Source organism: Sphaerisporangium sp. NPDC049002 (genome assembly GCF_040649355.1).
GTDB lineage: Bacteria > Actinomycetota > Actinomycetes > Streptosporangiales > Streptosporangiaceae > Sphaerisporangium.
Genome location: NZ_JBEZFH010000004.1, coordinates 1 through 56250, shown reverse-complemented (window position 1 = coordinate 56250; position 56250 = coordinate 1). Strand labels below are relative to the sequence as shown.

Genomic DNA, 56250 nt, shown 5'->3' with positions numbered 1-56250 from the left:
GCTCGGCGCGTGGCGGGACGCCGCCTCGTCGATGAACGCGTCGCACCAGGGCGCTGCCCTGCCGGGCAGGTCGGCGTAGGTCAGCGCCAGCAGCGCGGTCTCCACCGTGTCCAGGGTCATCTCGTCCAGGCGGGAACCGCGCAGGATGAGCTCGGCCGTCGCCACGGTGTCCTCGCGCGGGCCCTCGGACATCACGCTCGCCAGCGCGCCCGCCGCCTCCATGCGGCGGCCGACCCTGAGGGACGAGGCCGCGGCGATCGTCTGCTCCCTGCCGACCTCCGGCAGATGCGTCAGGAACGACGGGTACAGGGTCCTGAACCACGGGCGCGCCGCGGCCAGCTCCGCCGCGCTCTCCTGGTCCAGCCTTTCCCGCTCCTTCAGGTGGGCGAGGACGTCCTTGGCGTCGTCGGTGTGGCCGTGCCACAGCAGGGCCTTGGCGAGCACCACCGCGTCCCCGCCGCCGAGGTAGCCCTTGTGCAGGGCGTCGGTCAGCTCCGCGAGGTGCCCCGCGGGCGCGCTGGGGTTGATCCGCCACTCCGCCCGTACCAGCGCGGTGGCGATCCTCGCGCGCCGCCGCTCGTCGCCGCAGGCCCGCCAGGCGAGCTTGAGGTACTCGATCGCCGACTCCACGCCGTCGTCGCGCAGCGCCTGCCGCGCCGCCTCCTCAAGGACCGACAGGGCCCAGGCGTCCGCGGCGTGGCTCGCGTGCAGCAGATGCTCGGCCACCACGGCGGGGGGAGCCCCCTCTTCGTACGTCAGCTCCGCGGCCCGGCGGTGAAGGCCGATGCGCTCGGAGGCTTCCAGCTCGGCCAGGACGGCGGACCGGGCGGTCTCGTGACGGAAGTGGCTCTCCTCCAGCACGCCGGCGTCGTCCAGCGCCTGGATCGAGGTGGAGACGGCCACCTTGCTCTCGCCGAGCAACGGGCCCACCGAGGAGGGGTCGCCCAGGACCGCGAGCCCCCTGGCGACGAGCGACACGCGCCGGTCGGCGCGGCGCAGATAGGCCACGATGGCCTCGCCGTACCTCTGGCCGGGGGAGCCGGTGGCCTGGAGATCGTCCAGGAGCGCGTCCACCAGCAGCCGGTTTCCGCCGCTCAACGCGTGGCACTCGGCCGCGAACCGCCTCGCCGCCTCGGCGCCCGCCCTGTCGGCCACCCTCTCCTCCACACCCGCGAGGCTCAGGTGGGTGAGACGGACCGGACGGCAGTGCGGCTGCCGCAGCACCTCGGTGTGGAAGAGCGACTGGAGGTGCGGGCTCGGGTCCGGCGCGCTGAACACGAGCATGACGTCCGCGAACTTCACCCGCCGCGCGAGGTAGGCGAGGCACAGCTGCGACGCGCGGTCGGCGTAGTGAACGTCGTCCACGGCGATCACCAGGGGACAGCGCTCGGACAGCTCCAGCAGCACCGTGCAGAGCGCGTCGACGATCTGCACGTCCACGTGCTCGATGGACTCGGCCCGCGGGTCGTTGGACAGCTGCGAGCGCGCTCCCTCGTGCAGCAGGCTCAGGGTCGCCGCGCGCTGCTCTTCGGTCAGCGGCGCCCCGTGGACGAGCTGGGACAGCACCCCGAGCGGGAGCCCGCTCTCGGCGCGGGAGCCCGTCGCGGCGAGGGGCAGGGCGCCGTGGTCGAACGCCCGCTCGGTGAAGGAGTACAGCAGCTCGCTCTTGCCGGTCGCGATCGCCCCCGTCACCATCGCGATCCTCCCCTTGCCCGCCACCACCTCGGTCAGCAGGTCCCGCAAGGAGGTCATGGCCCTCCGTTGGTCGTCTACGGCCATGTTCGGCCTCCACCATCCGCTCGGAGTCCGGCCGCCGCCAGGGGACGGCGCTGTTCGGGTACGGTCACCTCGCCGTCCGCCTCGGCGGACGCGAGGCGCCCGTCGCGGGAGAGCCGCCTGCGGGCGACGCGTACGGCCGTGAGCGCGGCCGTCGCGATGTCCCTGTCGATGCCGGCGCCCCAGGCCACCGCGCCGTCGACCCGGCATTCGGCGTAGATCACGGTCTCGTCGCGCGACCGGCCGTCGAGGACGGCCCGTTCGGGCGTCAGGTCCTCGTTGTCGAGCGGCAGCCCGGTGCGGTGGACGACCCGCACCTCGACGCCATGGCGGGCCAGAACCGAACCGAGGGTGCGGACGGCGTCCGCCTGGGCGCCGCCGACGTCGAACCGGCCGTCGACGTACAGGGACGCCGTCACCGGCTCCCGCCCCACCGGCAGGGGGGCCGGGGGCTCGCCGTGGAGGAGGTACTCCTCCATGAAGAGCGCGCCGATCCGGCTCGGCGACAGCTCGCCGCCCGCCGCGTCCGCCTGAGCCTGCACCGTGGCCGCAAGGTCGATCTGGAGCCCCCGAGGCAGGTTCAGGCCGTGCCAGGCGCTCATGACGTAGGCGACGCCACCCTTGCCCGACTGGCTGTTCACCCGTACGACCGCCTCGTACGTACGGCCCACGTCCTTGGGGTCCACGGGCAGGTACGGCACGCGCCAGGGCAGGTCGTCGGCGCCGGCGCCGGTCTCGGCCGCCCGCTGCTCCAGTTCGTCGAACCCCTTCTTGATCGCATCCTGGTGGGACCCGGAGAAGGCGCTGTAGACCAGGTCGCCGCCGTAGGGGTGACGGGGGTGGACGGGCAGCTCGTTGCAGTGCTCGACGGTGCGGCGGATCGCGTTGATGTCGGAGAAGTCGATGCCCGGGTCGACCCCGTGGGCGTACAGGTTCATGCCGAGGGTCACCAGGCAGACGTTGCCGGCGCGCTCGCCGTTGCCGAACAGGCAGCCCTCGACGCGCTGGACCCCCGCCAGCAGGGCCAGCTCCGCTGCCGCCACCCCCGTGCCCCGGTCGTTGTGCGGGTGGACGGACAGGCAGACGTGCTCGCGCCGGGAGAGGTTCCGGTCGAGCCACTCCATCTGGTCGGCGAAGACGTTGGGCAGCGAGCGCTCCACCGTCGTCGGGAAGTTGAGGATGATCCCGCGGTCGGGCCCGGGCTCCCAGACGTCCATGACGGCCTCGCAGACCTCCAGGGAGAAGTCCGGCTCGGTCTCGTTGAAGAGCTCTGGGGAGTACTCGTAGCCGAGGTCGCAGTCACGGAGCGTCCGCTCGGCGTACTTCATCATCAGCCGGGTGCCCTGGACCGCGAGATCCTTGCACTCGGCGCGGCTCATGCCGAAGACCAGCCGCCGGAACAGCGGGGAGGTGGCGTTGTAGATGTGGATCGTCGCCCGGGGCGCCCCCGCGAGGCATTCCACCGTCCGCCTGATCAGCTCGTCGCGGGCCTGGGTGAGAACCGAGATGCGCACATCGTCGGGTATCCGGTCCTGCGTGATGAGCATCCGCACGAAGTCGTGGTCGTTCTGGCTGGCGACGGGAAACCCGACCTCGATCTCTTTGTAGCCCATGCTGACAAGGAGGTCGAACATCATGAGCTTGCGCTCGGGGGTCATGGGGTTGGCGAGCGACTGGTTGCCGTCCCGGAGATCGGTGGACAACCAGCGTGGAGCGGAGACGATGCGATTGCCGGGCCAGGTGCGGTCGGTCAGGTCGACGGGGGTGAATCCCGCGTAGCGCTCGACGCCTCTCACGTCAAACTTCCTTTCCTGAATGACTCACGGCTGAAGAATCCTGATGTCGGACCTGGGCTCCACGCCGAGCGCCGTGCGCCGGGCGCATCCTCCCTCCACCGTTCATGACAAACAGATTGACATCGACTGTGTTTCCGGCGTTCTTCGCCAGAATTGAGAGCTCCTGCCGGAGCTTGGGCCCGCCAGGGGTGAATGGGTGGTCGCGATCGTCGAGCACCTTTATCGGCCCCAGGGATTGAAATCCGGCATTGGATTCCCTAGGGTGAAATCAATGAGCCTCGGTCAGCGGCCGGAGCCCGCCTTTCCGGCGTTTTCCGCTGGCTCCAGGCTAGTAGGGGTGGGCACGGCCCGACAATACGGGTCCCCGAGGATTTCGGCCCAGATATCCGATGGTGGTACGGGTGGTATCCAAAGAATCAGTCCCGGCTACAACTTTCGGATCATCCTCTTAACGAGCCGCGGGCTTCGGGGAACAATCCGGGCATGACGAGCATATGGGCAACGAGGCAGGCTACCGGGGCTTCCGCCCTGCGGTCCGGTATTCGTGTGCTGGGGCTGTGCGTCGTCGAAGCCCGGCCGGCCGTCCTGTCGATTTCGACGCTCCGATACCTGGCGGGGGCCGCGCTCGCGGTGCCGGCCGGAGCGATGCCGGACCCGGCGAAGGTGCTCCAGGGGGCGGTGGCCTGGGTCCTGTCGATTCTCGCGATCTATCTCTACAACGGGGTCACCGACGTCACCGAGGACCGCGTCAACCACTCCCGCAGGCCGATCGCCCGTGGCGACCTCGATCCGCGCACCGCGGTGGCCGTCGCCCTGGTCGCGGCCGGCCTCTCGCTCGGCGTGACCCTGGCGCTGCCCGTTCAGGTGACGTGGATGGTCGGGGCCAATCTGCTTCTCGGCTACCTGTACTCAGGACCGCCATTTCCCCTCAAAAGCGGATCCGGAGGCACAATCATCGTGTTGTGCGTCTCTGGCCTGCTGTCCTACTGGTGCGGGTTCTTCATTTCCACCGGCGGCGAAAGCGTCTCCACGCCGCTCGAACTGATCGTGTTCGCGATCGCCGCCACTTACTGGATGACGCTCGTCGGAGTTCCCGCCAAGGATCTGTCCGATATCGATGGGGACGCCGCGGCGGGCCGGCGCACGATCGGCGTCACGCTCGGGGAGCGGACGTCACGGTGCGTGATGTCCGTCGCCGCGGCCGTGCTGGTGGCCGCCTTCGGCGTCACCATACTCGTCCTCGGCATTCCGCTGATCGGGGCGTTCGTCGCCATGAGCGCGGGCGCCGCAGCGGTGATCATGGCCGGTCGCGCCGCCTCCGTCAAGGGGAGCCGCCGCCGACAACGACGGCCTTACCGAGTGTTCATGGCGACGCAACACCTCGTGCACATTACCGCGCTGATCAGCAATATGTCATCCTATATGTTGCTTTAAAGTCGCAGCTGCGAGATAGTTGGGGGCACGCGCGTCCCATGGCGGAGGGGACTTCCTTGGATGCGGCACAAGGGGCAGGGAACGACCCGGCGAGATTCGTCGACGCGTGCCGGAAAGAAATCCTTTCGGAATTCGAGTCAGAGCTGCAAGCCAGCGGCAACGTTCTGTCAAGCGATCCGCAGGCGACGCGCCAGGCTCTTATGACCGCCCACTACGTCCTCGACGATGTGGCCGCCATGCTTCGCGCCGGAAAGGTGCAGGTCAACGAGCTCTATAAATTCCATGCCTGGGAAGTCGGCAGTACTCGCGCCGCGACCGGAGTTCACCCCAAGGCATCTCTTGAGGCGGGTTCGCTGTTCTTCAGGACCGCTCTGGCCCACCTGGCGCGGCGAATAGCCGAGGACGCCGGGTCGCCCACCGAGATTTTCACGCTGGTGGCCACCGGAATGGAGGAGAGCCTCTCCCGGCGAATCCGCGAGGCGTCCGAGAGCTATCACGGCTTTCTCCTCAACCAGGTGCACGAGGCCCAGGGAGAGGAGCGCCGCCGCATAGCGCGCGAGCTCCACGACCGCGTCGGCCACGGGATCAGCGTCGCTCACCAGCAGCTCGCGCTCTCGGAGGTCCACAGGGCCACGGACCCCGCCAGGGCGTCCGCCAAGATCGCGGTCGCGCAGCAGGCCATCCAGGAGACCATGGAGAACCTCCGGCAGATGACGTCGGAGTTATATCCCCAGGTGCCTGTGAAGAGCCTGGAGAAAGCGCTGCTCGGCTTTCTCGAAGCGGTCGAGGACGACTGTGTGTCCGTCGGGCTCGACGTGAACGGCGACGAGTCGTGGGCCGAGCCGCGAGTGCTCGACCAGGCGTTTCTCATCGTCAGGGAAGCCGCCCGCAACGCGATAACGCACGCCCGCCCATCGGTGATCCTCATGCGGGTGGACATCGCTCCGCACGAACTCCTCGCGTCCGTACAGGACAATGGGCATGGCTTCGCACCGCAGCTCGCCCGGGCACGCGGAGGCGTCGGTCTCGCGTCCATGCGCGAGCGCGCGGAGCTGCTCGGGGGGCGGGTGACCATTTCCAGCGAACCAGGGAACGGCTGTCTAGTCGAGCTCTTCATCCCCCTAAAGAGACAGTCCCATGAATCGGACGAATCGAAGTAACGAAATCTCCGTCGCCATCGTCGACGACCATGCCCTTTTCCGGGAAGGGCTGCGCGAGATCCTTGAGGCCGTCGAGGACATGGGCATCGTGGGTGAGGCCGGGGACTCCTCCTCCGCCCTGGCCCTGGTCGAGGAGACGCGGCCGGACGTGGTCCTGCTGGACGTCGAGATCCCGGGTGACGAGGTCACCGAGACCGTCACGCGGATCCGGAAGATCTCGCCCGCGACCCGGATCATCATCTTGAGCATGTACGACGGGCCCCAACTGCTCACGCGGCTCCTCGTGGCCGGCATCTGCGGCTACCTGCTCAAGAGCGTCCACCGGCACGAGCTGATCGCGGCGGTGAGGAGCGTCCACGAGGATCCCGGGAGGGTCGTGCTCGCGGTCTCGCGCCACAGCCTCGCCCAGGTGAAGGGGCCTCCCGCGGGCGTCCTTTCGAACAAGGAGCAGGAGGTCCTGCAACTGGCCGCCCAGGCGCTCAGCAACGGCCAGATCGCCCGCTGCCTCGGCCTGGCGGAGGCGACCGTGAAACGGCACATGCGGAACATCTTCGTCAAGCTCAACGCGGTGTCCCGGATCGACGCGGTCAACAAGGCCCTCGCCGCGTCGCTCATCTCCCCTCAGAGCAGGAGCGACGCCGACTGATCGAACCTGGCGGCGGGGAAGATCCTCGCCAGCCTGTCGCGCGTCGCGGGCGCGAGCTCCACCGCCGACGCGGCGAGGTTCATCTCCAGGTGCACCGGGTCGCGGGTGCTCGGGACGGGGACGATGTGGTCGCCCTGGGCGAGCAGCCAGCCGAGGGCGAGGCGGCCCGCGCCGACGTCCAGCTGCGCCGCCGCGGCCTCGACCTCCCGGAGCGGCCCCACGCTCAGCCGGAGGTTCTCCGGCTGGAAGCGGGGGTCCTCGTGCCTCCAGTCGCCCGCGCCCAGTTGTACGGGGGAGCGGATGCGGCTGGTGAGGAAGCCGCGGCCGAGCGGGCGGGCGGCGACCACGGTGATGCCCATCTGCCGGGCGGCGGGCAGGAGGTCCGGCTGGGCGCGCGCGCCCCAGAGCGAGTACTCGACGGCGATCGCGGTGACGGGGTGCACGGCGTGCGCCCGCCGCAGTTGCTGGAGCGTGCCGCTGGACAGGCCCAGGTAGCGGATCTTCCCGGCCTGCACGAGCCTGGACAGGCGGGCCATGCTCGCCTCCAGCGGGACGCGCTCGTCCTGGCAGTGGAGGTAGTAGAGGTCGATGCAGTCGACGCCGAGGCGTTCGAGGGAGGACTCGCAGGAACGCTCCAGGTAGTCGAGCCGCCCGTCGAACCTCGGCGGCTGACCCGGCCGCGCGCGGCGCATGCCGCCCCGGGTGCACACCACCACCTGGCCGGCCCGCCCGGCGACGGCCCGGCCCACGAGGCGTTCGACCTGGCCGGCGGCGTAGAAGCCCGCGGTGTCGATGAGGGTGACGCCGGCGTCGAGCGCCCTGCGGATCAGGGTGAGCGCCTCAGCGTTGTCGATGCGACCGTAGGCGCCGGCGAGGGCGAGCGAGCCGAGTCCGATGGTCGAGATGACCGGCCCTGTCTGTCCCAACCTCGTGTAACGCAAGCGGACCCCTTAACGCGCCCATCCCAGAATAGTGCATTTCTATTGGTATCCGGCCTCTGTCAGAGTTTAGTCAAAGTCCGGTCAAAGTACAGTCGCCCATCAGAATGGCTCTACTTCCGAGGAAGTAGGGCATGTGATTTAGGTCGCTTATATACATTAAATGGTGGCATGGGATGGGATAGTGTTGATCCGCCGGGACCGCTCATTCGATCATCTCGAAGGCGGCGTACCAGTGTGATCGGAAAAGGCGTCCGGCGCCCTGCCCGTGAAATCGCGGGCGCCCTTTGGGTCCCCGGCCCTAAGGGCGCCGGGAACCGCCCCCGCTCGCGGACGTCAGGCCGTACAGGCAGGCGCTGAGGGTGCGCGCCTGCACGTTCACGTAGTAGCTGTGCCGGAGGAGCTCTCCCAGCTGGTGCAGGGTGAGCCACCGGAAGCCCGGGTGGCCGGGCGCGGGGTCGGTGTCCGTCTCGACGATGAGGTAGCGGTTCCTGGCGTGGTAGAAGCGCCCGCCCTCCTCCGACAGGATGGTGTCGAAGCGGATCCGGTCTCGCGGGGCCCCGAGTACCTCGTCCAGGAGGAGCGGTCTGGCCTCGGGCGGTAGGTGATCGTAGTTCCCCGGCGTGTACTGCACGGTCGGCGCCAGCTCGACGACGTCGGTGTTCCCCGGCTCGACCCGCGCGTTCACCAGGGCGTGGAGCACTCCGCCGATCTTGCGGACCAGGAAGGCGATGACCCCCCTGCCGATGGGCTCGATCATCGGCTGGGTCCAGCGGCCCACCTCGCGCCCGCTCGCTGCGACGCTCACGCCGATGACGTCGAAGAACCTGCCCGTCTCGTGGGAGATCTTCCCGCCGGTCCGGCGCCAGCGCCGCAGCCGGTTGAGCGGGATCCGCTCGGTCTGGATCTCCACCGTGGAACGGATGCCGGTGGTCCAGCTCAGGATCTCCTCGATGCGGTGCCGGCCCCCCTGACCGGGGTCGCACGACCGGATGAGCGAGGCGCGGAACCCGTCGACCCCGCCGGAGCCGAACGTCGCGGCCGTACCCCCGCCGCTGAACGGCAGGCAGGCCAGCACCGTACGGGCGTCCATGTTCACCAGGTCGGGCACGGACAGCAGCTCGTGCACCTGACCCAGGGTCAGCCAGCAGAACCCGTCGGCCGGCTCGATGTCCTCGGCCACCTCCACGACCATGTTCCTGTTGCGCTTGCGGTAGAACCAGGCCCCCTGCTCCGACTGGCGCACGTCGGCCAGCACGCGCCCCGTGGGGTTGCGGAAGTGGTCGAGGTAGGGCACCGGCCTGCCCTGGTGTACCCGCGTGTAGTTGCTCCGGGTGGCCTGCACCGTGGGCGACAGCTGGAGCCCGTTGTGGTTGCCCGGTTCGTTCTTGGCCTGCATGAGCAGGTGCAGGACGCCGTCGAACTCCTTGACCAGGATGCCGAGGATGCCGACCTCCGGCTGGTTGATGATCGGCTGCGTCCACGCCGTCACGGGACTTCCGGGAAAGCGGACGTCCAGTCCCTCGACGGTGAAGAACCCGCCGCTCCTGTGGACGATGTTCCCCGTCGCCGGGTCGTGCCGCCAGCCGTCCAGCTCGTCGAGCGCGAGCCGGTCGACATCCATATATGCGCGTTCCGCTATTTCCGAGAGCCAATGGCGGACGGCCGCGACGTGTGTGAAATGGGCCCCTCCCGAAAGAGCGGACTCGGCGATTCTCACCTGTGCCGGCTGGGCGGAGAGTGTAGGAATGGTGGGCTCCTAACGGGCGGCTCACACACGTGGCTGCCATCCACGCTCAACGGCGAAGATGTCACGCTGTGAGGGGCCCGCTCAACCCCCCTGCCGGGTTCCGGAACCCCTATTCTGACCCTTGCGAGAAAGCAGGGGTTCTCCACGGGTCGACCCCCTAATAGCGTCTGGATCCGACGGAGGTAAGGGCATTGCGAGGCGATCGGGGCATTCATCGCGATGGGAGCCGCGGGTCGGGCGGGCTGGCAGCATGAAAAACTGATCATTAGAGTGGGCGCCATGACCGATCACGCGGAGATCCGGGCAGGCGACCGTGACCGGGACAACGTGGCCGAAACGTTGCGCGTCGCGCTCAGCGAGGGCCGCATCAGCATCGACGAGCTGCACGAAAGGCTCGACCGCACGTACGCGGCTCGCACCTGCGGAGAGCTGGACGTCATCGTGGCCGACCTGCCGCAGGCGGGCGACCTGCCCGCGACGCGCGAGGACGCCTCCGACGTCCTGCGGCTCCACACGCGGGGCAGAAGGAACCTCAGGCAGACCGGGTACTGGGTCGTCCCTCCTCTCATCAGCGCCAAGGTCGCGTGGGGCAAGGTCCGCATCGACTTCACCCAGGCGATCTGCCATCACAGCGAGGTCTCCGTCGAGGTCGAGTGCGGGCTCGGGGACATCGTGCTGCTGGTTCCCCATGGCTGGCGGGTCCGCGCCGACGAGGTCATCACCCGGTCGATGGGCAGCGTCCACAACAAGCCTCACCATCCGCCGGCGCCGGACGCGGTCACGCTGCGGCTCTTCGGCCTGGTGAGGATCGGCGACGTCTGGGTGAGGTACCGCCGCCCACGTGCCTGAACGTGGCACGGGAGAGTCACGGGTGGTGCGCGGGCCGTCCCCGGTCGGCCGACGATCGTCGACACTACCGAAGGAGTCTCTTATGTCATGCCGGGTCTGTTCGGGTCGGCTCAGCGAGTTCGCGGACTTCGGACCTCAGCCCATCTCGGACGCGTTCGTCGAGCCCGGTGACACCCGGGAGGAGTTCTCCTTCCGGCTCGCGGTCGGGATCTGCCAGACGTGCACGATGGTGCAGCTGCTGGAGGAGGTCCCCCGCGAGCGCATGTTCCACGAGGCATACCCCTACCTGTCCTCCGGCTCCGCCGTCATGCGCGAGCACTTCGAGGCACTGGCCAAGACCCTGCTGGCCACGGAGCTCGCGGGGCCCGATCCCTTCGTCGTCGAGCTCGGCTGCAACGACGGCACGATGCTCAGGAGCATCGCCGACGCCGGCGTCCGGCACCTGGGCGTCGAACCGTCCGGAGGGGTGGCCGACCTGGCCGCGGCCAAGGGGGTGCGGGTGCGAAAGGAGTTCTTCGAGGAGGCCACCGCGCGGCGGATCCGCGACACCGACGGCCCTGCGGACGTCGTCTACGCCGCCAACACCCTGTGCCACATCCCGTACATGGAGTCGATCCTGAGCGGGGTCGACGCGCTGCTGCGGCCAGACGGCGTCTTCGTGTTCGAGGACCCCTACCTCGCGGACATCCTGGAGCGCGCCTCCTTCGACCAGATCTACGACGAGCATTTCTACTTCTTCACCGCCGGGTCCGTACAGCGGATGGCGCAGCGGTCCGGGTTCGAGCTCGTCGACGTCGAGCGGCTGCCCGTGCACGGGGGTGAGGTCCGCTACACGCTCGCGCGCAGGGGCGCGAGGCGGCCCGGCCCGGCGGTGGCCGAGCTGCTGGCGGCCGAGGGCTCGGCCGGGATCACCGATCCGGCGACCCTCCGAAGGTTCACCGCCCGCGTCGAGCACATCCGGGACGCCCTCGTGGAACTGCTCACCGGCCTGCGGGACGAGGGGGCCACGGTCGCCGGGTACGGCGCGACCGCCAAGAGCGCCACCGTGCTGAACTACTGCGGCATCGGGCCCGAGCTGGTCCCGTTCGTCTGCGACACCACGCCCGCCAAGCAGGGCAGGCTCACACCCGGGTCGCGCATCCCGGTGCGGAGCCCCGAGGCGTTCTCCGGCCCGTACCCCGACTACGCCCTGCTGTTCGCCTGGAACCACGCGGAAGAGATCATGGCCAAGGAGCGGGCGTTCAGGGAGTCGGGCGGCAGATGGATCCTCTACGTCCCCGAGGTGCACGTTGTCTGACCGGGGCCGCCCGCTCGTCGTGGTCCTCGGAGCCTCGGGCTTCGTGGGCTCCGCTCTGGTCGCGAAGCTCGTCGCGCGCCGCGTGAGGCTGCGCCTCGTGGCACGCCGGCCCTCACCGGTCCCCTGCGACGCGCCGCGGGACGTCGACGTGCGCCGGGCCGACCTCGCCGTGCCCGGCCAGGTGGCGGAGGCCGTCGCGGGCGCCGACGTCGTGATCAACCTGCTCCTGCACGGCGACTGGCGTACGGCCACGAACGGGGGAGCGGTGGAGAAGGTGAACTGCGGCGTCGTGGGCGACATCGTCCAGGCCCTGCGGGCTGAGCGCAGGCCCGGCCCGCCCCCCGTCGTCCTGTTCGCCGGATCGACGTCGCAGGTCGGCCGCCGGGTCCAGGCCCGGATCGACGGAACCGAGCCCGACGACCCCGAGACCCCCTACGACCGGCAGAAGCTGGCCGCGGAGCGCGTCCTTGCGGCGGCCACGGCGCAGGGGGTGGTGCGCGGCGTCACGCTGCGCCTGCCCACGGTGTTCGGCGCGGCTCCGGCCGCCGACCGCGGCGTGGTCGCGGTGATGGCACGCCGCGCCCTGGCGGGCGAGCCGCTCACCATGTGGGGCGACGGCGGCGTGGAGCGCGACCTGCTCTACGTCGGCGACGCCGCCGAGGCATTCGTCGCGGCGCTCGGCCGGGCGCACGCGCTCGCCGGCCGGCACTGGCTGGTCGGTACGGGCCGGGGCACGAGCGTCCGCCACCTCTTCACCGCCATCGCGGAGATCGCGTCCGCGTACACCGGGGCCGAGCCCGTGCCCGTCATCTCCACTCCACCGCCGGATGGGGCGACTCTCATGGATCCGAAAAGCGTCGTGGCCGACCCTGCCGCCTTCCACAGGCGTACCGGCTGGACGGCGCGCGTGCCGCTCGACGAGGCACTGCGCCGCACGGTCTCCCGCCTGGCGGGGCAGCGCGTATGAAACCGCGAGAGCTGGCGGTGACCGGCGCCTTCGAGTTCGTCCCCGAGACCTATCCCGACGATCGCGGCTTCTTCGTGTCCACCTACCAGGAGGCGGCCTTCGCCGAGGCGGTCGGGCACCCGCTGTTTCCGGTGGCGCAGGCCAGCCAGAGCACGTCCAGGCGGGGAGTGGTCCGTGGCGTCCACTACACCCTCGCCCCGCCGGGGACGGCGAAGTACGTGTACTGCACCAGGGGCAGGGCACTGGACCTCGTGGTCGACCTCAGGGTGGGGTCGCCGACCTTCGGCCGCTGGGACCAGCTTGAGCTGGCAGGCGACACCTGCCGTTCGGTGTACCTGCCGCCGGGGGTCGGGCACGCCTTCGCCGCGCTGGAGGACGACACGGTGGTGTGCTACCTGCTCTCGCAGGAGTACCAGAGCAGGAACGAGCTGGCCGTGTCGGTCTTCGACGCGGAGATCGGGCTGATCCTTCCGTCCGGAGCCGAGCCGATCCTCTCCGAGCGCGACCTGCTGGCCCCCACGCTGTCCGGGGCCGCCGAGCGCGGCCTGCTTCCCCGGTACGAGGCCTGCCTGGCCGTCGAGAAGGGCTTCCCGAGGTCCTGACTACAGCGTCCTCAGCACCTCGCGCAGCGCGGAGATGACCTTCTCCTGGAGCCCCACCGGCAGGGAGGGGTACATCGGCAGGGAGAAGATCTGGCCGGCCAGCTCCTCGGTCACGGGCAGACTGCCAGGCGCGTGGCCGAGATGCGCGAAACCAGACATGGTGTGGATCGGCCAGGGATAGCTGACGTTGAGATGGATGTCATGGGCGCGCAGCGCCGCGATGATGTCGTCGCGCCGGGGATGCCGCACGACGTACAGGTAGTAGACGTGCTCGTTGCCCTCGGCGACGGAGGGAAGGACGAGCTCGGTGTCGCCGAGGCCCTCGGCGTAGCGCGCCGCCACGGCCCGCCTGCCGGCGATGTACCGGTCGAGCCGGCGGAGCTTGCGGCGCAGGATCTCGGCCTGGACCTCGTCCAGCCGGGAGTTGTGCCCGGGCGTCTCCACCACGTAGTACGTCTGTTCCATGCCGTAGTAGCGGTGCCTGCGCAGGTTGGCGTCCACGGCGTCGTCGGAGGTGATCGTCGCTCCGCCGTCCCCGTAGGCGCCGAGCACCTTGGTCGGGTAGAACGAGAACCCGGCCGCCGCGCCCATCGACCCCGCCACGCGCCCGTGATGGCGGGCGCCGTGCGCCTGCGCGCAGTCCTCAAGGATCACCAGGTCGTGCCGGGCCGCGAGCCGTTCGAGCGGCGCCATGTCCACGCACTGCCCGTACAGGTGGACGGGCAGCAGGCACCGGGTCCTCGGGGTGATCGCGGCCTCGACCTGGGCGACGTCCATGAGGTAGGTGTCCGGGCGCACGTCGGTGAAGACCGGTGTGGCGCCCACCCCGTCGACGGCGACCACCGTCGGCGCCGCGGTGTTGGACACGGTGATCACCTCGTCGCCCCTGCCGACGCCCAGGGCCTGCAGGCCGAGCTTGATGGCGTTGGTGCCGTTGTCGACGCCCGCGCAGTGACGCACCCCGTGGTAGGCCGCGAACTCCCGCTCGAAGGAGCGGACGCTCTCGCCGAGGACGAGCTGCCCGGAACGGAACACGGTCTCCACGGCGTCGGCGATGTCCTCGCGCTCGGCGTCGTATTCCGCCAGGTAGTCCCAGACACGGGTGGGCATCGGCGTCCTCCTCGGATTCGGGCCCAGCGTAATCACGCCCCTCCGAATAGGGGAACCCCTATGAGGAGGGGTGGTTGAGGGGGGGTGACAGGGGGGATTAGGGGGTGCCGTGATTCGGGGAACCCTTATTAGGTTGCGAGTAGCGCATACCCGCGTAATCTGCCGGAGAGATTTCCACATGACGCGACACTATCTTTTCATGTGTCATCCCGATCATGGTCATGTAATACCGAATCTGGCCGTGGTCGCCGAATTGGTTCGCAGAGGAAACCGGGTCACCTACCTGACCGCGCAGAGCATGGCGGCCATCGTGGAAAAGACCGGTGCCACCGTCCTGTGTTATGACTCGAAATACCGCAAGGCGAACTTCCTGGATCTCGCCGACGACCCGCTTTATCTGCTGTCACTGTTGCTGGACGAGAGCCAGGCGATGCTGGAAGCCCTCGACGAGCAGATGCGCGACCGGCCCGACATGATCGTGTACGACACCTCCATCCTCTACGCCGGGCGTGTCCTCGCCAGGAAATGGGGGCGCCCGGCGGCGCAGCTCATCCCCTTCTTCGCGTCGAACGCCCACTTCTCCTATCTCAACGCCGTCTACAACCCCGGTGGCGAGGGGCCCACGCTGACCCGGTGGGTGGACGACATGCTCGCCAGGATCGGCGCGATGGCCCGCTCCCACGGGGTCGACGTCCCGGCCGCGGAACTGTGGTGGGAGGTCCAGGACTTCAGCCTGGTGACCATTCCCCGGGCGTTCCAGTTCGCCGGGGACACCTTCGACGAGCGGTTCTCCTTCGTCGGCCCCTGCCTCGGAGAACGGAGCTTCCTCGGAGGGTGGGAACCCCCGGGCGACGGGCTCCCGGTCGCCCTGGTCTCCTTCGGGGCGGTATTCAACGAGCACCCCGGGTTCTTCCGCACCTGCGTCGCGGCCTTCGGCGACATCCCCTTGCACGTGGTCATGACCGTGGCGGAGGGCATGGATCCCGCCGATCTCGGCCCGCTGCCCTCCAACATCGAGGTACACCGCTGGGTGCCGCACCTGAGCGTGCTGCGTCACGCGTCCGTGGCGGTCACGCACGGCGGCATGGGCACGGTGATGGAGGCCCTGCACTCGGGCTGCCCGATGGTCGTCGTCCCGACCTCCGGCCTCGACTGGCCGGCCGCGAGGCGCATAGAGGAACTGGGTCTCGGCCGGGTCCTGCCTCCTGCCGACGTCACCGCGGAGCGGCTGCGCGACGCCGTGCTCGGCGTCGCGGCCGACCAGGACGTACGGCGCGCCACGAGCGCGATGCGACAGGATGTCCGGGCGGCGGGTGGCGCCGTCCGCGCCGCGGAGGAGATCGAGCAGTACCTGACGCGGACCGGCTGATGGGCGGGGCGCTCGAATTCCGCGTCCTTGGACCGCTCAGGGTGTTCAAGGACGGTGCTGAGCTGCAGATCTGCGCGAACCGGGAGCTGGCGATCCTGGCGAGCCTGGTCCTGAACGCCAACCGGGTCGTCAGCGTGGACCGGCTGATCGAGACGGTGTGGGCCGGCTCCGCGCCGCGGAGCGCCTGGAGGCAGATCGCCATCTGCGTGTCGCGGCTGCGCCGCACGCTGGGCGCCGGCGCCATCGAGACGTCCAGCCCCGGTTACCTGCTGCGGGCGGGCGCCGACACCATCGACTGGCTCCAGTTCAGGGCGCTGGTGGCGCGGGCACGCGTCGAGGAGGCGGGCAGGGACAAGGAGGACACCGTACACCTGCTGCGCCAGGCTCTCGCGCTGTGGCGGGGAAACCCCTTCGAGGACCTCCGGGGCCTGCGCTACGACGTGGCGCGCATGGAGGAGTCACGCCTGGAGGCCATGGAGGCGTGCCTGGAGCTGGAGATCGAGCTCGGGCACCACCACGAGGTGATCCCGGAGCTGCTGGCGCTGGTGGCGGAGTGCCCGTTCCGCGAGCGGGTGCGGGCCCAGTTGATGCTCGCGCAGTACCGGGCGGGACGCCGGGCCGAGGCGTTGCGCGCCTACCAGGAGACGCGCAGGTACCTGCTGGAGCAGATCGGCCTCGAACCGGGCCCGGCGCTGCGGCGGCTCCACGACCAGATCCTCAGGGACGAGTCGGCGCTCATGCGGCCCCCCGCCCACAGGCCCGCCGCCGCAGGCCCGGTCGTCCCCTGCCAGCTTCCTCCGCAGGTCCTGCCGTTCGTGGGCAGGGACGAGGAGACGATCGCGCTGGACCTGGCGATGCGGCCGGATCCCGGGGTGGCGGTGCCCGGCACGATGGTCGTGAGCGGCCCGGCCGGCGTCGGGAAGACCGCGCTGGTACTGCGGTGGGCGCACAACCGCATCGACTGGTTCCCCGACGGCCAGCTCTTCGCCGACATGGGCGGCGACGGCGAGGGCCCGGCACAGGACCCGGACGCGGTCGTCGACCGGTTCCTGCGGGCGCTCGGCGTGCCGGCCCACGAGATCCCCCTGGACCGGGCCGAGAAGCTGGCCCTCTACCGAAGCTGGACGGCGCGCAGGCGGCTGCTCGTGGTGCTGGACAACGCCAGGGACAGCGAGCAGGTGCGGCCCCTGCTGCCCGGCGGCGCGCACTGCCGGGTGGTCGTCACCAGCGCCGACCCCCTCGACGAGCTCGTGGCCAGGCAGGGGGCGCACCGCGAGTTCGTCCGGCCCCTGGCGGCCGAGGTGGCGAGGGAACTGGCGGACCTGCTCGTCGGCACGTCGTACGCCCCGTTCCGGGCGCAGTCGGTGACGGACCTCGTCGCCACCTCCTCGGGGAACCCCCTGTCCCTGCGTCTCGGCGCCGCCCGGATGTGCTCACGGGCGGGGCCCCGTCACGACCTGGCCAGGATCGCGGCCAGCGCCCCCGCGAGCGCCTCCTGCGACGCCTCCCCGCCGGGCGACCGCCAGCCGACGTGACCGTCCGGGCGGATCAGCACGGCGCCGGTCGCTCCCACGCCGTACTCCTCCGCCCAGGTGGGCGAGGTGAGCGGGGTGGAGCCGTCGGGGGAGATCTCCACGGCGGTGAGCGCGACGCCGTACCGGTGCGCCGCCTCCTTGGCGGGCTGGAGCCACCCGCCGCCCGCCGGGGTCATGAGGGTGAAGGACGCTCCGAGCAGGTCGAGCGTCGAAACCCGGCCCGAGTGCCCCGACAGCCACACGTGCGGAGCGCGGTGACCTGGGCGGGCCACCGGGACGTAGGTCCGGTACGGATCGTCCGGCGCGGGCTCCGGCGTGCCGTCGGGGACCACGGCGTCCGAGGAGTAGTGGAAGCCGAGGATCAGCCCCTCGGAGCTGCGGCGGCCGGCCTGCTGCTCGATGGACTCCCGCATGGACAGCTTCCCCTGCATCATGCGGAACGTGATGAGGGCGTTGACCAGGCTCTCCTCGACCGTCCGGGCGGCGATCGGACGGCGCTCGGCCTCGTAGGTGGCGAGCAGCTCCTCCCCGGCGGTCCCGCGCAGGACGGCGGCCAGCTTCCAGGCGAGGTTGTGCGCGTCCTGGATGCCGCAGTTCATGCCGAACCCGCCCTGCGGGGTCGCCACGTGCGCGGCGTCGCCGGCCAGGAAGACCGGGCCCTCGCGGAACCCGGTCGCGACCACGGCCTGCTGGAGCCACGGCATGACGCCCAGGATGCGGACGGGCAGGTCGGGGATGCCGACCGCCGACCGGACGGCCGCCAGGCACACCTCCTCGGTGAAGTCGTCCGCGCTCCCGCCCTCGGCCGGGTCGTACCCGGTCTGGAGCATCCACCGGCGCCGGTTGTCCACCGCCTCGACCGCGCAGGGCGGGTCGCTGCGCAGGAAGGACAGCGCGGCCCTGCGGTCGGCGGGCAGGCCGCCGAGATCGGCGTCGAACATGACGCTGACCATGTGGCCCATCGGGGGAGGTCCCTCGACCCCGATGCCCAGCCCGTCCCTGATGGTGCTGCGGCTGCCGTCCGCGGCCACGAGATACCGCGCGCGTACGAGCGTGCGGGAACCCTCCGACTCGACGACCGCCTCCACGCCGCTCGGGGTGGTGCGCGTCTCGGTCATGGCGGTCGCGAACCGGACGTGTGCCACCGGCCGCTCCTCGGCGTGCCTGCGGAGGATCACCTCAAGCAGGTCCTGGGAGCACAGGCAGGTGTAGGTCGGGCTCTGCGGGGCGTCCTCCTGGATGGCCGCGGCGGCCCGGAGGAAGTCGCCGGCCGCCAGGGACGTGCCGACGCCCACCGCCAGGACGCCCTCGCGGGGCATCCCGGTGCGCTCCACCTCCTCCTGGATTCCCCAGGCGCGAAAGAGCTCCATGGTCCTGGTGGAAATGAGGCGCGCCTTGGGGAAAATCGACGTTCCCGGATGCTTCTCGACGAGGAGTGAGGATATTCCGTGCCGAGAGAGCTCAATGGACGCGGACAGGCCTACCGGGCCGCCGCCGACGATCAGAACTTCGACATCGAGCGTATCCATGACGTCAGGTTCGTATATGCCGTTATCTCCGTCAATGCAGGGATAACTCCATGATGTAGGCGTGATATCTCGCCCTAGTAGCTTTCGAGCAGATCCCCAATTGTTTGATTTGTCGGCAAACCCCTGGAGGCGATGATGCTCTTTGCCAAAGGCTCCGTGGCCCTGGTGACGGGCGGGTCGCGCGGCATCGGCCGGGCCGTCGCGATCGACCTGGCCAGGGAGGGCGCTCACGTCATAGTCAACTACGGCCGCTCCGAGCAGGACGCCAAGGACGTGGTGGCCCAGATCGAGAGCGAGGGCGGCGGCGCCACGGCCGTACAGGCGGACGTCACCGACGAGGACGCCGTGCGGCGGATGTTCCGCGGGGTGCGCTCCGACCACGGCCGGCTGGACGTGCTGGTGACCAACGCCGGCATCACCCTCGACCGCTACCTCATCGCCATGAACCTGGACCAGTTCCGCGAGCCGATGGACATCAACGTCACCGGCACGTTCCTGAGCTGCCGGGAGGGCCTGCGGCTCATGCAGCACCAGCGCAGCGGGTCGATCGTGACGATCTCGTCGAGCAGCGGGCTCGACGGAGGTTTCCCCGGCCAGACGAACTACGTGGCGTCGAAGGGCGCGATCATCGCCTTCACCCGGGCGCTGTCGAACGAGGCCGCCCCCCACGGGGTGCGCGCCAACGTCGTGGCCCCGGGCTTCGTCTCCACCGACATGACACGCAAGGTGCCCACCGAGATCAGGAAGCAGTACGAGTCCCGCATCCGGCTGGGCCGCATCGGGCGGCCCGAGGAGATCGCGTCCATCGTGAGCTTCCTCGCCTCGGACAAGGCGTCGTACATATCCGGCGCGGTGGTGGTCGCCCACGGCGGTGGCCTTGCCTGAGCACCTCCCGGCCACCGGACCGTGCCGGCCCGCGAGCCCGACCAGCACCACCAGCCTGCCCCGATGCCCAAGGAGGATGGATGACCATCGATGAGCTCCGTGCGAAGGCCGCCGAGCGTCAGCAGACCTGCGCCCAGATCAAGAAGATGATCGTGTCCCGGCTCGACCTGGAGATCCAGCCTGAGTGGATCACCGACGACCAGCCGCTCTTCGGGCGCGGCCTCGAACTGGACAGCCTCGATGTCCTGGAGCTCTACGTCGCCATCGAGGCGGAGTTCGGCGTGGCGCTCTACGACAGCGAGATGGCCGTCTTCGGCTCGGTGTCCCGGCTCGCGGACGAGGTCAATCCCGCGCTTCGGGCATCGGCATGACGCTCGACGTGGCGGCCGAGGTCGTGGCCGGCCCCTCGACCGGCCCCTCGACCGCCACGGCGGCCACGGGCACCGCGGCGGGCACGGCGGCGCCCGTCATCTCGGGGCTGACGAACGACCAGATCCGCGAGGTGCTCCCGCACCGCTGGCCGATGCTCCTGCTCGACCGCGTGGGCAAGGTGGAGCCGGGAGTGAAGGGCACGGCGACCAAGAACGTCGCTGGGACCGAGCTGTGGTTCCAGGGCCACTTCCCGAGCGAGGCCGTGCTGCCCGGCGTGGTCATCGTCGAGGCGATGGCCCAGCTCGCCGGGGTGGTCTTCGCCCTCGCGGGCGCGAGCAGGATCAGCTATCTGGCCGGGGTCAGGTCGATGCGGTTCCGCCGGCCGGTGGTCCCGGGCGACCAGCTCGTCCTGTCCGCCGAGCGCACCGGAGGCGGCGGAGGCTTCGCCGAGTACCGGGTGTCGGCGCGGGTGGACGGCCACGTCGCCGCCGAAGGAAACCTCACGATCGCCGACCCCGCCGGCAACGTCTCCGTACGAAAGGTGTGAACCATGGCTACCGTCCTCGCGAACCTGCATCCGGAGGACACCGTTTACGGTCAGGTGGGCGACTCCTCCGTCCCGCTGCGCTACTCCGCGGTCTCCGACGAGTACAAGGTGCTGAGGGAGCGCGCCGCCGTGCTCGACCTGAGCGGCCACAGCCTCATCGAGGTCACCGGTGACGGCGCCGTCGACTTCGCTCAGCGGGTGATCGCCCGCGACGTCGAGTACCTCACCTCCGAGCGCTGCATGATGAGCCTCGTCCTCGACGAGTCTGGGCAGGTCGTCGACCAGGTGCTGGCCTTCGGCCGGGAGAACGGCATGCTGCTGGAGAGCTCCTGCGGCGCCGGCACGCGCCTGCTCGCGCACCTGAGGGAGCACAACGACGAGGGCGTCGAGATCACCGACCGCTCCGGGGAGCTGACGGTCCTCGGCCTTGAGGGGCCGTACGCCTGGGGCGTGGTCGGCCGGCTGATCGACGGCGAGCTGGCCTCGCTGCCGTTCGAGTCCGTCGTGGACACGACGTGGGGCGACACCGAGATCATCTTCGCGCGGACCGGGTTCACCGGCGAGTACGGCTACCAGATGATCGTCCCCCGGGACGCCGCCCCCGAGCTGTGGAGGCAGGCCGTCGAGCACGCCGGGGCGGCGGGGCAGGAGGCCCTGGAGCTGGCGATGCTGGAGGTCCGCCAGCCGATACCGCGCCACGAGGCCACCGAAGGGACCTCGGTGATCGAGATCGGCGCCAACTGGCTCGTCGACGTCACCAAGGACGAGTTCATCGGCAAGGACGCGGTGCTCAAGGCGCTGGAGTCCGGCCAGGGACGCCGCACCGTCGGCTTCAGCGGCGGCGCGTCCATCCCCCAGCCGGGGACCAGGGTGCTGGCCGGCGGGCAGGACGTCGGCGAGGTGGTGCACGCGGTGCACAGCGTCGGCCTCGGCACGACGCTCGGCCTCGCGCGGGTCGACGCCGACCTCGCCGCCGCGGGACTGGAGTTCACCGTGGACGACGCGGAGGTCACCACGCTGACCAGCCCCTACATCGTGCCCAAGAGCTGGAGCATCCCGATCATCTGATCCGCGTCGATCGTCTGATGAGGAGACAAGCATGGCGCTGCGGCCCGTCGTCGTCACCGGCCTGGGAGTCATCTGTGCCATCGGCCGCGATCCCGCGGACTTCTGGCAGCGGCTCACCTCGGGCCAGGGTGGCCTCACCCCGGTCGAGGACGAGACCTTCGCGGTGTTCGAGGCACGGCACGCGGGCCAGGTTCCCGACGAGTGGATCACCGGGCAGTTGCCGGACTCCGACGCCGGCCTGGACCGCACCGCCCAGCTTGCCCTCGTCGCGGCACGCCAGGCGGTCGAGCAGGCGGGGCTGACGTACGACGACCTCGATCCCGACCGGTTCGGGATCATTCTCGGCAAGTGCCAGGCGACTCCCGACGCGGCCGGGCGCTACCAGCCCATGCACCGCACCGAGGACGTGGTCGCCGGGCGGCTGGGCATGCGTGGGCCACGCATCCTGGTGTCGACCGCGTGCGCGGCCGGCGGCAACGCCGTCGGCCTCGCCAAGGACAAGATCCTCACCGGCGAGGCCGACGTGGTCCTCGCGGGCGGGGTGGATCCTCTGCTCTTCGGAACCTACGCGGGGTTCGCCGGGCTGAAGGCCCTCAGCACCGGCCCCTGCCGCCCGTACAGCCACTCCGACGGGCTCAACCTCGGCGAGGGCGCGGCGTTCCTGCTGCTGGAGCCGCTCGACCGGGCGCTCGCGCGAGGGGCCACGCCCCTGGCCGAGGTCGCGGGGTACGGCCTGTCCGCGGACGCCTACCACGCGACCGCGCCGGACCCCACCGGGCGGGGCGGGGCGAGCGCCATGCGGCGCGCGCTCGCCGACGCCGGGCTGACCCCGGACGACGTCCACTACGTCAGCGGCCACGGCACCGGGACCCCGGCCAACGACTCGATGGAAGCCAAGGTCATGCGAGTGGTCTTCGGCGAGCGGGCGGGCCGGGTGCCCACCAGCAGCATCAAGTCGTTCGTCGGGCACACCCTGGGCGCCGCGGGCGCGGTGGAGGCGGTCGCGAGCGTGCTGGCGCTGCGGCACGGCACCGCGCCGCCCACCATCGGCTTCGCCGAGGACGCCGTGCCCGGTGACCTGGACTTCGTGCCCAACGTGGCCAGGCGGATGCCCATCGACACCGTCGTGTCCAACAACTACGCGTTCGGCGGCAACAACGTCGCGCTCGTGCTCACGACGCCGAGGGGCGAGCGTGACCACGACGAGCTGCCCCGCCGTGAGGCCGTGATCACCGGCCTCGGGCCCGTCAGCGGTCTCGGCGTCGGCGTCGCCGAGGTGACCGAGGCGGTCGTCGCGGGCCGCCAGGCCCTCGGGCTGTCTCCCTCCTTGGACGGCAGGACGTTCGCGCCGCGCTCGCTGTGGCGGCACATGAACCACCTGTCCCGGATGGCGATCGCCGCGTCCCGGCTCGCCTGGGAGGACGCGGAGCTCAAGCTGCCCAGGAAGGACCTGGACAACGTCGGGCTGGTGTTCGCGACCGGCGCCGGGTCGGCCGAGAGCACCGGCGGCTTCGACGAGAGCATCGCCGCCGACCCCAACAAGCCGGCCGTGCTGAGCTTCTCCAACGTCGTGCTCAACGCCACCGGCGGCGCGGTCTGCCAGACCCTCGGGCTGCGCGGGCCGACCACCACGATCTGCAACGGCGGCGCGTCGGCCTCGATCGCCCTGGACTGCGCCCTCGAAATGATCAGAGCGGGCAAGGCGGACGTGGTGCTCGTGGTCGCGGCCGACGAGACGGTCGCGGCCGTCCCCGAGGACGCCACGGTCTCCCCGTACGACAGCGGGCACTCCGGCACGGTGCCCGGGTCGGCGTCCGTCGCCTTCGTGGTGGAGGCGGCGGAGCACTGCGCGGCGCGCGGCGGGCGGGCCTACGCACGCGTCCTCGGCACCAGCCACGCGGGCGCCGGAGGGGACGACGGGCGCGAGCCCATCGCGCGCGGTCTCACCCGCATCCCGGGGGCCCGCCCCGGCCTGGTGGTCGGCGCGGGCACCGGCGGGTCGTACGACGCGGAGGAGGCCGCCGCGGTGCTGGAGGCCGCGCCCGGAGCCGTCCTGACCACCTCGTCCGGGCACACCGGCGACTGCCAGGCCGCGACCGGGGCGATGAACATCGCCCTGGCGGCGCTGGCGATCCGCGACGGGATCGCGCCCGCCCTCACCGGGCTGGCGTCCCCGCACGTGGGCGACCTCGACTCCTACGTCACCAAGCCGAACCTGCCCGATCCCGTCGGCCAGGCCCTGGTGCTCACCGCGGCGCCCGGCTCCGTACACGGCGCCGTCCTGCTGGGGGCCCCATGACCGGACCGAGCGAGGCCGCCGGCGCGGCGGGCCTCATGACCGGCACGCCCTTCGACGTGACGGAGACCGACCGGCTGCTGACCACCACCCGGTCCGTGCGGCGCAGGCTCGACCTCGACCGGCCGGTGCCCCGCGAGGTCGTGGAGGAGGCGCTGGAGGTCGCCGTCCAGGCCCCGACCGCCAACAACCACCAGAACTGGCGCTGGCTGGTGGTCGGCGATCCCGGCGTCAAGGAGAAGATCGCCGAGCTGATCCTGACGTCCTGGCAGTTCCACAGGAACGACATGTGGACCAACGCCGGCAGACGCAGGAACAACAGCCAGGCGCGCAGGAACTACGAGTCCGCCGAGGCGCTCGTCGACACGATCGCGCGGGTGCCCGTCCTGGTCATCCCGTGCGTCCTCGGCCGGCCGCCGGACGTCGCGGCCATCAACGCCGCGTGGGACGACCGGATGTCGGGCAAGGCCGCCGACGACCCCGGGCACCTGGTGCAGCACGGCTGGATGCGGGCGAGCATCTTCTACGGCTCGATCTTCCCGGCCGTCTGGTCGTTCCAGCTCGCGCTGCGCAGCCGGGGTCTCGGCAGCACGATCACCTGCATGCACGTCCCCCACGAGCGGCAGGTGGGCGAGCTGCTCGGGATCCCGACCGGGGTCACGCAGGTCTGCATGATCCCGGTCGCTTACACGGTGGGCACGGAGTTCCGCCCGGCCGATCGATACAGCGCCAAGGAACGCACGTACTGGGAGAGGTGGGAGGCATGACCGTCGACTACGCCGACGTCGTCATCGTCGGAGGTGGCATCTCGGGCGCGTCGGCGGCCTGCAGGCTGGCCGCCGGCGGGCTGTCGGTCGTGCTGCTGGAGAAGCAGGAGACCTACAAGGACCTGGTGCGCGGGGAGTGGCTCGCCCCCTGGGGCATCCGCGAGGCCCAGCGGCTCGGGGTCTACGACTGCTTCTCGGCCGGTGGCGGCTGGGAGATCCGCGAGTGGATGACCTGGGACGAGGCCGTCTCCGGCGAGGAGGTGGAGGCGGTCGACATGACCCGCTTCATCCCCGGCATCGGAGGGCCGCTGTCGTTCCCGCACCACGCCGTCTGCGAGCTGATGGCCGCGCAGGCGGTGGACAGCGGGGCCCGGCTGGTGATGGACGCGGCCCGCATCGGCGTCACCGCCGGCGCCGAACCGGTCGTGACCTACCAGACCCCCGAGGGCGAGCACGAGATCCGGGCCAGGATGGTGCTCGGCGCCACCGGGCGCGGCTGCACCGTCGGCCGTCAGATCGGCATCACGATGCGCAACTCCATGCACCACTGGGGCGGCGGCATGATGGTCGAGGGCATGGACGGCTGGCCCGCCGACGTGCAGGCCATGGGCACCTCGGGCGACGTCATGTTCATGGTCTTCCCCCAGGGGTACGGCCGGGCGCGCCTCTACCTCAACTTCCCCACGGTGAACAAGCACCGGTATCGCGGGCCCGGCGGCGTGGAGCGCTTCCTCGCCGCCTTCGAGCTCGAATGCCTGCCCGACCGGGGCAAGGCGGTGACCGAGGCCATCCCCGCGGGGCCGCTCTCGGTGTGGCCGTCGGTGTCCAGCGTCCCCGAAGGGCCCCCGCTGAGGGAGGGCGTGGTGCTGATCGGCGACGAGGCCGGCAACGCCGACACGGTGCTCGGCACCGGGCTGTCGTGCGCCATGCGGGACTCAAGGACCGTCTGCGACATCCTCCTCGGCGGCGACGACTGGTCGCCGGAGGCGTTCACCCCCTATCTGGAGGAGCGGGCGTTCCGCCTGGAGCGCCTGGACTTCGGCGCGTCCATCATCAGCAGGCTGCACGTGGAGTTCGGCGAGGCCGCCGTCGAGCGACGGCGCCGGGTGCGCCGGCTCATGGCGAAGAACTTCGCCGCGCAGGTGACCGGGCTGCTCAACATGGTCGCCCCCGAGGACGTACCCGAGTTTGGCTTCAGCGAGTTCTTCGCTGAGCGGCTGTTCAGGGAGACGGCATGAATGAGAAGAAGACGGCGCGGGTCAACGACGTCGACATCGCCTACGTCGACGAGGGCGAGGGCGACCCGGTCGTCCTGCTCCACGGCTTTCCCGACTCCTCGTATCTGTGGAGGAACCAGATCCCGGCGCTGGTCGAGGGCGGCTTCCGGGTCATCGCGCCGGACCTGCGGGGCTTTGGCGACTCCAGCAAACCGCAGGAGATCGAGGCCTACGGGATGCAGACCATACTCAACGACGTCGTCGCGCTGACCCTCAAGCTCGGCATCCGCAAACCGCACATCGTCGGTCACGACTGGGGGGCGGCCATCGCGTGGATGTACGCCTTCCTGATGCCCCGCAGGGTCGACCACCTGGCCGTGCTGTCGGTCGGGCACCCCGGCGTCTTCGCCAACCCGTCGATCGAGCAGCGGGCCGCCTCCTGGTACATGCTCTTCTACCAGTTCCCCGGCGTCAGCGAGGAACTGCTGCGCCGCAACGGGTGGCGGCTGTTCAAGGAGATCATGGGCAGGGACGGCGACTACGACCGCTACCTGCGCGACCTGGCCAGGCCGGGCGCCCTGACCGCAGGGCTGAACTGGTACCGGGCCAACCGGTCGCCCGAGGCCGAGCTGCGGCCCGCGCGGCCGTTCCCGCCGGTGCTGTCTCCGACGCTCGGCATCTGGTCCGCAGGGGACAAGGCCCTGCTCGAAGAGGGCATGTCGGCGTCCGGCAAGTACGTCAAGGGACCGTGGCGCTACGAGCGCATCGAGGACGCAGGCCACTGGATCCCGCTCGACGCACCCGACCAGGTGAACAAGCTGCTCCTCGGCTTCCTCGGCACCGAGCGGGCCGCCACCGAGGAAAGGCGCCCTCGGCGACGGCTGTAGGCGGAAAGGGAAGGCGTTCATGCTTGGCTATCTGTTCCCCGGACAGGGCACGGTCCGCGTCGGGATGGGCGCGTGGCTGCGCCGCAGGCCGGCGGCCCGCGACCGGCTCGACGAGGTGGACGGGCTGCTGTCGCGGCCGATCTCCCCGGTGTGCGCGCGGGGGCCGCTGGAGCGGCTGGTGGCCACCGAGCACGCGCAGGTCGCCGTGACCGCGTGCAATCTGGCCGCGCTCGCCGTGCTGGCGGAGGAGGGGTTCGAGCCGGGCGTGGTCGCCGGGCACAGCGTCGGCGAGCTGAGCGCCCTGCACGCGGCGGGCGTGCTCGGTCTGGCCGACACCGTCCGCCTGGTGGAGCTCCGGTCGCGGCTGATGGCCGGGGTCGGCGTCATCGGGGGGATGCACGCGGTGATGGGCCTGCCGGTCCCGGAGGTGGAGGAGCTGGCGGCCGAGGCGGGCACCGACGAGGAGCCGCTGGTGGTGGGGCTGGAGAACGCGCCCGGCCACGTGGTGGTCTCCGGCGCCCTTCCCGCACTCGAACGGCTGGCGGCCAACGCCTCAGAGGCGCGCAAGATCGTGCCGCTCCAGGTGGGCAACGCCTTCCACTCGCCGCTGATGGCGGCGGCCGTACCCGGCTGGGCCGAGGCGGTGCGCGCCGCGCCGATGAGCCCGCCGCGCGTCCCCGTGGTGCCCAACGTCACCGGTGAGCCCACCACCGACCTGGACGTGATCAGGGAGGCCCTGATCGCCCAGCTCACCGGGCGGGTGCTGTGGACAGCCACCGTGACCGCCGTGGACGAGATCGCCCCCGGCGTCGAGGTGGGCGACAGCAAGGTGCTCGCGGGACTCTCCCGGCGTGCCGGCGCGCGCTGCCTGAGCATGGCGGATCCGGCCACGCTCCGGCGCCTGGCGAGGGAGCGTGCCGCATGAACCGGTGGGGCAGCGCGATGGTCGGCTTCGCCGGGCTCACCCGGCCGCAGGAGCTGGTCGGCGACATGCGGCTGGAGGAGGTCTACACCGCGGCCGAGCGCATCCGGTCGGGTTCAGGCGGTTCGCTACAGCACTGGGCCGGCCGTCTGGCCGGCAAGTACGCGGTCCTGCGGCTGCTCGGCCTTCCGCCGACGGCCGAGCACCTCGGCCAGGCCGAGGTGCTGCCCCGGCCCACCGCCAACTGCGCGAGGACCGCCGCGTGCCACGCCGGGCACCCGCCCGCCGTACGGCTCGGCGGGGCGCTGATGGCGGCGGCGGACCCCGGCAGCCAGATCAGGCTCTCGCTCAGCCACACCTCCGGCCGGGTGCTCGCTGTGGCGGTCACCTCGGGGCGGTTGCCCGAAGACGAGATCGGCGGGGAGTGACATGGACGTGAGGAAGATCGCGCAGGAGCACCTCGCGGCCTGGCAGGCCGGTGACGCCGCCGCCGTGGCCGCGTCGGCCGCCTCCTACAGCGACCCGGACTCCGGCGGAGCGCTGAGCGGGGACGCGCTGGCCGCGCACGCGGCCGAGGTGCTGGCCCGCTTCAAGCAGCTCCGCTTCCTGGTCGACCGCGTGACCGGAGACGACGAGGCGGCCACCCTGTCGTGGACGCTCCAGGCCGACCACCGCGCGCCCTACCTCGGCATGCCGGCGGTCGGGGGTTCCGTCAGCGTCACCGGCACCGACCTGGTGACCCTCGGCGAGGACGGCGCGCACGTACGGCGGTGCTTCGACCGGCTGGCGGTCGCCGAGGCGCTCGGCTATTCGGCGCGGTTCGTTCCGGAGGCCGACGAGGTGCGGGAGTTCGGCACCAGCGCGCGGGCCAGGGCGGGCCGTACGGAGCGGCCCGGGGCCCTGACGCTGACCTGGCTGGAGATCCGCGACGACGCGGAGGCCGCCGACGTGGACCTGCTCAGCGTCGAGATCGTGAAGTCCCTGAGCGCGTCCAAGGGCTTCCTCGGCGTCGCGACCTTCGACATCGGGGACCGCAAGTTCACCCTGAGCGCGTTCGACCGGCCGGAGTCCGTCCGCGCGGTGCACGCGCGGCCGCACCAGCGGGCGATGCGCCGTTTCTTCAAGAGCGGGCTCTGCACCCGGGCGTTCACCAGCGTCTGGCTTCCCTCCGCCGTCCGCGACTACGCCCGCTGCCCCGAGTGCGAGGGCGTCGTGAAGGTCGGCGAGGGCGCGGCCTGTGGCTGCGGGTGGGTTCCCGAAGACGTCTCCCTACTGTGACTGGAGCAGCCATGTCCGATTTCACCACCGAGCACAGGCTCGGCGACGGCACCCGGCCGGCCGTGGTGTTCATGTCCGCGCTGTTCGCCGGTGGCTGGATCTGGGACCACCCCTTCCGGCATCTGGAGAAGGCGGGCTGGGGCGTCCTGCGCACGAACGAGGCGATCTGCGCGCTCGACCGTACGGTGGCCGGGTCCATCGAGCGCCTCGGCGACGCGCTGCTGGAGTCCTGCGACGCCGCCGGAGTGGGCGACGTCATCGTCTGCGCGAACTCGCTCGGCGGCCTGGTGGCGATCGACCTGGCCGGCCGCCATCCGGAGCGGGTGCGGGGGATCGTCGTGAGCGGCGCCCCCGGCCTCACCCCCGACCCCGACGTCGGCCTGAGCTTCGACCGGAGGGGGAGCGTACGGCCCGTCGGCGAGGAGTTCGGCGACCGCATGCTGGCCGCCCTGTTCCACAGCAAGGAGCGCTTCTTCACCGACGCGCAGATGGAGGAGGTCGGGACCATGCTCCTCCAGCCCTCCGCCATGGTCAGCATGGCCCGGAGCCTCAAGGCCACCCGCAAATACCAGGTCAGGCCGGCGCTCGACAAGGTGCGGATCCCGTCGATGTACATCTGGGGCCGGCACGACCGGATGACCCCGGTCGACCCGTGGCTGACGGTCCTCGCCGAGTACCCCGAGAACGAGGTGCTGGTCGTCGAGGACAGCGGGCACATCCCCATGATCGAGCGTGCCGAGGAGTACACGGCGCACCTGGAGCCCTTCCTCACCCGCTGCGCCGGGGTCTCGGCATGACCTCGCCGGTGCTCATCGGCGTGGACATCGTGGAGGCCGACCGGCTCGCCAGGGCGGCCGAACGGGGCGGGGCGGTGTTCAGCCGCCACATCACCACCCCCGCCGAGCGGGAGCTCGGCACCGGCGAGGCGGCGTTCCCCGTGAAGGAGAGCTTCATCAAGGCGGTGGGTGGCCGCCCGCCGGGGTTCAGCTGGCACGACTTCGAGGCCAGGCCCGAACGGCCCTCCGGGTGGCCGGGCCGGTTGCTCGACGAGGCGGCCGAGGAGCTGACCGCGTCGACCGGCCTCACGCTGACCGGCGGCGCGACCTACGACGTGCGTGGCGCCTGCCGCGATGCCGCCCTCGTACGGCTGGCGTCACAGGAAGGCCCTGCGGTGGGCGCGGCGGGGGGCACCGTGGCGCCCGCGACGGCGGACACGGCTGCGGACACGGCTGCGGACACGGCTGCGGACGCGGTGGCGGACGCGGTGGCGGACGCGGTGGCGGACGCGGTAGTGGAAACGACGGCGGACACGGTGGTGGAAACGGTGGCGGGCGCGGCCCGGTGGGGGTACGGCGCCGGACTGCTCGTCTCATTGGCGATCGTCTTCGTCGACAGGAAGGAGGACCGGTGATGTCCCTTGTGAGGTCGGTCCAGCCCGGCGAGTCCATCCAGCGGGCGCTCGACGAGGCCGGGCCCGGGGCGCGGATCCAGCTCGCCGAGGGCACGTACGCGCAGAGCGTGTGGATCAGGCACAGCGGTGTGACGCTGAGCGGCATGGGCCAGGGACGTACCCTGCTGGTCCCCGGCGACTCCCCGCCCCCGGACGTCCCCCGTCTCCACGACGCGTCCGAGGACGTCGTCAGCGGCGTCAGCGTGTACGGCGAGGGCGTCCGCGACGTCACGATCGACGGGCTTTCTGTGAGCGGGTTCTCCGGCGCGGGCGTCTACGCCCACTCGGTCGCGGGGCTGGCGGTGAAGGACATCGAGGCCAGGGACAACGCGGTCTGGGGCATCTACGTCCGCGAGTCCTCCGGCTGCGAGGTGGTGGGGTGCCGGGCGTCGGGCAGCCAGTACGGCGGCATCGCCCTGAGCTTCTGCCCGGAGGCGAAGGGGCGGATCGCCGGCAACGAGACCTTCGCCAACGCCTTCGGCATCTTCGTCGACAACTCCTCCACCGCCCGGGTGGTGCGCAACGTCAGCCACGGCAATGCGATCGGCATGATGCTGCTGAACCAGACCTATGAGGGCGAACCCGAAGGCGGCGTCCGCGACTGCCTGGTCTCCGGCAACGAGCTGCGCGGCAACGGGCTGGCCAGCGGCGCCGAACCCGACGGGCTGGGCGCGGCGGGCCCGCCGATCTCCGGGGTGGGCCTCGCGCTGATCGGCACGCACCGCGTCGTCGTGGTGGACAACCTGATCCACGACAACCACCCGAGCGGCGATTCCGTCATGGGCGGCGCGCTGGTCCTCGGCTCGTCCAAGGACTGGGGCGGCGACGACGCCGTGGACAACCACATCCTGTGGAACCAGGTCACCGGCAACAGCCCGCTCGACTTCCAGATCGACGCCGACCTGACACGGCAGACCTTCGCCGGCAACCAGGCGGACAAGGGCGTCCCCGAGGACGTGGAGGGGTGGGGACGATGACCGCTCCCGTGTCCGGCCCCTTATCCGGCCCCGTGCCCGGCACCGTGCCCGCCATGTCCTGCGCCGGTCTGAGCAAGAAGTACGGCGACATCGTGGCCGTCCAGGACGTCGGCTTCTCCGTCGCCCCCGGCGAGGCCTACGGGCTCCTCGGCCCCAACGGCGCGGGCAAGACCACGACCATCTCCATGCTGGTGGGGCTGCTGCGGCCGGACGCGGGCACCGTGCTGGTGGGCGGCACCGACCTCGCCGCCGACCCGATGAAGGCGAAGTCGAAGATCGGCTACGTGCCGCAGGAGATCGCCCTCTACCCCGAGCTGACCGGCCGGGAGAACCTGCGCTTCTTCGGGAGGATCTTCGGCCTGCCGCGCCGCGCGCTGGCCAGGCGCATCGACGAGGTGCTCGAACTGGTCGGGTTGTCCGACAGGGCGGACGGCAAGCTGGACACCTACTCGGGCGGCATGAAGCGGCGGATCAACATCGGCGCCGCGCTCCTGCACGAACCCGAGGTGCTGATCCTTGACGAGCCGACCGTCGGCGTCGACCCGCAGAGCCGCAAGGCCATCCTCGACGGGGTCGAACGGCTCGTCGCCGACGGCATGGCCCTGCTGTACACCTCGCACTACATGGAGGAGGTGGAGCGGGTCTGCGACCGGGTCGCGATCATCGACCACGGCAGGATCGTGGCCGACGGCACCCGCCACGAGCTCGTCTCCATGGTCGGCAGCGCGGACAAGATCGAGCTGATGCTCGACGGGGACGTGGACGTCGCGTTCGCGAAGCTGCGGACGGTGGAGGGCGTCATCGAGGCGGTCAGGACCGGCACCGGCTCGGTGCGGCTGATCGCCGACGGCGGCCGGTACCTGCTGCCCGCGATCATCAGCGCCGTCGACGGCATCGCCACCGTGACCGCCGTAGAGGTCATCGAACCCGACCTGGAGGCCACCTTCATGCACCTCACCGGCAGCACCCTGCGGGACTGACCATGCTGAGATCGCTTCTTACGGTAAGCGCCCTGGAGCTGCGCACCCGGCTGCGCGACGGGACGGCCCTGGTGATCGCGCTGATCGTCCCCGTGGCCCTGGCGACCCTGTTCGGCCTGGCCCTCGGCGGGGACGACCCGCCGTTGCGGGCCACCGTGGGCTTCGTCGACTCAGACGGCGGGGAGTTCCCCGCGAGCGTGCGCAAGGAGGTGATGTCCACCAAGGAGCTCCAGGGCACGCTGACGCTCCGCGACCTGCCCAGTGAGCAGGAGGCGCGCGAGTCGCTCGACGCCGGGGACATCGGCTCGGCCATCGTGTTCCCGAAGGGGTTCAGCGCCAGCGTCGGGGCCGGTGACGGCGGCAAGGTGAACGTGCTCAGCTCCGCCGAGGCCCCGCTGGCCGGCGTGTTGGCCAACGCCATCGTCGACCACATCTCCGCGCTGGTGGACGCCCGTACCCTCGCGGTGCGCGCGTCGCTCCAGGCGGGGGTGCCCGCGGACCAGGTCAAGGAGTTCGTGGAGCGCAACGGCGCGGCGGGACCCGCGCTGACGCTCACCAACGACCCCATGGCCGGAGGCAAGGTCGACCTGTCGGTGTACTACGGCTCCGGCATGGCGGCGCTGTTCGCCTTCTTCGTGGTGGGCGCCTCGTTCAGGAGCCTGCTCACAGAGAGGAAGCAGGGCACCCTCAACCGGATGCTGGCCGCGCCGATCAGGCCGTGGGTCCCGATCGTGGGCAAGGCGGCCGTCGGGTTCGCGCTGGCGGTGGTCAGCGTCTGCGTCACCTGGGGCTCTTCGGTGCTCATCTTCGGCTCGACCTGGGGCGACCCGCCGGCGGTCTTCACGCTGCTCGTCGCGCACGTCCTGGCGGCCACGGCGATCACCATGCTGGTGGCCAGCAGGGCCAGGACCGACGCCCAGGCCGACGGGGTGATCATGGTCGTCTCGTTCGTGGCGGCGTTCTTCGGCGGCAGCCTCGTGCCGATGTACAACCTCCCCGACGTGCTTCAGAAGATCGCCCTGCTCACCCCCAACGGCTGGACCTCGACGGCGCTGACCGGGCTCGCGGGCTCCGGCGGCGGCCTGGCCACGGTGGCGGTCCCCATCGCCGTCCTCTGCCTGATCGCGCTGGTGGCGAGCGTCCTGGCCGCGCTCGGGTTCAGGAAGGGGCTGCTCGTATGACGCCGCGTATCGCGGACCGGCTCAGGCCGCGTCCGGTCCTGGCGCTGGTGGCCGCCAACCTGCGCCGTCACTCCCGTGACAAGGTCGGCCTGTTCTTCATGGTGGTCATGCCCTTCCTGAGCATCGTCTTCGTCGGCATGGCGCTCGGCGGGGGCACGGCGGGAGCCTCCAAGCTGCCCGTCGGGGTGGTCGCCAAGGGCACGGACCCGGTCACCGGCGCCGTCCTCGCCGAGCTGCGCGAGCACCCCGACCTCGCGATCACGCGCGTGGACACCAAGGAAGACCTGCGGTCGGGCGTCCGGGAGGGCTCCCTGGCCGCGGGCCTGGTGATCCCAGAAGGATCGACGAAGTTCGAGCTGGTCATGACCCAGGCGAACGGCAGCGGCATGGCGGCGCGCAGTGCCGTCGACGTCGCGATCGGGAAGGTGGCCGCCGTGCTGGAGGCCACCCGGGCGGCGAGGACCGCCGGCGCGTCCCCGCGGCAGGCCGAGGAGTACGTCCGCAAGGCGCAGGCCGAGTCGGGCCGCGTCGCGGTGGTGTCCTCCGACACCGCCGCCCACCCTCGGGGCTTCGCCTACACGGCCCCGGCCAACCTGCTGCTCTTCACCTTCATCAACTCCATGGCCGTCGCCGCCGCGCTCGCCGAGAGCCTCAGGCTGGGGATGATCCAGCGTTCCCTGACCGCGCCCGTCCGGAGGCGGTCGGTGCTCTTCGGGGAGGCGCTGAGCAGGTTCATCGTGGCCGTCGCCCAGGCGGTCCTGATCATGGTGGTGAGCACCGCGGTGTTCGGCGTCTCGTGGGGGGACCCCCTCGGAGTCGCCGTCGTCGTCGGGGTGTTCGCGCTCGTGGCCACCGGCGCGGCGATCCTGGTCGGCAGCCTGGTGAAGTCCTCGCAGCAGGCCCCGGCGATCGGCCCGCCCCTCGGCATCGTGCTCGGCATGCTGGGCGGCTGCCTGTGGCCCCAGGAGGCCGCGGGGGAGACCCTCAACACGATCGGCCACTTCTTCCCGCACGCGTGGGGCATGGACGCGCTTCTCACCCTGTCGAAACCGGGCACGGGCATCGGCGCGGTCCTCCTTCCGGTCGCCGTCCTGGCGGGCATGGCGGCCCTCCTGCTCGGCCTCTCGCTGGTCCTGTTCGGCCGCCGTACCCGGACGCTCACCTGATCCGCCATCCGTATGTCGCTCAACGGCCGTTCCAGGAAGGGCGGGTCTCGATGAAGGGGAAACTCCTCGCGGTCGGCCATCGCCCCGCGCAGGGGATACATCGACGCCGAGGCGTGCCACCGGCTCGGCGTCCAACTCTAGAAGTCCGCGTACGGGCGGTACGTACGTCCGTGGCGGAGCAGTTCCGGGCCGCGGGGGCCGGTGCCCGGTGAGCGAGACCAGGACAGGTGACACGACAATGAGGGGGAGTTCATGAAGACGATGGCCAGATTAATCGGCGGAGCGGCACCGGCCGGCGGCGACCAGGTCAGGGACGTGTACCGCTACGCCGCGCGAAAGGGCTCGATCGAGGCCCTGGAGGTGGCGGCGGCGGATCTCGGCATCGGGATCCACGAGATGCAGGAGGCGGTGGACCACCTGGTCGCCAGCCGCCTGCTGAGGACGGAGGAGAGCGCCACGGGCACGCGGTTCGTCCCGGTCGATCCGGAGGTCGCGACCGCGTCGCTGGTCTCCTCCGTCGAGCGGGAGATGTACCAGCGCCGCGAGCTGATCGACCAGATCCGCGAGCGCATCGACGTCTTCCGGCAGGACGGCGCCGGTTCCGGCGGGCAGAGCTCGGGCTCCACCTCCATCGAGTACCTCGCGGGGACCATGGAGGTCAGGGGCTTCCTGAAGATGGCGGGCGACGCCTGCCGCGACGAGGTGCTCATCCTGCAGTCGAGCAAGAGCGACGCCGAGGAGCTCTCGCTGGCCTACCTGCCGCTGCTCGGGCGGGGGATCACCGTGCGCATCATCTGCCAGCACCGGGACCGCGCGGACCTCTCCACCCGGATGAAGATCAAGAAGCTGACGGACGCGGGCGCCGCGGTGTGCACCACCAGCCACATACCGAGGTCCGCGGTCGTCTTCGACCGGTCGCTGGTCGTCCTGTTCGGCCTGTCCGACGGGGAGACCAACGTCGCGCGGGTTCACAACCACGGGGTCGCCCAGTTCTTCCTGGACCTGTTCGACCACCTGTGGGACGGGGCGACACCGCTTGAGGGAGTCGAGTCCGGCTACGCCAACGTGGCGGACGACCTTCTGCAGTCCATCGCCGGGCTGATGGCCAAGGGGTACACCGACGAGATCGTGGCCCGCAAGCTCGGCATGTCGGTGCGCAGCTGCCGGCGTCACATCGCCACGCTGATGCGCGACCTCGACGCGACGAGCCGGTTCCAGGCGGGGGTCCAGGCGGCCCGCAGGTTCTCGGCGAACATCACGTGACGGCGCCCGCGTTCGCCCGGCCCGCCCTGTCCGCCCGGCGGCATCGGACGTCGTCGCGCGCGCCGCGCCGTCCCCCGATGCCTCCGGCGGCGGAGGTCACCCCGCGCCCTGCATCGCGACGACCACATCGGCCAGGCCCTCGGCCCGCTCGCAGACGAGCTCGATGCCGCGCACCAGCTCCTCCTCGGCCATGCCGGGGTCCAGGCAGATCCGGATGGAGCTGTTCGCGTCCTCCGCGCCGACCCCGATCGCCGTGAGCACGGGCGAGGGCTCCTGGGACGCCGAGTTGCACGCCGACCCGGTGGACAGCGCCACGGAGTGGAGGCTCGCCACGAGGCTCTCGCCGCGCACCCCGGGCAGGACGAGGTTCAGGATGTGGGGCACCCCCGCGTGGGGGCACCCGTTCAACCGAACGCCCGGAAGGCGGGCGGTGAGCAGTTCCAGCGCCGTGGCGCGCAGCCGCGTGACGCGTTCCCAGTCGGTGCCGAGCCGGCGCAGCGCCAGCTCGCACGCCTTGCCCAGGCCCACCACGAGGTGGGTGGGTATCGTCCCGCTGCGCAGCTCGTACTGGCCACCGCCGTAGGTGGTCGGGTGCAGGCGGCGGCGGACCTCCGGCCGCACGTACAGGGCGCCGATGCCCTTGGGCCCGTGGATCTTGTGGGCCGAGATCGCGAGGGTGTCCATCCCCGCGCCGGCCACGCTGATGGGGATCCGGCCGGCGGCCTGGGCTCCGTCGACGTGCAGCAGGCACCCGGCGGCGTGGCTGAGCGCGGCCAGCTCCGAGACGGGCTGGATCGTGCCGATCTCGCTGTTGACCCAGGCGACGGTGGCCACCCGGGAGTGGGCGTCGAGGCGTCCGGCGAAGTCGGGGAGGTCGACCAGCCCGTCCGGGCGCACCTTCATCGTGCGGATGCCGATCCCCCGGTTGCCCAGCGCCCGGCCGATCGCCAGAGACGACTTGTGGTCGGTCGGGCAGAAGAGGGCGTTGACCGGCGAGCGGTCGTCGTGCGCGAACATCCCCAGCAGCGCGATGTTGTTGCTCTCGGTCGCTCCGGAGGTGAAGACGACGCTCTCGGGGGAGGCGCCGAGGAGCGCCGCCACCGACTCGGTGGCGGCGTCCACGGCCCGGCGCGCCCGCTTGCCGAGGACGTGCGGCGACGACGGGTTCCCGAAGTCGTCCCTCAGGTAGGGCAGCATCGCGTCGAACACTTCGTCGTCCACGCGTGTCGTGGCACAGTTGTCCAGGTAGATGACCTTCATTGTCCCGTCCGTCACCGTCGGTGTTTCGCCCGCGCCGCCGCGCGTCAGCTGCGGAAGGTGCTGACCGTCACGAGCTTCGAGTAGATCTCGTCGGTGGACATCTCGCCGCTTCCGCCGGGGTCGGCGATGACCACGAGCATGCCCGTCAGGCGGTAGAGGTTCAGCGCGATGTCGACACCCGTCTGGACGGGCGCGAGGCACTCGCCCGGCGCGAAGATGACGATGGCCCGGTAGCCGGCGCGGTACACCTCCGAGATCATCTCGGTGATCTCTCCCGCGCATCCGGTGATGCCGCAGCTGATGAGCGTGCGGTAGTTGCCCTCCGCGTCGAGGAAGGCCACCTCGGTGTCCTTCCTGTCGGTGTCCTCCTTGCCGGTCTCAAGGACGCGCTTCTCCAGCAGCCCCTGCTTGACGAACTTGTCGGCGGCCTTCTGGAAGCGGTACTTCAGCCACGTCTCGGGGAACGACAGCGCGTGCTTGCGGCTCGACAGGACGCGGTCCGGCGAGAGCCCGGAGTTGCGCAGGACCTTCTCGTACTCGGCGGGCAACCGGGTGAACCCCTCGAAGAACTCGGCCCGCAGCTCGCTCGCCGGACGGCCCGCCGTCGGCACGTACTGCCAGTCGTTGATCAACAGGAGCAGGCGTACGTCGTCGCACACCTCCGAGTAGGACTTGAGCAGGTCGACCGACATCGTCCAGCTGTATCCCGGGAAGATCCCGACGCGGCCGGCGATCCTGCGCCGCATGGTGTCGGACTTCTGCTCCTCGATGACCCCGGGCACGAGCCGGCCGGAGGCGTCGTCCTCGAAGAGCATGAAGTGGCCACCCATGATGACCAGCCTGTCGAGGTCGAAGCCCGACAGCTCGCGGTCGAGCGCCTGGCGGAGCTCCTGCTCCGACGCGACGAACTGGTGGGTCCTGCTGACCCCGTTGGAGGGACGGTCTTCTAGAGCGTCATTCATCTAAACCACTCCGTCTTGCTCAAGTTCTGGGTACGGGCAGGTGGTCCGGGTCCTCACCGCGCGATCTCCTCGGCGAGGGCGGGGGCCACCCGGTGCGCCTGTTCGGGCACGCGCGTGACACGGCCGCTTCGATAGCGGGCCGGGGCGGGTCCGGAGGGCGGACGCTCGGTGCCGGGGCCCGGTGCGGTCCCGGCGAGGTGTGGCAGGAAAGGTCCGGCGCCCGGGACCGGGGTCAGCCGGCCGGCCAGCGCGCGGAGCGGCCGGGCACTGGCCAGTTCGTGGACGCGGATCCCTTGCCAGCCGTGGTCCGCGAGGACGGCCAGCACCCGGGGGATCCGCAGCGCCCTTCCCCCGGCGTCCGTGTAGCTGGCCGACAGGTCGGCGTCGCCGAGCCCGTTCACCTGCCCCACGACGGCCGCCAGGGTCTGCTCCGCCTCACCCATCGGGGAGGTGGGCTCGGCGCTCCGCCCATCCCCTTCGGCCTCCGTCCGGACGCCTTCGGGGGTCTGGTGGACGATCTGGAACCGGTCAGGACAGCGCACCGGGTGGTGGTCGTAGACGTGGCCGAGGAAGTGCGTGCGAAGCCGCGCCGGTGTGACGGGCTCGCCGGCGACGACGTGCGCGACCAGGCCGCCCGTCCCGTCGGTGGACACCCGCGCGGCGCGAACCGCGGGATGGAGCGCGAGCACGGCCTCCACGAGGTCGAGGTCGACCAGGTCGTCCCCGGCTCCCGCCATCCGCCCCCCGGCCGGCGGGGGCGGCGTGAAGCCGGCCAGCCGCGCGACGTCGCTGATCCGCAGGTCCGCCGAAGGGTCGTCGTGCGCCTGGATCACGGCCTCGTAGCCCCGCAGGAACCGCTCCATGGAGTCGGCGTCCATCACCGTGGAGACGGCGTTGAGGGTGACGACGACGGCGTCCCGCCACTCGTCGACGCGGAAGTAGGTGTCCCCGCCGTGGTGCGCCCAGCCCGTCGGCGCCGGGCTCCAGGTGAACCTGGTGCGCCTGGCCTTCGAGTCCCTGGACTGCTGCTTGATGAAGTTCAGCTCCGACCCGATGCGCACGGCCTGCCCTCGCCGCGTGCTCTCGCGCGACACCAGCTCGGCGACCTCGTCGTAAGGAGCGTACGAGTGGGCCTGCGCCCGCTCGAAGCGGTCCGTGACGCGCCGCAGCAACTGCGAGAAGGTGGGGTCGTCGTTACAGTCGACCCGCACCAGCATGGGGGAGAACATGCAGGTCATCACGTCGGAGTAGGGGCTGGACTCGCGGTTGCCGCTGAACGAGAGATGGCCCACCGTGCCGCTTTCTGTGTAGGCGGCCATCAGCATGGTGTACGCGGTCACGTGGACCAGCGATGGCCACACCTGGTGCCTGGCCCCGATGCGGCGGCTGGCGTCCAGCATCGACGGTGAGGTCAGCGTCGCGCCGCGCGCCACCGGTTCGGCGTCGTGGACACGCCGCGCGCCGAACGTGTCGGCGGGCAGCCTCGCGAGCTCCTCCCTCCAGAACGCCTTGGCGGTCTCCGCCACGGCGGCGGCCTCGCGCGAGGACTCGTACCGGGTGAGGTCCATCGGCTGGTGACGCACCGGCTCCAGGGAGGCGGGCCGCCGGGAGCCGAAGCCGGCGCACTGGACCTTGAGCTCGCGCTTGATCTTCCGGACGGTCCACATGTCGACCGCCAGGTGGTTGAGCACCAGGACGAGCTGTTTCGGAACGCCCGCCGTGGTGATGACGCACACACGGATGGGCCATTCCGTGGAAAGGTCGAATTCGGTGGTGGTGAGCTTTTCCACGACCTCGCCGGGAGCGGCCGTTCCGTCCTTTTCCGTGGTCGCGTGAATGAGCGGGAAGGCGGCCGGAGAATGCACGTGCTGGTACGGGTCGCCGCCGTCGAGGTGATATGTGGTGCGCAGTGCCTCGTGCCGGCGCGTCAGGTAGTTGACCGCCGCCCGGCAGTTCGCCACGGTGACGTCGTGGGCTATCTCCAGGTGCAGGACGATGTGCGTCTCGTGGCGCTCCCGCGGCGGAAGCTGGTGATACCTCAGCCACATGTAACGCTGGCCCCAGCAGAGATCGGCCTTCTTGGCAGCGGACAACTCAGCCTCCAACAGTCGGTCGCGACGCCCACTCCGCACGATGCGCCGTTCGCCGGCGGTGCGACTTGCCAGTCGTCGGATCGACAGCGCTTCTCAGGATAGTTGAATGCGATTGAGAATTGGCTTTTCCGAAGGGCGTTACAACGAGGGCGCGGTGTCATCTTCAGGAACGTGACAACCTGCCACCGGACCGGTTTCGTTCGAATGGGCACCGGGCTTGACCGTGGCCGCGCGCGGGGCCAGGCTGTATGGGGGCGACATTTCTCCATGTCGTCTGAGCGCTCGGCCCTCGCTGTGAGGTGGCACGATGACCATGGTGGAATTAGAAATACCTCGCGAGTTTCAAAATATCCTGCGGCCGCATTTGCCTTATGCCGGATCGGATGACTTCTCCGCGTGCGACGACCTCGCCGGACTCGGGCTCGATTCGATGGGCGTCGTCCAGTTGCTGGTGGCCCTGGAGGACGGCTACGACATCGAGCTTCCCGACGACATCCTCGACGAGGAGACGTTCGCGACCGTCGGCTCGCTGTGGCGGGCGCTCTCCGCGCTCGTGGCCGCGCAATGACGACCGGGCGTCACCGCCGGTCACGAGTGTGAGGATCGCGGATGCTGACTCGGGTCGATGATCTGCTGGGGTGCGGGGACCCCGGGCGCCCGGCGCTGACCTTCAAGGACGAGACCCTTACCTACGGTGAGCTGGCCCGTCGCGTCCGCCTGGCCGCCTCCGGCCTGCGGCGCCTCGGGCTCCGGCGCGGCGAGCGGGTCGTCGTGTACCTGGAGAAGCGCGTCGAGACGGTCGTGGCGATGCTCGCCGTGTCCTCGGCGGGCGGGGTCTTCGTACCGGTCAACCCGCTGTTCCGGCCGAGGCAGGTCGCGTACGTCGTCGCCGACTGCGACGCCCGCGTGCTGATCACCACGGGGGAGCGCCACCGCACGCTGCGGACCCGGATCGAGGCGGGCGGGTCACCGCCGCACCTGGTGCTGATCGGCGACGCGGCCGACGCCGGCCCCGGGGTGACCACCTGGGCACGGCTGTGCGCGGAGGAGGAGCCGGTTCACGGCGGCGACGGGGTGATCGACGCCGACGTGGCGGCCATCCTCTACACCTCGGGCAGCACCGGCTCGCCGAAGGGCGTCGTCCTGTCGCACCGCAACCTGGTCGCCGGCGCGCGGAGCGTCGCGTCCTACCTCGGGCACACGAGCGACGACGTGGTGCTCGCCGTGCTCCCGCTGAGCTTCGACGCCGGGTTCAGCCAGCTCACGACGTCGTTCGTCGCCGGCGCGCACGCCGTCCTGATGAACTACCTGACGCCAGGTGAGGTCGTACGCCTGTGCGCCCGGCACGGCGTCACCGGCCTGACGTGTGTACCGCCCCTGTGGCTCCAGCTCGCGACCAGGAAGTGGCCGCGGGAGGCCACCGCGCGCCTGCGGTACTTCGCCAACACCGGCGGGAGCATGCCCGCCGCGACTCTGGCCTGGCTGCGGGAGACCTTTCCCGAGGCGAAGCCGTACCTGATGTACGGGCTGACCGAGGCGTTCCGCTCCACCTACCTCGACCCCGCCGAGGTCGACGCCCGGCCCGGTTCGATCGGGAAGGCGATCCCCAACGCGGAGGTCCTGGTCGTACGGCCGGACGGCTCGGTGTGCGACCCCGGCGAGGAGGGCGAGATCGTGCATCGCGGCGCGCTCGTGTCGCTCGGCTACTGGAACGACCCCGAGCGCACCGCCGAGCGGTTCCGGCCGTACCCGCCGGGGGGCGGCCCCTCGCTCACCGAGATCGCGGTGTGGTCCGGCGACGTGGCCTACCGCGACGAGGAGGGCTTCCTGTACTTCGTCGGGCGCACCGACGACATGATCAAGACGTCGGGATACCGGCTGAGCCCCACAGAGGTCGAGGAGGCGGCGTACGCCACCGGCCTGGTGTCGGAGGCGGTGGCCTTCGGCGCCCCGGACGAGGAGCTGGGGCAGCACGTGGTGCTCGCGGTCACCGGCCCGACGGGCGAGGCATGCGACACCGGCACGCTGATGAAGGCGCTGGAACGCGACCTGCCGAGGTACATGATCCCCCGGCGCGTGGTGGTGTGCTCCCAGATCCCGAGGTCGGGCAACGGCAAGTTCGACCGCGGCGAGCTGCGCCGGATGGTGCGGTGATGTCCGCGCTCCCGGCCGGTTGGTCGGGAAGGCACCACGGCACGCTCACCGTGGGCGGCGTCCCCGTCGAGCGGCTCGCCGCCCGGGTGGGCGGCACGCCGTTCTTCGCCTACGACCGCGAGCTGGTCTCGCAGCGGGTGGCGGCCGTGCGTGCGGCGCTGCCCAGGGAGGTCGACCTGAGCTACGCGGTGAAGGCCAACCCGATGCCCGCCCTGCTCCAGCACCTGAGCGGCCTGGTCGACGGCTTCGACGTGGCCTCGGCGCTGGAGATGCGGCACGCGCTCGACACCCCGGTGCCCGCCGGGCGGATCAGCTTCGCCGGGCCGGGCAAGACGGTCGAGGAGCTGTCGCAGGCGGTCGCCGCCGGGGTCACCATCGAGCTGGAGTCCGAGCTGGAGATCGCGCGGGTCCGGTCGATAAGCGCGGCCACCGGCATCCCGGCGCGGGTCGCGCTGCGGGTCAATCCCGACTTCACGGTCCGGGGCTCCGGGATGCGGCTCGGGGGTGGGCCGCAGCAGTTCGGCGTCGACTCCGAGCGGGTGCCCGAGGTGCTCGCGAGCCTGGCCGGTGACGAATTCGACTTCCAGGGCTTCCACGTGTTCGCCGGTTCCCAGAACCTGCACGCCGACAGCATCTGCGAGGCGCAGCTCAGGACCGCCGAGCTCGTCCTCGGGTTCGCCGACGCGGCGCCGGGGCCGGTGCGGTACGTCAACCTCGGCGGCGGCTTCGGCATCCCGTACTCCAACAGGGACAGGCCGCTCGCCCTCGAACCGATAGGGCACAACCTCGCGAGGGTGGTCGACGGGATGATCCGCCCCCGGCTGCGCGAGGCGAGGATCGTCGTCGAGCTCGGGCGCTACCTGGTGGGCGAGGCCGGCGTCTACGTCACCCGCGTCGTCGACCGCAAGGTGTCGCGCGGCAAGACCTTCGTCGTCGTGGACGGCGGGCTGCACCATCAGCTCGCGGCGTCCGGCAACTTCGGCCAGGTGATCCGGCGCAACTATCCGATCGCGGTGGGGAACCGCATGGCCGACCCGGACGGCGAGACCGTGACCGTGGTCGGCTGCCTGTGTACCCCGCTCGACCTTCTAGGCGACGACGTGACCCTGCCGAGGACCGAGGTCGGGGACCTGATCGTCCTGTTCCAGGCCGGCGCGTACGGCCTGACCGCGAGCCCCACCGCCTTCCTCAGCCACCCCGCCCCGCCCGAGGTCCTCGTCTGACCGCCTGGGTCATGCGAGGTTCCTCAAAGTCATGCCTCTACCTGTTTTCATGGTTATGCGTCGGAGACGCTCCGCCTCAGATCGGGGAGTTGGAACAGGCCCGAGGCGTGCTCGGTCAGCAGATGCGCGACCGGTTCAGGCTTGAGAGCGATGCGTGCAAGATGAAGGGGAGCCAGAGGCGTTTCCTCGATGATGTACTCGCCGCGTGACGGGTCGGCGAACTCCGGCCCGCTGCGCTTGGACGGATCCCAGGCGCCGATGCGGGCGAGGAAGAAGTACTGCCGCTCGCCGTTCTCCTCAAGGACGTGGATGAGGGAGGAGATGGTGGCCTGGCCGGCCAGTTCCTCGTGGATCTCCCGCAGCAGTGCCGTTTCCAGGCTGGTGTCACCGGATTCGACGCCGCCGCCGGGCAGCACCCAGTACGGCTCTCTCCCGGGCCGGATGCGTTTGATCGTCAGCAACTGTCCTCTGGGCGTGATGAGGATGGCTCGTACACGTTCCTTCATGGGAAGTTCCTCTCGGCCGGTGCAGGAGTCGCGGCGAAGTCTTCCAGACGGGTGCGCGGGTCGAGCGCCTGGACGAGTTTGGCGAGGCAGATGGCCGCGTCCTTGCGGTACATCGCGGTAAGCGGGAGCGCACCGAGGATGCGCAGCGCGAGCCACGGTCTGAGCGCCGCCATCGCGTCCTGGCCGGGAACGCCGATGATGACGCCGAGGTCAGCCTCCAGCCGCCGCAGAAGGGCGGTGATCGCGGCACGCCGACCAGCGCCCGCCCTGATGTGCCCCGCGACGTCCAAATGGCCGTCCTCGGTGCGCAGGTAGGTCACGGCGGGCACCAGCGGCGATACGGCGGTGTGCACGGTGCGTGCGTAGGTGAGCGGCTTGTAGAGGGGGACCAGCCAGCCGCCCATGGCGAGCAGATACCACAGCAGATTCGCGGCCTCCCCGGCGAGGCTGTTGCGGCCAGCGTGCTCGTAGTCGAGCCAGCACAGCGGGTCGGCGATGTTCGGCTCGGTCGGGTCTCCTTGGGTGACCGCAGTGGCGCATACCGCGCCGGGTGCCAGATCTACACGAAGCTGTACCAGCAGGGCGGGGATGTCGAGCTTGGTCGTGCAGGCGCCGGTGTCCACGACCAGCGGCGTCATGGGTCCGTACCAGGCGTCCAGCCGACCGCCTGGTGCCAGGCGGGCTGAGTACAGAGCAGGCTGGCAGTCCCCGATGGGGGCGAGGCTGCCGGTGGCGGCGGCGGCGTCCAGCCAGCTGTCGCAGACGGCGTCGACCAGCGGCCGCACCTTGGGCGCCTCACGGTGGTCCTGGTCGGCCTTGTTGATCAGGTCGGCGAGCAGATACTCGCATCGGCGGCCGGCGAACACGTCCTCATAGATCAGGGTGTGCTCGCCGCACGGGTGCGTGATGTCGCCCAGCAGCGGAGCCACCGGAAGGTGACCGCTGATGGACTGCCATCCCTGTGCCTCGCAGCGGGCACGATCGGTTGGCATGCGCTTGCGGAAGGTGCCGTCGGAGTGATGGTGGAACCCGCCGGCGGGATCGTCGATGCCGACAGTCATGGGGTGGGCTCCAGGGTATGCAGCCACCACGTCATGACCTGTTCGGCCAGGGCGATGGTGGCCGTGGGGTCGAGGCGCGGATCGAGAGGGCCGGCTGGCAGGTGGGCAAGCTTGGTGAAGGCATCGAGCGCGTCGGCGTCGCCATGGTGGGTCCGCCCCTCGCAGCGAAGCACGATCTTCGCCAGGAGAGCGGCGACCTTGTACACCGCTCGCACATCGACCGAGTCGCGTAGCAGGAGGCGGCGCAGGTCCATCGCGGCCGTGGCGCCGTCGCGCCGGGTGCGGGCGATGACCGTGTCAGGGTCGGGCTGCGGTAGATGGAACCCGGGTGCTGCCCACAGCACCGGGAGCGCGCCGCTGGCGATCGAAGCGATCGTGTAGAGCAGGCGGGACGTGAGGGCGCCAGCCTGGCACTCAGCCGGCGTGACGACGGTAAGGCCCAGCTTGACACCGTCGAGCCGGGTACGGGCGTCCCGTAGCGCCGTCCCGATCGAGGGCAGCGCGGGCGGGGCGGCGACGATGAGCACGTCGAGGTCACTCCATCCCTGCAGGTACTTGCCGCGGGCGCCGGAACCGGTGACAGCGATCAGAGTGGCCGCGTCGCCCGGAACGGTCACCGCGCGCAGCATGAACTCGAGGAAGTCGGTGAGATGGTCAGGGAGGCCGAGCTCCGCGGCGGGCACCACGCGCGGCCGGTGGGCCTGCCAGAGCCGGCAGCGCACCAGCCGGTCCAACGCGTGGACGAGCTCTGTGTGCGAGCGGCCGTTGTCGACCACGACGTCGGCGATGTCGCGGACGCGGTGGGCCCCGCGGGCCCGCTTGGTCTTGTCCCGCTCGATGACGTCGTCGGGGCCTTGGGTGCCGCGCTGGCAGCGCACCTCGGTGGACGCGTCGAGGTAGACCAGAGTGAGCGCCTCGCCGAGGAGCTTGCCAAGCTCACGGGTCAGGTCGAAGCTGTGCAGGCTTTCGATGCTGAACTGGTGCTGGTAATGGTGCGCGGTGGCGTATCGGTCCAGCTCCAACACGAGCAGTTCGGCCTGTTCGGCGGCCGGTAGGGCGTACACGTCGGTGATCCGGTGACGGGCTGCGGCGCACTCCAGTAGGTAGCCGATCTTCAGGCGGTTGAAGCCGTGTTCGTGCTGCAAGTGGTCGCCTGCGCTTGACTTGCCGCATTCCGACAGGCCGCCGAGTGCCACCGTCCACCGGTCGTTGATCGCAGGCGGGGAGACAGCGACGGATTGTTGGCGCAGCTTAGTGCATAGGTCGGCGTGTACGGCCATGATCGAGAGGTCGCCCGCCACGATCGTCGTGTCGTGCGACACCGGGTGAAGGTGCTCGTTCAGAGCGTGCTGGTAGCGGCTGTACATGGCGGTGACGGTCTGCTCTCGCGAGAGTGCTACGTGTGCTCCGCGGCGGGGGTCGGTGGCGTGCAGGAGCAGTAGTTCGCGTTCGACTCGCTGCGCGCGTGCGATGTCGGAGGCGTAGGGCCCCAGAAGCTGGCCGGCCCGCTCCATGGCCACGGCGTGGTCCGCCTGTTCTCGAACGGCCACGGTGGCCACCACCGAGGCTTCCAGCATGGTCATGCCTCGGTCCAGTAACGCGAGCGTGCCGGGCGGGCAGGCCTGTGCGGCGGACGAGCGAGCCAGGTAGGAACAGGCCAGCACGTCTACGACCTCGCGCAACGGCGCCATTTGGAACCACCATGCGGCCAGTCCTTGACGTTTGGCGTGCCGCCACCGGGGGTCGTAGTCGTCCAGGGGGCCGAGGTTGTGCGCGAGGTAACGCCGTTCCAGGAGTCTGGCCTGGGTGGACTTTCCGACGTTGTCGGGGCCGCTCACAGCCACGGCGACCGCAGGGGCCATCCGCATGATCTACCTCCAGAACACACTAGGTCTGCCCGCCACGGGTATCGGGCAACGGGGTCTATGGGATCTGCTCGGGCCGCATGTCGGTGAGCGTGACCACCAGCAGGGTGGCGAGTACGAAGGGATGCCGGGCGGGTTCGTCGTACCTGACGAACATGTTGTGGCCGGTGCGGCGAGCGACCTTGTTCGCGTCAGGCTCGAAGACCTCGGCCAGTACGCCCGCGGGTTCGGCGGACGCGGCGGTGTACACCTCCCAGGACTTTTGCGGCTGTGGGCAGGTGGCGAGCGACTCGGGGATGCACGCGGGGCAGGTGGGCGGGGCGTTGGTGAGCCCGCGGCCCTCGCTGGTCGCCCGGAATCCGGTCTTGGTGATCACCCACCAGATCCGCCCGGTCTCCAGATCCCTTCCCGATGTCCCGCATACCTGGCACAGCAACGCCTCCATGCACAGCCACTGCCTGCGGACGTTCAGCATCCGCCACATCGGCTCGCCGCCCCGGTCCACCCCGATGCGTGCGCGTAGCATCCCGTCAACCCAGTCAGATGGCCGGGGGTCGACATAGGTGAGGCGCCGGGTGTGACCCTGCTCGGTGAACACCAGTGGGTGCGCGACAGCCTCCTCCGACCATGCGATCACGTACGGGACGCGCAGCACCGGCCGAGGGCCGCCGCGCTGCGGCGGCCCTCCGGGGTCAGCCTCGCAAGCGGGACGGCCGCCGGGCCCGTTCATGGGGCCACGCCGCTCGGTAGCGGGCCGTCCTGCAAGACGATCAGGCCGGTCGTCTTGTCGCGGTAGGCGTGCATCAGGACGGGCCCGTACCGGTAGCAGGGGTAGGGGTAGGCGAATATGTCCAGCCAGGCCTGGCGGACCGTCCCTTCGCCCTTGTTCGGCATGGTGTGCAGTGCGGTCAGCAGTGCCCGGCGCGCGCGCCCGGGGATAGTGGTCACGCCGCACACGGTGCGCCCGTTCAGGTCGTCAGCGGACCACGTCCACAGCTCCTGCGGCTGATGGTCGTCATCGCGTCGAGGTCTGGTCGTCACGCCGCCTCCTGCCGGTGCTTCAGGTTCTGGGGCAGCCTGATGTCGGGCGTCCGGCGACGGCCGGGCGGGGTGCTCGCGCACGCGGGCGGTTGCGGCCTGACGGCCGGGCGGACCCTCTCCGGGGGGCGCGACGCGGGCGGTGCCGGGAACGAACCGCTCAGCGCGAGGTGGCGGCGCGCGTCGAGTCGGGCGCGCATCTGGGCGTTGGTGGGGTGCTCCCACTGGTGGTGGCGGTGCGGCAGGCTGCCGGCGTCGTGCGCGTAGGGAGGGTGACCGCACCAGCGGCACCCCAACGGCCTCGGGGGGGCGTGGTGCCGTACACGGATGGTTCTAGGCTTGGACACGGGTCAGGAGAGCCTTCCTGATCAAGGACCCGTCCGGTCGTCGCTAGCGCCGGACGGGTCCGCTTGTGGCGAGGTTCGAAGCGGAATACCGCTCGTCAGGTAAGACGGTAGAGATGGCTATCCAAGCGGTCAAGCACTTTGCTAGCAAAGTGGTCTGGCTATGATCTGGTCTACCGGTTCAGCTGATACCTTGAGGCCGTGGCAAGCGAAATCACCGACGAACGGTCCATCCAAACCCGGATCGCCGACGACCTGCGTGCTCGCATCGAGGTCGGCGAGTATGCCGCTGGCGACCAACTGCCCACATACGAGCAGCTCACCAGGCGATACCTGTGTAGCAGCGGCGTTGCCCGCAAAGCCATCGACTTGCTGCGACAGCAGGGACTCGTTATCTCCAAACAGGGCAAAGGCGTCTTCGTGCGCGAACGCGTCCAGCCCAAACGCCACGGCATTGACCGGTACGCTCGCAGCAAGTGGAAGCACGGCGGCACCGCCATCCACGACGCCGAGGCAGGCAGCCAGGGCTTGTCGGTCCAACAGCTCTACCGCGAACTTGGCGAGGTCCCCGCCCCGCCCGCCATCGCCACGGCCTTCGGGATCGACGAGGGCGGGCCCGTGTGGGTGCGCAAGCGCACCACGGTTGTGGACGGGCGGCCGCACCAGCTGGCCGATTCCTACTACCCGCTCGACCTCGCCCTGGGCACCCGGCTCACCGAGGAGAAGTCCGGCCCCGGCGGCGGCTTCGCGCGCCTCGACGAAGCAGGCGACCCGCTTGCCGAAATCAGCGAGGAGTGGAGCGCACGCATGCCCACCAGCCCGGAAAGCGTGTCTCTGCAACTGCCCGGCGGGACACCGGTCATGGATCTGACCCGCATCGTCTACGACACCAAAGGCCGCGCCGTCGAGGTCATGCTCGCCGTCATCGCCGCCGACACCGTCCGCATGTTCTACCGCTTTCCGATCCCCGACTGACCCGATCACGGAAGGGGGCATCGATGCCCGAGACCGCCATCCCAGACATCGCCCTCAACGACGGAACCACGATCCCGCAGCTCGGCTTTGGCGTGTTCCGGGTGCCCGATCACGAGGCCACCCCCGCAGTGGCGGCGGCCCTCGATGCCGGGTACCGGGCCATCGATACCGCGGCCTACTACCGCAACGAACCCGGCACCGGCGCGGCGATCGCCGCGTCCGGAATCCCACGCGAGCAGCTTCACATCACCACCAAGGTCTGGCATACCGACCTGGGCTACGACGCCACCCTCGCCGCACTGGACAAGAGCCTCACCAGCCTCAAGCTCGACTACCTCGACCTGTATCTGATCCACTGGCCGGTGCCGTCCCGCGGTCTGTTCGTCGAGACCTGGCGGGCGCTGGAGAGAATCAAAAGCGACGGTCTGGCCCGCTCCATCGGCGTCTCCAACTTCACCCCCGCCACGTTGGAGCGAATCGTCGCGGAAACGGACACGGTGCCAGCCGTCAACCAGGTTGAGCTGCATCCACGACTGCCTCAAGCCCGAGTTCGCGAGTTCGACGCACGTCACGGCATTGCCACCCAGGCATGGAGCCCCCTTGGGCACGGCCACCTCGTCTCTGATCCGACCGTCGCCGCCGTCGCCGAACGCCACGAGAAGACCACGGCACAGATCCTGCTGCGCTGGAACATCGAACTGGGCAACATCGTGATCTCGAAATCCGTCACACCGGAACGCATCCGCTCGAACATGGACGTCTTCGACTTCCAGCTGACCAACGACGACCACCGCGACCTGGCCACACTCGACACGGGAACCCGCACCGGCCCGGACCCCGACGCCTACGGAGCCTGACCCGCAAAGCCATCCGCTTCGAACGCGATCACTTCGCCGCCGCCCGGACGTCGACATGTATCCGGCCGAGAATGGCTGCCACGACGACAACGCTCGGCCCCGCTGCCAGCCTCGAGCCGGTCACCCCGCCTCCCGAGCCACGCCAATGGGAGATGGCCGTAGCGGATGCGGCCACCCGGTTCTCCCTCCCAGAGGTCGACCACAAGGCCCTCAACGGACTCAAATTCAGCACGGCGCTCCCGCCTCGTCTCGCCGAGGCAACGCTTGCGGCCCGGCTTGCCGACCTGGAAGGCGCCGCGGCGGTCCTCCGGGAACCGGCACGCTGGACGGTTCTCCGATAGCCCGACCGGAGCTTTCCAAGCCCCTGAGCCGCCTGCGCCTACTCCTCGGCCTGGTTCGGCGGTGTGGGGAGCTCCTGCGGGAACAGCGACGGTGCGAGGTCCTCGCTGCGGACGTCCCAGAGGTCCTTCAGGGTGCTTTCGGGGTTGGTCGCCGCCAGTTGCGCGCCGAAGGCGAGGGCGCGCAAGATGCCGATCATGCCGTCGGGCGGGACGACGGTGGGGTCGGCCAGCAGCAGGACGCTGGTACGGCCGCCCTGCACCGACACGCGCACGCGGAAGGCCTGCCCGTACTGCTGCGCGAGCGGAGTCCAGAGCAGCTCCGCCGGGGCCTGGTCGGCCGGGTCCGAGGGGTGGCGGTCGAGCTGGACGTAGTTGATCCAGCACCGGAACAGGTGGTTGACCCAGCAGTCGTGGGACGGGCTCTTGCCGTCCCGCGCCGCGACCTCGGCGGCGATGGCGGCCACGCGGTCGAAGTCGTAGCAGGAGTACCGGTAGGACCGGGCGCCCGCCCAGTGCACGCGCTTGATGTGCTCGGCCAGCGAGGACCCGTGGTCGACGGTGACGACGACCGGGATCAGCTGGTTCATCGTGCTGACGATGTCCTGGTGTTCCGGGGCGAACCGGTTCGAGGCCATGAGGCTCAGCGTGACCCGGCCGGTGCCCGTGTACCGCGCGAGTCCCGCGGCGATCAGGGCCGTCACCACAGACGGGGCGGTGACGCCGAGACGCCTGGCGGCCTCGGAGGCGAGCCCGCCGAGCCGGCGCGAGTGCAGCGTCGCCTCCAAGCGGTTGCGCTTCACGCCCGCGGGCAGCGTCGGGAGCTCGTCCATCAGGCCGTCGGCGAGGACGCGCCGCCAGTATCGCTCGGAGCTCTCCTGCCGCTCGCGCCACACCCCGTTGGTCCGCTGCTGCCGCGCGAGCTCGCGGGGCGACGGCCCCATGCGCGCGGTGGCGCGCGGGTCGGCGACCAGGGCCCGGAACTGGTCCTGGAGGTGGTGGATCGACCACACGTCGAGGATCAGGTGGGAGAAGGAGAGGGCGAGGAAGACCGGGGCGCCGTCGGTGGTGACGAGCACGCCCCGCCAGCCCAGGGCGCCGGTCATCGGGAACCCGATGGCGGACAGCTCGTCCTTGGCCTGTTCGGGAACGTCGCGGCTGGCCACCACGCGGTCGACGCGCTCGATGGGCAACGTGACGGTGGGGTGGATCCGCTGCACCGGCTGCCCGTCCGCCACGTGGTAGGTGGTCCGCAGCGGTTCGTGCCTGTCGACCAGCAGCCGCAACGCCGCCGTCACCCGGTCGAGCGGGAGCCCTCTCAGGTCCCATGCCGTCGGGAGGTTGGCATCGCGCAGCCAGTCCTGTGGATACCTCGCTATCTCTCGCCAGCTGAAGAGCTGGCCGTGACTGAGGGGGGCGTCGACGGACATATCGTCTCCTCCGGAGCACTCGTCGGGGCACCTGCCGTGTCTCGCCGCCCCATCCACAGCACCACCGCTGCGGCGGCGGCCGCTATTTCCAGAAGCGTCACAAAGGTGACAAGGGTCGCCGCGTCGGGGCTCGTCAGGGGCTGTCCCCGGAGCGCCTGCCAGGCGGCCACGGCGACGACGCCCGTGTACGTGCCGGCTGCCACGCGGATAAGCCGTACTCGGACCCGCTCGGGGCGCACCCACGCCGTGCGGAGCGCCAATGCTCCGAGCGCCACTGCGAGCAGCGGCAGCGCCTGGAGCGCGTGGATCCCGAGGAAGTACGCCACCCTCAGGTCGCCCCCGGACGTGCTCCAGCCGACGATCGGCAGGCCCGGCCCCCCGTCGGGCACGCCCACACTGTGGGCGCCGGCGACGCCGTCCGCCGGGCCCGCACGCAGGGAGTCCAGCGCCGGGGTGGAGGTCGTCATGGAGAAGCCGAGCGCCATGCCGGCCAGCGACAGCACCAGGCCGAGCCGGATCGCCGAGGCCATCGCGGGATCCTCGAACCGCCGCGTGACCATCAGGACGGCGACGGCCAGGTCGGTCACCCCCAGGGTCACCACCATCGCGGGCATGCCGCTCCACACGAGCGCGACGAACCCGGCCACGCCCGACCCGGCGACCGCGGCGAGCAATGGCCCGTGCGCTCGTATTCCGGATCGCGGGGGAGGATGGAGAACGCTCATTCGAGGGCCCTCTCCTGAAGAGGCAGCTCTGCCGTCCATTACGGATCGCGCCGGCCGCGGTACGAATATCCGGTGTTCATCCGAGGTCGAGGAATTGGGACGCGAAGGCCGTTCCTTTGGGTGGGCGCACCGGTGCCGCGTAGTGGGAATGGCCGTGAGCGGCCACCGCGACCGTAAGCGCGCGATCCCTTCGCAAGGCCCAGCATCTTCACCGCGAACGCCCACGTCAAGTGCGAATACCACACGCGAGCGATGGCAGCTTGCTACTGGCAACAATGTGCCAACATGCGCCCGTGGCCCCGGCTGGAGAGCTGCCATTAAGGTCGCAGTAACTATTCAATAGTCGCAAATCCCCACTGCTGTCCATCATTCCTGCGCGGTGTCTTTATAGAAACCGGCGGTGTCATGTTGGTGATGCCCGAGGCTTGAGGTGGCACGTTGATGGTTGGTGAGTCGATTCATCTGACCGGCACGACGGCCGACGAGTCCGGCCGGTCGGACCCCCGTCCTGATCTCCCGGCCGCGGAGCCGGTCGCCGTCGTCGGCATGTCCTGCCGGCTGCCCGGAGCGGACGACCCCGAGGGGTTCTGGCGACTGCTGCGCGACGGCGTGGACGCGGTGACCACGGTGCCGGAAGGCCGGTGGCCGCACACCACAGCCATCGAGTACCCCCGGGGCGGCTTCGTCCCGGACGTGGACCGTTTCGACGCCGCGTTCTTCGGGATCTCGCCGAACGAGGCCGCGGCCATGGACCCCCAGCAGCGGCTGACGCTGGAGCTGTCGTGGGAGGCGCTGGAGAACGCGCGGATCGTTCCGGGCGCCCTGCGCGGCACGGCCTCCGGCGTCTTCCTCGGGGCGATCTCCAACGACTACGCCGCGCTGCAGGACCGGCTGGGCGAGGGAGGGCTGGGCCGGCACACCTACACCGGCGCCAACCGCGCCATGATCGCCAACCGGGTCTCCTACTTCCTCGGGCTGAACGGCCCGAGCCTGACCCTCGACACCGGCCAGTCGTCGTCGCTGGTGGCCGTGCAGATGGCCTGCGAGAGCCTGCGCCGCGGCGAGACCCGGCTCGCGCTCGCCGGTGGCGTGAACCTCAACCTCCTGGCGGAGACCACCGCCGCGATCGGCAGCTTCGGGGCGCTGTCGCCGGACGGCCGCTGCTACGTCTTCGACAGCCGCGCCAACGGCTACGTACGCGGCGAGGGCGGCGCGCTGGTCGTACTCAAGCCGCTCTCGGCGGCGGTGGCCGACGGGGACCAGGTGCACTGCGTGATCCTCGGCGGCGCCGTCAACAACGACGGCGGCGGCGACGGGCTGACGGTGCCGAGCGGGCGTGCCCAGCGAGAGGTCATCACGCTGGCCCGCGCGCACGCCGGGGTCGTGCCCGCCGACGTCCAGTACGTGGAGCTGCACGGCACCGGCACCAAGGTCGGCGACCCCGTGGAGGCGTCCGCGCTCGGCGCCGCAGACGGCGACGGGCGACCGGACACCGCGCCGCTGCTGGTCGGCTCGGTCAAGACCAACATCGGCCACCTCGAAGGCGCCGCGGGCATCGCGGGGTTGCTGAAGGTGGCGCTGAGCCTGCGGCACCGCGAGCTGCCGCCGAGCCTGAACTTCGCGACCCCCAACCCCGAGATCCCCCTGGACGAGCTCCGCCTGCGGGTCGTGCGGTCCGCCCGCCCCTGGCCCTCGGACGAGCGGCCCCTGGTCGCGGGCGTCAGCTCCTTCGGAATGGGCGGCACCAACTGCCACCTGATCCTCAGCGAGGCACCCCCCGCCCACGACGGCGCGTCCCCCGGCGAATCCGTAGGGACCGGCGAATCTGTACGGACCGGCGGAGCCGCGCGGACCGGTGAACTCGCGCAGACCGGCGACGTGGCCGCGCGGACCGGTGAACCCGTCGTGCCGGTGGCGCTCGTGAGTGAGGACGTGCCGTGGGTGCTGTCCGCGCGGTCCGCCGTCGCGTTGCGGGCCCAGGCGCGGCGGCTGCACACCCGCGTCAGCGAGGACCCGTCGGTCGCGATCGCCGACGTGGCGCTGACCCTGGTCCGCGGCCGTACCGCGTTCGAGCACCGGGCGGTGGTCCTCGGAGCGGGCCGCGCCGCCCGGCTCGCCGGACTGGAAGCGCTCGCCGCCGGGCTCCCCGCCGAATCGGTGGTCACCGGTTCGGTGACCGCCGGCCGTAGCGCGTTCGTCTTCCCCGGACAGGGGTCGCAGTGGCCGGCGATGGCACGCGACCTCCTCACCGGCTCGCCCGCGTTCGCCCAGCGGATCGCGGAGTGCGCGGAAGCGCTCGAACCGTTCACCGACTACTCGCTGCTCGACGTCTTGAGGGGAACGCACGACGCCCCTGGCCCCGACCGCGACGGCGGGTCCGCTCCCAGCGAAGGAGCGGTCACGCTCGACCGCGTCGACGTGGTCCAGCCGGCGCTGTGGGCGGTCATGGTCTCGCTCGCCGGGCTGTGGAGGGCCCACGGCGTCGAGCCCCACATGGTCGTCGGGCACTCCCAGGGGGAGATCGCGGCGGCGACCGTCGCGGGCGCGTTGTCCCTCACCGACGCCGCCAGGGTCGTCGCGCTGCGCAGCCGCGCCATCGCCGGCATCACCGGCCGGGGCGGCATGATGTCGGTCGCGGCCCCGCTCGACGTCGTGGAGCGGGCGATACTCCCGCTGGACCCGCACGTGGCCGTGGCCGCCTACAACGGGCCTCGTTCCGTGGTGGTCTCCGGGACGCTGGAGGCGCTCACCGAGCTCGGAGGCCGCCTGTCGGCCGCCGGGTACCGCACGAAGCTCCTCCCGGTCGACTACGCGTCGCACTCCGCCGAGGTCGAGGAGATCCGCGACGAGGTGCTCCGCGCGCTGGCGCCCATCCGCCCTGTGAGCACCGGCACACTGTTCGTCTCCACGCTGACCGGCGAGCCGATGGACACCGCCGGGCTCGACGCGGACTACTGGTACCGCAGCCTGCGCCGGCCGGTGCTGTTCGCCCAGGCCACCCGGCGGGCGCTCGACGAGCGCTGCGGCCTGTTCGTCGAATGCGGCCCGCACCCGGTGCTCACGGCCGGCATCGAGGAGACGATCGAGGAGGCCGAGAGGGACGCGGCCGTCGTCGGCACGCTGCGCCGGGGCGACGGCGGGCCGGACCGGTTCCTGCGGTCCCTGGCCGAGGCGTACACCCACGGTGCCGCCGTCACCTGGACCGGCACCCGCGAGCCCGGCACCCGCGAGCCCGGCACCCGAGAGTCCGATCGGCACGAGTCCGGCTCCCGCGGGTCCGGCCCACGTGGGTCCGGGCTGGGCGGCGTGCGGGGCGCGCGGCTGGTCGACCTGCCCACCTACGCGTTCCAGCGGGAGCGGTACTGGCCCGCGATCGACGCCCGGCGCCCCGGCCGCCCGGCCGCC

At 70.8% G+C, this 56250-nt stretch carries 50 protein-coding genes (1 of these 50 only partly in view); 33 read left to right on the top strand and 17 right to left on the bottom strand.

All coding sequences use genetic code 11. The features are described from left to right. Together AB0B89_RS01840 and leuA are read right to left on the bottom strand one after the other, a co-directional pair. On the bottom strand, nucleotides 1–1752 hold the 5' portion of the coding sequence (locus AB0B89_RS01840; protein ID WP_358546662.1) for a LuxR C-terminal-related transcriptional regulator. The gene continues 993 nt to the left of window position 1, outside the view; only the first 1752 of its 2745 coding nucleotides appear in the window; its start codon is at nucleotides 1750–1752; its stop codon lies off the left edge, out of view. A 17-nt stretch (nucleotides 1753–1769) separates the two neighbouring features. Continuing rightward, the gene (gene leuA, locus AB0B89_RS01835; protein ID WP_358546659.1) at nucleotides 1770–3572 is read right to left on the bottom strand and encodes a 2-isopropylmalate synthase; all 1803 of its coding nucleotides are present in this window, start codon (nucleotides 3570–3572) and stop codon (nucleotides 1770–1772) included. A 483-nt stretch (nucleotides 3573–4055) separates the two neighbouring features. Between leuA and AB0B89_RS01830 the strand changes: the two genes are divergently transcribed. The 3 genes from AB0B89_RS01830 to AB0B89_RS01820 are packed head-to-tail and all read left to right on the top strand — an operon-like array spanning nucleotide 4056 to nucleotide 6812. Continuing rightward, nucleotides 4056–5006, top strand: coding sequence for a UbiA family prenyltransferase (locus AB0B89_RS01830; RefSeq protein ID WP_358546656.1), 951 nt, complete (start codon nucleotides 4056–4058; stop codon nucleotides 5004–5006). A 38-nt stretch (nucleotides 5007–5044) separates the two neighbouring features. Next, entirely contained in the window at nucleotides 5045–6166 is a 1122-nt protein-coding gene (locus AB0B89_RS01825; protein ID WP_358546653.1) for a sensor histidine kinase, read from the top strand. Continuing rightward, entirely contained in the window at nucleotides 6144–6812 is a 669-nt protein-coding gene (locus tag AB0B89_RS01820; protein ID WP_358546650.1) for a response regulator transcription factor, read from the top strand. The genes AB0B89_RS01825 and AB0B89_RS01820 overlap by 23 nt, the downstream gene beginning before the upstream one ends. On the opposite strand, the gene AB0B89_RS01815 is transcribed toward AB0B89_RS01820, so the two are convergent. Both AB0B89_RS01815 and AB0B89_RS01810 read right to left on the bottom strand, forming a co-directional pair. Continuing rightward, nucleotides 6788–7753 carry an aldo/keto reductase gene (locus AB0B89_RS01815; RefSeq protein ID WP_358546647.1) on the bottom strand — a complete coding sequence of 322 codons (966 nt, stop codon included), beginning with the start codon at nucleotides 7751–7753 and terminating at the stop codon, nucleotides 6788–6790. The two genes, AB0B89_RS01820 and AB0B89_RS01815, sit on opposite strands and share 25 nt — an antisense overlap. 298 nt (nucleotides 7754–8051) lie before the next feature. Continuing rightward, nucleotides 8052–9470 (bottom strand): NDP-hexose 2,3-dehydratase family protein, encoded by a 1419-nt coding sequence (locus AB0B89_RS01810; RefSeq protein ID WP_358546644.1) that lies wholly within the window; start codon nucleotides 9468–9470, stop codon nucleotides 8052–8054. A 309-nt stretch (nucleotides 9471–9779) separates the two neighbouring features. On the opposite strand from AB0B89_RS01810, the gene AB0B89_RS01805 reads away from it, so the two are divergent. From AB0B89_RS01805 to AB0B89_RS01790, 4 genes are all read left to right on the top strand, one after another. Continuing rightward, nucleotides 9780–10349, top strand: a complete 570-nt coding sequence (locus AB0B89_RS01805) for a DUF1707 domain-containing protein (protein WP_358546641.1) — start codon at nucleotides 9780–9782, stop codon at nucleotides 10347–10349. Nucleotides 10350–10431: 82 nt separating this feature from the next. Beyond that, nucleotides 10432–11646: a class I SAM-dependent methyltransferase gene (locus tag AB0B89_RS01800; protein WP_358546638.1), complete on the top strand. Its 1215-nt coding sequence runs from the start codon at nucleotides 10432–10434 to the stop codon at nucleotides 11644–11646. Next, the gene (locus AB0B89_RS01795) at nucleotides 11639–12613 is read left to right on the top strand and encodes an NAD-dependent epimerase/dehydratase (protein ID WP_358546635.1); all 975 of its coding nucleotides are present in this window, start codon (nucleotides 11639–11641) and stop codon (nucleotides 12611–12613) included. Before AB0B89_RS01800 ends, AB0B89_RS01795 begins: the two co-directional genes overlap by 8 nt. Beyond that, nucleotides 12610–13215 (top strand): dTDP-4-dehydrorhamnose 3,5-epimerase family protein, encoded by a 606-nt coding sequence (locus tag AB0B89_RS01790; RefSeq protein ID WP_358546633.1) that lies wholly within the window; start codon nucleotides 12610–12612, stop codon nucleotides 13213–13215. The genes AB0B89_RS01795 and AB0B89_RS01790 overlap by 4 nt, the downstream gene beginning before the upstream one ends. Here the strand turns inward: AB0B89_RS01790 and AB0B89_RS01785 are convergent, their stop codons facing one another. Next, entirely contained in the window at nucleotides 13216–14325 is a 1110-nt protein-coding gene (locus AB0B89_RS01785; RefSeq protein WP_358546630.1) for a DegT/DnrJ/EryC1/StrS family aminotransferase, read from the bottom strand. A gap of 178 nt (nucleotides 14326–14503) precedes the next feature. On the opposite strand from AB0B89_RS01785, the gene AB0B89_RS01780 reads away from it, so the two are divergent. Together AB0B89_RS01780 and AB0B89_RS01775 are read left to right on the top strand one after the other, a co-directional pair. Then, nucleotides 14504–15694, top strand: a complete 1191-nt coding sequence (locus AB0B89_RS01780; protein ID WP_358546628.1) for a macrolide family glycosyltransferase — start codon at nucleotides 14504–14506, stop codon at nucleotides 15692–15694. Next, nucleotides 15694–17229: a BTAD domain-containing putative transcriptional regulator gene (locus tag AB0B89_RS01775; RefSeq protein ID WP_358546625.1), complete on the top strand. Its 1536-nt coding sequence runs from the start codon at nucleotides 15694–15696 to the stop codon at nucleotides 17227–17229. The genes AB0B89_RS01780 and AB0B89_RS01775 overlap by 1 nt, the downstream gene beginning before the upstream one ends. On the opposite strand, the gene AB0B89_RS01770 is transcribed toward AB0B89_RS01775, so the two are convergent. Beyond that, a complete protein-coding gene (locus AB0B89_RS01770; RefSeq protein ID WP_358546622.1) occupies nucleotides 17145–18758 on the bottom strand; it encodes an FAD-dependent monooxygenase in 1614 nt (537 codons plus the stop codon). The two genes, AB0B89_RS01775 and AB0B89_RS01770, sit on opposite strands and share 85 nt — an antisense overlap. Before the next feature lie 135 nt (nucleotides 18759–18893). Between AB0B89_RS01770 and AB0B89_RS01765 the strand changes: the two genes are divergently transcribed. The 18 genes from AB0B89_RS01765 to AB0B89_RS01680 all read left to right on the top strand — a co-directional run bounded on the left by AB0B89_RS01765 (nucleotide 18894) and on the right by AB0B89_RS01680 (nucleotide 36014). After that, nucleotides 18894–19643, top strand: coding sequence for a 3-oxoacyl-ACP reductase family protein (locus tag AB0B89_RS01765; RefSeq protein WP_358546619.1), 750 nt, complete (start codon nucleotides 18894–18896; stop codon nucleotides 19641–19643). A gap of 80 nt (nucleotides 19644–19723) precedes the next feature. Beyond that, nucleotides 19724–20014 (top strand): phosphopantetheine-binding protein, encoded by a 291-nt coding sequence (locus AB0B89_RS01760; RefSeq protein WP_358546617.1) that lies wholly within the window; start codon nucleotides 19724–19726, stop codon nucleotides 20012–20014. Next, nucleotides 20011–20562, top strand: a complete 552-nt coding sequence (gene fabZ, locus AB0B89_RS01755; RefSeq protein WP_358546614.1) for a 3-hydroxyacyl-ACP dehydratase FabZ — start codon at nucleotides 20011–20013, stop codon at nucleotides 20560–20562. The genes AB0B89_RS01760 and fabZ overlap by 4 nt, the downstream gene beginning before the upstream one ends. A gap of 3 nt (nucleotides 20563–20565) precedes the next feature. Then, nucleotides 20566–21630 (top strand): glycine cleavage T C-terminal barrel domain-containing protein, encoded by a 1065-nt coding sequence (locus tag AB0B89_RS01750; protein WP_358546611.1) that lies wholly within the window; start codon nucleotides 20566–20568, stop codon nucleotides 21628–21630. Between the two features lie 31 nt (nucleotides 21631–21661). Continuing rightward, nucleotides 21662–23929, top strand: a complete 2268-nt coding sequence (locus tag AB0B89_RS01745) for a beta-ketoacyl-[acyl-carrier-protein] synthase family protein (protein ID WP_358546609.1) — start codon at nucleotides 21662–21664, stop codon at nucleotides 23927–23929. Beyond that, a complete protein-coding gene (locus AB0B89_RS01740; protein ID WP_358546607.1) occupies nucleotides 23926–24693 on the top strand; it encodes a nitroreductase family protein in 768 nt (255 codons plus the stop codon). The genes AB0B89_RS01745 and AB0B89_RS01740 overlap by 4 nt, the downstream gene beginning before the upstream one ends. Beyond that, a complete protein-coding gene (locus AB0B89_RS01735; RefSeq protein WP_358546604.1) occupies nucleotides 24690–25931 on the top strand; it encodes an FAD-dependent oxidoreductase in 1242 nt (413 codons plus the stop codon). Before AB0B89_RS01740 ends, AB0B89_RS01735 begins: the two co-directional genes overlap by 4 nt. Then, entirely contained in the window at nucleotides 25928–26797 is an 870-nt protein-coding gene (locus AB0B89_RS01730) for an alpha/beta hydrolase (RefSeq protein WP_358546602.1), read from the top strand. Before AB0B89_RS01735 ends, AB0B89_RS01730 begins: the two co-directional genes overlap by 4 nt. 19 nt (nucleotides 26798–26816) lie before the next feature. Then, a complete protein-coding gene (locus AB0B89_RS01725; RefSeq protein ID WP_358546599.1) occupies nucleotides 26817–27722 on the top strand; it encodes an ACP S-malonyltransferase in 906 nt (301 codons plus the stop codon). After that, a complete protein-coding gene (locus AB0B89_RS01720) occupies nucleotides 27719–28147 on the top strand; it encodes a phosphopantetheinyl transferase (RefSeq protein ID WP_358546596.1) in 429 nt (142 codons plus the stop codon). The genes AB0B89_RS01725 and AB0B89_RS01720 overlap by 4 nt, the downstream gene beginning before the upstream one ends. A gap of 1 nt (nucleotide 28148) precedes the next feature. Beyond that, nucleotides 28149–28997, top strand: a complete 849-nt coding sequence (locus AB0B89_RS01715; protein WP_358546593.1) for an ester cyclase — start codon at nucleotides 28149–28151, stop codon at nucleotides 28995–28997. Nucleotides 28998–29008: 11 nt separating this feature from the next. Further along, complete coding sequence (locus tag AB0B89_RS01710) at nucleotides 29009–29794, top strand: alpha/beta hydrolase (RefSeq protein ID WP_358546590.1); 786 nt, start codon at nucleotides 29009–29011, stop codon at nucleotides 29792–29794. Continuing rightward, complete coding sequence (locus tag AB0B89_RS01705) at nucleotides 29791–30408, top strand: hypothetical protein (RefSeq protein ID WP_358546587.1); 618 nt, start codon at nucleotides 29791–29793, stop codon at nucleotides 30406–30408. The genes AB0B89_RS01710 and AB0B89_RS01705 overlap by 4 nt, the downstream gene beginning before the upstream one ends. Next, nucleotides 30408–31424 (top strand): right-handed parallel beta-helix repeat-containing protein, encoded by a 1017-nt coding sequence (locus AB0B89_RS01700; RefSeq protein WP_358546584.1) that lies wholly within the window; start codon nucleotides 30408–30410, stop codon nucleotides 31422–31424. The genes AB0B89_RS01705 and AB0B89_RS01700 overlap by 1 nt, the downstream gene beginning before the upstream one ends. Beyond that, entirely contained in the window at nucleotides 31421–32404 is a 984-nt protein-coding gene (locus AB0B89_RS01695) for an ABC transporter ATP-binding protein (RefSeq protein WP_358546581.1), read from the top strand. The genes AB0B89_RS01700 and AB0B89_RS01695 overlap by 4 nt, the downstream gene beginning before the upstream one ends. 2 nt (nucleotides 32405–32406) lie before the next feature. After that, a complete protein-coding gene (locus AB0B89_RS01690; RefSeq protein ID WP_358546578.1) occupies nucleotides 32407–33585 on the top strand; it encodes an ABC transporter permease in 1179 nt (392 codons plus the stop codon). Next, nucleotides 33582–34751, top strand: coding sequence for an ABC transporter permease (locus AB0B89_RS01685; RefSeq protein WP_358546575.1), 1170 nt, complete (start codon nucleotides 33582–33584; stop codon nucleotides 34749–34751). Before AB0B89_RS01690 ends, AB0B89_RS01685 begins: the two co-directional genes overlap by 4 nt. Nucleotides 34752–35003: 252 nt before the next feature. Beyond that, nucleotides 35004–36014: a hypothetical protein gene (locus tag AB0B89_RS01680; RefSeq protein ID WP_358546572.1), complete on the top strand. Its 1011-nt coding sequence runs from the start codon at nucleotides 35004–35006 to the stop codon at nucleotides 36012–36014. A 96-nt stretch (nucleotides 36015–36110) separates the two neighbouring features. On the opposite strand, the gene AB0B89_RS01675 is transcribed toward AB0B89_RS01680, so the two are convergent. Genes AB0B89_RS01675 through AB0B89_RS01665 form a run of 3 tightly spaced genes read right to left on the bottom strand, consistent with a single transcriptional unit; the run spans nucleotide 36111 to nucleotide 40329 of the window. Next, nucleotides 36111–37274 (bottom strand): cysteine desulfurase family protein, encoded by a 1164-nt coding sequence (locus AB0B89_RS01675; RefSeq protein ID WP_358546569.1) that lies wholly within the window; start codon nucleotides 37272–37274, stop codon nucleotides 36111–36113. Between the two features lie 44 nt (nucleotides 37275–37318). Beyond that, nucleotides 37319–38236: an LPD16 domain-containing protein gene (locus AB0B89_RS01670; protein ID WP_358546567.1), complete on the bottom strand. Its 918-nt coding sequence runs from the start codon at nucleotides 38234–38236 to the stop codon at nucleotides 37319–37321. Nucleotides 38237–38289: 53 nt separating this feature from the next. Further along, nucleotides 38290–40329, bottom strand: coding sequence for a condensation domain-containing protein (locus AB0B89_RS01665; protein WP_358546564.1), 2040 nt, complete (start codon nucleotides 40327–40329; stop codon nucleotides 38290–38292). A 307-nt stretch (nucleotides 40330–40636) separates the two neighbouring features. Between AB0B89_RS01665 and AB0B89_RS01660 the strand changes: the two genes are divergently transcribed. The 3 genes from AB0B89_RS01660 to AB0B89_RS01650 are packed head-to-tail and all read left to right on the top strand — an operon-like array spanning nucleotide 40637 to nucleotide 43706. Next, entirely contained in the window at nucleotides 40637–40897 is a 261-nt protein-coding gene (locus AB0B89_RS01660; RefSeq protein ID WP_358546561.1) for a phosphopantetheine-binding protein, read from the top strand. Between the two features lie 41 nt (nucleotides 40898–40938). Continuing rightward, entirely contained in the window at nucleotides 40939–42483 is a 1545-nt protein-coding gene (locus AB0B89_RS01655; RefSeq protein ID WP_358546558.1) for an acyl-CoA ligase (AMP-forming), exosortase A system-associated, read from the top strand. After that, on the top strand, nucleotides 42483–43706 hold the full coding sequence (locus tag AB0B89_RS01650; protein ID WP_358546555.1) for a pyridoxal-dependent decarboxylase, exosortase A system-associated: 1224 nt from the start codon (nucleotides 42483–42485) through the stop codon (nucleotides 43704–43706). Before AB0B89_RS01655 ends, AB0B89_RS01650 begins: the two co-directional genes overlap by 1 nt. Nucleotides 43707–43759: 53 nt before the next feature. Here AB0B89_RS01650 and AB0B89_RS01645 read toward each other — a convergent pair whose 3' ends face one another. From AB0B89_RS01645 to AB0B89_RS01620, 6 genes are all read right to left on the bottom strand, one after another. Beyond that, entirely contained in the window at nucleotides 43760–44212 is a 453-nt protein-coding gene (locus AB0B89_RS01645) for an NUDIX domain-containing protein (RefSeq protein ID WP_358546552.1), read from the bottom strand. Further along, on the bottom strand, nucleotides 44209–45273 hold the full coding sequence (locus AB0B89_RS01640; protein ID WP_358546549.1) for a hypothetical protein: 1065 nt from the start codon (nucleotides 45271–45273) through the stop codon (nucleotides 44209–44211). Before AB0B89_RS01640 ends, AB0B89_RS01645 begins: the two co-directional genes overlap by 4 nt. Further along, nucleotides 45270–47141 (bottom strand): nucleotidyltransferase domain-containing protein, encoded by a 1872-nt coding sequence (locus tag AB0B89_RS01635; protein ID WP_358546547.1) that lies wholly within the window; start codon nucleotides 47139–47141, stop codon nucleotides 45270–45272. The genes AB0B89_RS01640 and AB0B89_RS01635 overlap by 4 nt, the downstream gene beginning before the upstream one ends. 55 nt (nucleotides 47142–47196) lie before the next feature. Continuing rightward, on the bottom strand, nucleotides 47197–47793 hold the full coding sequence (locus AB0B89_RS01630) for a hypothetical protein (protein ID WP_358546544.1): 597 nt from the start codon (nucleotides 47791–47793) through the stop codon (nucleotides 47197–47199). 71 nt (nucleotides 47794–47864) lie between these two features. After that, on the bottom strand, nucleotides 47865–48179 hold the full coding sequence (locus tag AB0B89_RS01625; RefSeq protein WP_358546542.1) for a hypothetical protein: 315 nt from the start codon (nucleotides 48177–48179) through the stop codon (nucleotides 47865–47867). After that, nucleotides 48176–48523, bottom strand: coding sequence for a hypothetical protein (locus AB0B89_RS01620; RefSeq protein ID WP_358546539.1), 348 nt, complete (start codon nucleotides 48521–48523; stop codon nucleotides 48176–48178). Before AB0B89_RS01620 ends, AB0B89_RS01625 begins: the two co-directional genes overlap by 4 nt. A 198-nt stretch (nucleotides 48524–48721) precedes the next feature. Here AB0B89_RS01620 and AB0B89_RS01615 point away from each other — a divergent pair, with 198 nt between their 5' ends. Together AB0B89_RS01615 and AB0B89_RS01610 are read left to right on the top strand one after the other, a co-directional pair. Then, nucleotides 48722–49495 (top strand): GntR family transcriptional regulator, encoded by a 774-nt coding sequence (locus AB0B89_RS01615; RefSeq protein WP_358546536.1) that lies wholly within the window; start codon nucleotides 48722–48724, stop codon nucleotides 49493–49495. 23 nt (nucleotides 49496–49518) lie between these two features. Beyond that, entirely contained in the window at nucleotides 49519–50352 is an 834-nt protein-coding gene (locus tag AB0B89_RS01610; RefSeq protein ID WP_358546533.1) for an aldo/keto reductase, read from the top strand. 379 nt (nucleotides 50353–50731) lie between these two features. Here AB0B89_RS01610 and AB0B89_RS01605 read toward each other — a convergent pair whose 3' ends face one another. Both AB0B89_RS01605 and AB0B89_RS01600 read right to left on the bottom strand, forming a co-directional pair. After that, a complete protein-coding gene (locus AB0B89_RS01605) occupies nucleotides 50732–52120 on the bottom strand; it encodes a condensation domain-containing protein (protein WP_358546530.1) in 1389 nt (462 codons plus the stop codon). Beyond that, complete coding sequence (locus tag AB0B89_RS01600) at nucleotides 52066–52845, bottom strand: hypothetical protein (protein WP_358546528.1); 780 nt, start codon at nucleotides 52843–52845, stop codon at nucleotides 52066–52068. Before AB0B89_RS01600 ends, AB0B89_RS01605 begins: the two co-directional genes overlap by 55 nt. A gap of 441 nt (nucleotides 52846–53286) precedes the next feature. Here AB0B89_RS01600 and AB0B89_RS01595 point away from each other — a divergent pair. Beyond that, on the top strand, nucleotides 53287–56250 hold a 2964-nt coding region (locus AB0B89_RS01595; protein WP_358546525.1), incomplete at its 3' end, for a type I polyketide synthase.

What these genes read in the sequence shown, in the direction of transcription:
- AB0B89_RS01830 (WP_358546656.1), top strand. Translation starts at nt 4,056, where the DNA reads ATGACGAGCATATGGGCAACGAGGCAGGCTACCGGGGCTTCCGCCCTG.
- AB0B89_RS01825 (WP_358546653.1), top strand. Translation starts at nt 5,045, where the DNA reads ATGGCGGAGGGGACTTCCTTGGATGCGGCACAAGGGGCAGGGAACGAC.
- AB0B89_RS01820 (WP_358546650.1), top strand. Translation starts at nt 6,144, where the DNA reads ATGAATCGGACGAATCGAAGTAACGAAATCTCCGTCGCCATCGTCGAC.
- AB0B89_RS01805 (WP_358546641.1), top strand. Translation starts at nt 9,780, where the DNA reads ATGACCGATCACGCGGAGATCCGGGCAGGCGACCGTGACCGGGACAAC.
- AB0B89_RS01800 (WP_358546638.1), top strand. Translation starts at nt 10,432, where the DNA reads ATGTCATGCCGGGTCTGTTCGGGTCGGCTCAGCGAGTTCGCGGACTTC.
- AB0B89_RS01790 (WP_358546633.1), top strand. Translation starts at nt 12,610, where the DNA reads ATGAAACCGCGAGAGCTGGCGGTGACCGGCGCCTTCGAGTTCGTCCCC.
- AB0B89_RS01785 (WP_358546630.1), bottom strand. Translation starts at nt 14,325, where the DNA reads ATGCCCACCCGTGTCTGGGACTACCTGGCGGAATACGACGCCGAGCGC.
- AB0B89_RS01780 (WP_358546628.1), top strand. Translation starts at nt 14,504, where the DNA reads ATGACGCGACACTATCTTTTCATGTGTCATCCCGATCATGGTCATGTA.
- AB0B89_RS01775 (WP_358546625.1), top strand. Translation starts at nt 15,694, where the DNA reads ATGGGCGGGGCGCTCGAATTCCGCGTCCTTGGACCGCTCAGGGTGTTC.
- AB0B89_RS01770 (WP_358546622.1), bottom strand. Translation starts at nt 18,758, where the DNA reads ATGGATACGCTCGATGTCGAAGTTCTGATCGTCGGCGGCGGCCCGGTA.
- AB0B89_RS01765 (WP_358546619.1), top strand. Translation starts at nt 18,894, where the DNA reads ATGCTCTTTGCCAAAGGCTCCGTGGCCCTGGTGACGGGCGGGTCGCGC.
- AB0B89_RS01760 (WP_358546617.1), top strand. Translation starts at nt 19,724, where the DNA reads ATGACCATCGATGAGCTCCGTGCGAAGGCCGCCGAGCGTCAGCAGACC.
- fabZ (WP_358546614.1), top strand. Translation starts at nt 20,011, where the DNA reads ATGACGCTCGACGTGGCGGCCGAGGTCGTGGCCGGCCCCTCGACCGGC.
- AB0B89_RS01750 (WP_358546611.1), top strand. Translation starts at nt 20,566, where the DNA reads ATGGCTACCGTCCTCGCGAACCTGCATCCGGAGGACACCGTTTACGGT.
- AB0B89_RS01745 (WP_358546609.1), top strand. Translation starts at nt 21,662, where the DNA reads ATGGCGCTGCGGCCCGTCGTCGTCACCGGCCTGGGAGTCATCTGTGCC.
- AB0B89_RS01740 (WP_358546607.1), top strand. Translation starts at nt 23,926, where the DNA reads ATGACCGGACCGAGCGAGGCCGCCGGCGCGGCGGGCCTCATGACCGGC.
- AB0B89_RS01735 (WP_358546604.1), top strand. Translation starts at nt 24,690, where the DNA reads ATGACCGTCGACTACGCCGACGTCGTCATCGTCGGAGGTGGCATCTCG.
- AB0B89_RS01730 (WP_358546602.1), top strand. Translation starts at nt 25,928, where the DNA reads ATGAATGAGAAGAAGACGGCGCGGGTCAACGACGTCGACATCGCCTAC.
- AB0B89_RS01725 (WP_358546599.1), top strand. Translation starts at nt 26,817, where the DNA reads ATGCTTGGCTATCTGTTCCCCGGACAGGGCACGGTCCGCGTCGGGATG.
- AB0B89_RS01720 (WP_358546596.1), top strand. Translation starts at nt 27,719, where the DNA reads ATGAACCGGTGGGGCAGCGCGATGGTCGGCTTCGCCGGGCTCACCCGG.
- AB0B89_RS01715 (WP_358546593.1), top strand. Translation starts at nt 28,149, where the DNA reads ATGGACGTGAGGAAGATCGCGCAGGAGCACCTCGCGGCCTGGCAGGCC.
- AB0B89_RS01710 (WP_358546590.1), top strand. Translation starts at nt 29,009, where the DNA reads ATGTCCGATTTCACCACCGAGCACAGGCTCGGCGACGGCACCCGGCCG.
- AB0B89_RS01705 (WP_358546587.1), top strand. Translation starts at nt 29,791, where the DNA reads ATGACCTCGCCGGTGCTCATCGGCGTGGACATCGTGGAGGCCGACCGG.
- AB0B89_RS01700 (WP_358546584.1), top strand. Translation starts at nt 30,408, where the DNA reads ATGTCCCTTGTGAGGTCGGTCCAGCCCGGCGAGTCCATCCAGCGGGCG.
- AB0B89_RS01695 (WP_358546581.1), top strand. Translation starts at nt 31,421, where the DNA reads ATGACCGCTCCCGTGTCCGGCCCCTTATCCGGCCCCGTGCCCGGCACC.
- AB0B89_RS01690 (WP_358546578.1), top strand. Translation starts at nt 32,407, where the DNA reads ATGCTGAGATCGCTTCTTACGGTAAGCGCCCTGGAGCTGCGCACCCGG.
- AB0B89_RS01685 (WP_358546575.1), top strand. Translation starts at nt 33,582, where the DNA reads ATGACGCCGCGTATCGCGGACCGGCTCAGGCCGCGTCCGGTCCTGGCG.
- AB0B89_RS01680 (WP_358546572.1), top strand. Translation starts at nt 35,004, where the DNA reads ATGAAGACGATGGCCAGATTAATCGGCGGAGCGGCACCGGCCGGCGGC.
- AB0B89_RS01675 (WP_358546569.1), bottom strand. Translation starts at nt 37,274, where the DNA reads ATGAAGGTCATCTACCTGGACAACTGTGCCACGACACGCGTGGACGAC.
- AB0B89_RS01670 (WP_358546567.1), bottom strand. Translation starts at nt 38,236, where the DNA reads ATGAATGACGCTCTAGAAGACCGTCCCTCCAACGGGGTCAGCAGGACC.
- AB0B89_RS01660 (WP_358546561.1), top strand. Translation starts at nt 40,637, where the DNA reads ATGACCATGGTGGAATTAGAAATACCTCGCGAGTTTCAAAATATCCTG.
- AB0B89_RS01655 (WP_358546558.1), top strand. Translation starts at nt 40,939, where the DNA reads ATGCTGACTCGGGTCGATGATCTGCTGGGGTGCGGGGACCCCGGGCGC.
- AB0B89_RS01650 (WP_358546555.1), top strand. Translation starts at nt 42,483, where the DNA reads ATGTCCGCGCTCCCGGCCGGTTGGTCGGGAAGGCACCACGGCACGCTC.
- AB0B89_RS01645 (WP_358546552.1), bottom strand. Translation starts at nt 44,212, where the DNA reads ATGAAGGAACGTGTACGAGCCATCCTCATCACGCCCAGAGGACAGTTG.
- AB0B89_RS01640 (WP_358546549.1), bottom strand. Translation starts at nt 45,273, where the DNA reads ATGACTGTCGGCATCGACGATCCCGCCGGCGGGTTCCACCATCACTCC.
- AB0B89_RS01635 (WP_358546547.1), bottom strand. Translation starts at nt 47,141, where the DNA reads ATGCGGATGGCCCCTGCGGTCGCCGTGGCTGTGAGCGGCCCCGACAAC.
- AB0B89_RS01610 (WP_358546533.1), top strand. Translation starts at nt 49,519, where the DNA reads ATGCCCGAGACCGCCATCCCAGACATCGCCCTCAACGACGGAACCACG.
- AB0B89_RS01605 (WP_358546530.1), bottom strand. Translation starts at nt 52,120, where the DNA reads ATGTCCGTCGACGCCCCCCTCAGTCACGGCCAGCTCTTCAGCTGGCGA.
- AB0B89_RS01600 (WP_358546528.1), bottom strand. Translation starts at nt 52,845, where the DNA reads ATGAGCGTTCTCCATCCTCCCCCGCGATCCGGAATACGAGCGCACGGG.